This is a genomic window from Actinoplanes sp. NPDC051470, from assembly GCF_040682035.1.
GTDB lineage: Bacteria > Actinomycetota > Actinomycetes > Mycobacteriales > Micromonosporaceae > Actinoplanes.
On sequence record NZ_JBFBAA010000034.1, the window covers coordinates 1 to 56,518 of the forward strand.

A 56,518-nucleotide genomic window follows, 5' to 3' on the forward strand; every position below is an offset into this window, starting at 1 on the left:
CGATGTACTTCAACCGGTCGAACACCCCAACGCGATCCACTCGTCACACCGATTCCGGATCGTCGTCGCCGAACCACCACTGTCCACGCTCAACTTAAGTGCCTGTGAAATAGCCAGGTCAGGCGACTTTCGTGGTTGTGGTGGGCGTGGTCGTGGCGGCCACGGGCCTGTTAGCTGAGGCCGGTTTACGGGCCAGGCGGCGGGTCATGATGATGACCATCGCCCACTGCACCATCGCCGCATGGTGCTCGGGCCGTCGTTCATAGTCCCGCACGGTCCGGCGGCAGCGACTGATCCACGAAAACGTGCGCTCGACGACCCACCTACGCGGCAACACCGTGAACCCGACCTGGTCGGCGAGTTTCGCGACCACCTCGACCGCCAACCCCAGCCCGGCACCGTAAGTGAGCAAAGCGCCACGGTAGGCGCCGTCAACCCAGATCATTCGAACCCGGCGGAAACAGGTGGCCAGGGCCCACAGCAGCAGCCGGCCGCCGTCTCGGTCCTGCACCGCTGCGCCGGTGACCAGGACGACCAGCAACAGTGGCGAGGACGGCCGGGGTCAGGGGGCCCGCAGGGTCATCGCGTAGCGACGCGTAGCGCCCTTGACGGCGGGCGGGCCGCCAACAAGGCGTAGCGCAGCGGACCGCCGATGTGGTTGTTCGCGGCGTGTGTATCCGGTGGCGCGCAGGTAGCGGCGGCGCAGCAGGATGGTCACGGCGCCGGGATGAGCGTCCGGGGGAAGGTGTCGCGGGCGAAGGCCAGGTCTGTCCAGCGGCTCTTCGAGCCCTTGGCTGTCCAGGTCGCATACTCGTACATCGACGTGATCAGTCCGTCGGCGACCTCAAAGGCGAAGACGAAGTGGTTGGCCACCAGTTCGCCGTTGAGGTTGCCCTCGACCCGCGCCTCCATGACGATCGGCGGCCCGTTGGCGGCGACTCGCTTGCACTCCAGCCGCGCGCCCTGCACCTTCTCGTCGTGGTGTGAGGCGAACAGCATCCGGGCGATGTCCTTGCCCCGGAGCACGCCCTCGGGCGCCTCTTCCTCGGTGGCCGGCACCGGGATCATGATCCGGACGTCGTCGGTCAGCAGGTCGACGAAGCCCGTCCAGTCGCCGGTGAGCGCGCCGCGTTGCAACCCGCGGAAGGCGGCGACGGCGACGTCCACAGCGGCCTGGTCCGGCGGCTGAATGTCCATGCTGACCTCCTCGAATGTGCAGGTCAGCGTGGATCCGGCCGCCTCGGCGGGGCAAGCGGGCGCCCTGTCAGCGGGACTGCTCCCCGGCGGCCCGATGCAGCAGCCGGCCAGGCAGGCGCAGCCAGCCGACCTGCGCCTCATCGTCGTCAACCTTGCCCCGCAGCTCCGGCGGCCTGCGCGGCGCAGGAACCGACGTCGACATCGGCTGCTGCCAGGCTGGACCGGCTCGGCCGCTGCGAGCTGCACGTCATCGAGCAGGGCATCGACACCGCCACCGCTGAGGGCCGGGCCAGTGTTCGGCATGCTGAGCGTGCTCGCCGAGCTGCAGCGCGAGCTGACCCTGGCCATACCCGCGACGGCCTGGCCGCCGCACGCGCTCGCGGCCGGGTCGGCGGCCGCCGGCCGAAGCTCAGCCCGGGAGCAGGCAGCCCCGGGCCCGCCTGCGATCCGGCCTGCCCGGCCTCGTCACGCTCCGACTGGCGGCGCTGGCCACCGACGAAGTGGCCGGCCCGGACCTGGCGTACCGGCCGGACCTGGCCGCGGTGGCCCGCGACCTGGATATCGACGTCAGCATCGACGCCGTGTTCGGGCAGGCGTCCTCCCAGGCGATCCTGGGCTGGGAGAAGCAAGGACTGCTCGGTCCGGGCCTGTCGCTGATCCACGCCACCGGGCTGACCCCGGAATCCTGGCGGGCGATCGGAGCCACCGGCACCACGATCTCGCTGGCCCCGACGTCCGACACGCAGATCGGGCTCGAGTGCCTCGCGTCTTCGACCTCCGCATATTTGGTTACCAGACTGCACCGAAGCCCGTACACCGACTCTGATCCCAGTCGGTTCCAACTACCGTGACCGCGTTCCAACTACCGCGGCTCGGCTCACCTACTGTGACAACCACCGGTAGGTGGCGGCTCCCAAAGCCCCGACCTGGGCTCACGCCTCGGTTGCCAGCCGTAGTTGGCGGCAATTCCCAGAAGTAGTTGGCGGAAATCCCGCGCGATCAAAGCTCTGACCTCGCCGTGATAGGCGGACCGCCATCTATCGCTGGCCACCCGTGGGTGTCAGGGTTGAGTGAGACCAGCGGTTCATGAGGTGTTTCCCCGCCCGGGGCGAGGATGGATTGATCACGTTGACGCTCAACAGGCTGGACCCGTTGGTAGGCGACGATGGGGGCATGGCCAAGAAACCGCGCACTCGCGCCCGCACGTGTCGAACGACAACCCGTATTCCGAAGCGGCGTTTAAAACGGTGAAATACCATCCGTCGTTCCCGGGCCGGTTCGGGTCGATCCAAGACGCACGCTCGTTCTGCGACTCGTTTTTCACCTGGTACAACCACGAACATCACCATACCGGGATCGGCCTGCACACACCGGCCGCGGTCCACTACGGCCACGCCGACGCTATAACCGTTGCACGGCAACAGGTCCTGGACACCGCCTGGGCCCAAAACCCCGAACGATTCGCCCACCGACCCCAACCGAAATCACTACGCCTGGCCGACACCGCCTGGATCAACAAACCCGAACCCGCCACCGACCAGTCCGAAGTCATGACCCTCGCTGCTTAACACCCGCTGGTCTCACCGATCTTGACAAATTCCGCACCGCCACCTATCGGTGGTCGGCACACCTACGCCGAAACATCCGTTGCTGACCACATTCTGGGGCCACAGACAGGTGCCAACTGTCGCCGAAAGTCGCAGGACGGTGCCTTTCATTGTGCAGTCGGAGGTAGTCGTCGTGGCGTCCAGCGTCGATGAACCCGGCTTGGGGACCGTCACTCGCGTGGAAGAGGGTCCAGCCGCGTGGGGGCGTTCGCCGGGCACCACCAACGGCCGTTCGCGCCCGACGGCAGGAGCAACGGCGACCACGTGGTGCTTCGATGACGTGCACGAGGGCGAATGCACGGAGCGGTAGATCACCTTCGCGCGGCCTAACGACTCGATCAGGAGTGCCCTCTGGAAAGCTTCCGGTGCTGTCGCTGCAAGCCTGGTCGCACGTGACTCGACGGAGTCAAGGCCACCGACGTGCACGCCTCGGCCGAAGAGACCGCACACGACGCCGGGCATCAGTACATCCTGCGCAGCCCCAATGCGGTCACCGGGTTCTTCGAAGGGCTGGAGCTCGTGGAGCCGGCGTGGTGTCCATCCCGCGGTGGCGACCCGACACCGGCACCGGCGACGAACAAACCGAGTTGGCTGTGCTCTGCGGAGTGGCACGCAAACCTAAACGCTGAGTTCGAGCGCCCGTGAGGCCCGGACGACCCCGTGGTGCTCCGATGGTGATCGGACGTCGGGGCACGGTGCAGCACTGGGCGACACCAACCGGCACGCGGGCCGCACTCGGAGGCATGCTAGAGTCGTTTCTCGCGGGTCCGGGAGTAACGAAACCCCTGGACCAGCGGATACGCAACCGCGACCCCGTGGACGCGTCAGCACGCGCGGTGACGGAGAGTAGTTGTACGGGCGCCCGTAGCTCAATGGATAGAGCATCTGACTACGGATCAGAAGGTTAGGGGTTCGAGTCCCTTCGGGCGCGCCAAAGCATGCCAAAGCATGCAGGGCCGTAAGCCGCGGAAACACGGTTGGCGGCCTCTTTTGTGGCCCGCATTTCAGCGCGATCATCCCGTCATGTGGCGCGCGGTGCTCCGCTGTCAAGAGCGACCGCAGAGCACTTGACCCTGCCGCAGAGTGGAGCGACTGTTCGTGTACCCGGGCCACGGTCCGTCGACCGCGGCTCGGCACCATGGCGGCGCGAACCTCGCCGCCGCGGCAGCACGCTGGAGGCTAACCGCCGCCACGCTGGGAACCGCGGGGCCGCTGATGACCCCGCCAGAAAACAGCCCGGACCTGCAACTCGCAGGTCCGGGCCATTTCGATGTGAGGGCTAGTTCTTCCGCCGACTCAGAATGCGTGGCACAGCCCACCACACCAGAGCTCCGCCGATCGCCGCGAACGCGATGATAACGATGAGCGTATTTGTCCCGGTGAGGCTGAAGTAGAACCCCAGGAGGAACAGGAGGATCGTTACACCGGCGATCACTGTCAAGAGCTTTACTCCTGACGTGTGTTCTTCTCTACGCATGTAGGCCATCCCTTCGCCTGTCAATCCTCATCAGGCCACCAGTTGTTCTCCTCGAACACTCTTCCGGTGGCCCAGCCTGCCCCCGCGGCGGCACCGGCGACTCCGCCGATGACACCACCGACGAGTGCACCCGTACAACCCGCCGGGATGGTCACCGCGCAACCGATGGCGCCCCCTGCGATGGCGCCTACCCCACCAGCGTTCGCCGCGATGGAAAGGATGTACTCGCCGTCGCTTTCCTCGGGTGCCATACCGGTGGGGTCGGTGTAGTTGGTGGGGTTGTCTCCGGCATACGCATAACGGTTGCCGTGCTTCGGGTCGCCGATGAAGCTGAGGTTGTCCTGCTGGGTGAAGCGGCCCTGAACCGGGTTGTACCAGCGCTGGCCGTACTTGGTCAGCCCTGTGGCGGCGTCGTGGGTGCCGCTGGCGTAGCGGATGATGTTGGGCTGGCCGAGGCCGGTCTCCTGGCTGTCGGTCTGCGCCACGCCCCACGGGTCGTACTTGTACGAAGCGGCCACGGTGTTGTCACTACCCACGACGGCTACCACGGAACCGAGGCCGTCGAGCACGTAAGCGTAGTCCTTGGTGCCGATGCGCAGGCCCAGCGGCGTACCGATTCCGTCACGTTCGATATAGACGGTCGGGTTGACGCTGTTGGTCCAGGACTGCACCCACGGCATGCCGTGCTGGTCCTCATACCCGTAGTTGATGGCGATCGCGCCGGCCGTGGCCAGCTCGACCTGGTCGCCGCCGGCGTAGGTATAGCTCGTGGAACCGCCAGGGCCGCTGGACGTGGTCATCTGGTTGGCGGTGTTGTAGCCGAGCGCGCCGATCACCGGAGCGGTGACTTTGGTCTGGTTACCGCGGTTGTCGTACGTGTTGTCGGCCGTGGTGACCTGGTTCGCCGAGTTGAACGCCAGCGTCTGCGTGGTGGCCGAGTCGACCTTGACGGTCTTGCGGTTGCCGCGCGCGTCGTACTCGTACTCGTAGGTCTTGCCGTTGAAGTTGGTGGCCTTGGTCAGGCGGTCGCCCTTGTCGAAGGTGTATTGGCTGACCCCGCCGCTGATTTCGTCCTTCTGCCACTGCCGGATGCCGGTGTCATCGCCCGACGCGGTGGAGCAGCCCTCGCCGGAAACGTACTTGGCGTAGCAGTAGCTCACGTCGAAGACCTTGACCGGGGACGCCGAGTTTCGGGTCGAGGTAATCCGCTTGGGGCGATCCGACTTGTCGTACGAGGTCGCGGTGTGCAGCGCCCATGTGCTGTTGGTCTCGTTGGCGGCGAAGTACTCGTGGGTGCGGTTGCCGTCCTTGTCGTACGTGAAGTTGTAACGAGTGCCGCCTGCGGTGTCCAGTCGGACCAGCCAGTTGCGGGTGTTGTAGTAATACCGCGTGGTGCCGCGGCCGTCGGTGAGCCGCTCGAGGTTGCCGGCCGGGTCCGGCACGTAGGTCTGCGGCAGGGCGCCCGGCGCGGTGCGGGTACGCAGCCGGTTGAGCTGGTCGTAGACGTAGGTCGTCTTGCCGGTGGCGTCGTTGCGCTCGATCAGGTTGCCGGTCAGGCCGTAGTCGTAGTCCACCGTGGTGGTGCTCGGGCAGCCGCTCCCCGAGTAGGCGGTGCTCATCAGCCGGTCCTCGGCGCTGTACTCGTACGTGGTGACGCACGCGCCGTGGGTGGAGGTCTTGAGCCGGCCGAACGAGTCGTAGGTGAAGTTCTTCGTGGTCAGGCCGTTGCCGGTCGGCGGTGTCATCTTGGTCAGCTGCTTGTTGCTGTCGTAGGTGTAGGTGGTGCCGTTGGTGTCATTGCCCGGATCGGTGGACTTCTTCACCGTGCCGTCGTCGTTGTAGTCCACCGACGCCTCGGCGGCCAGCGCGTCCTTCGTGGACGTCTTGTTGCCGGCGCCGTTGTAGGCGTACGTGGAGCTGTTGCCCTGGGTGTCGATCGACGACGACGGCTGGAAATTGGCCGTCGGGTTCGTCTCGGTCGCGGCGTTCGCGTACGCCGCCGACGCGCTCGCCCCGGTGGGAGACGCGGACTTGGTCAGTGACTCGCCGGCGTTGGCGCCGAAGGTGTTGGTGACCGACCCGCCCTCCGGCGACACCGAGCTCGCGACGTCACTGAACGGTGTGTAGGTCTTGCTGCGCTCATTGCCCGCCGGGTCCGTGGTTTTGGTGACCCGCTCGTTGTCGTTGAGCTCGTACGTGGTGTGCGGCACCGAAGCCACCGGCAGCGACAGGTCCTGCCGGGGATCCGCGACCTCGGTCTTCGACGAGGTCGGATAGGCGAACCGGGTAACCGATCCCTGCCCGGATGTGTTGTCCGTGACCTGGTTGACCGACGTGACCCGGTGCTGCCCGTCGTAGGTGATCAGCACGTAGGTGTCAGGCTTGGTGGTGATCTTGGTGAGGTCGCCGGCGCTGTTGTACTCAAACGACACGTTTCGCGGGGTCGCGCTCTGGATGCTCTGTAGCCGGCCGCTGCTGTTGTAGGCGTAGGTCGCCTGCCGCGCCGAGCCGTCGGCACCGACCTGCCGGTACTTGCTGATCTTGTTGTCGGTGTACGAGACCGCGACGGTCTTGCCCGAGCCGACGCCCTTGTCCGAGGTGACGCTGGTCCACTGCGCGCCGCTGTAGGCGTAGTCGGTGACGTTGCCGTTGCGGTCCTCGGTCTTGTCCAGCACCCCGCCCGAGGTGAAGAACAGCTCCTTGCCGGAGCCGTGCTCGGTCAGCTTCCAGCCTGACCCGTCACGCTCCAGCTTCGCCTTGAACTCGCCCGGCGTCCGATAACCGGAACCGGAGACGGTGAACTTGCCGATCACGCCGTCCGCCGCGACGTAGGTCACCGAGTCGTCGTCCGCCTCGTGCAGCCGCACGTCGGCGCCGCTGCGGCTGCGCCACCCCGGCCCGAGCGACCCGACCGGCAGATCTGTGCCCAGCGTCAGGCTGTTGAAGACCGCGCCCAGCGTCACGTTGCCGGCGATGCCCGGCAGCGTCATCTCGGTGCTGGTCAGCAGCAGGTTCCCCGATCCGACGTTGACCCTCATCTCCAGGCGGTCGGTAAGCGAGAAGCTGAGTTGTGTCGCGTTGCGCACCGGGCCGGTGCCGTTCGGCACCGACGGCGGATCCGCGGCAGCGGCCCTGACCGGCGACCGGTAAAGCCACACTCGATCAGTCGATTGCGGTGAGAACACCGGCTCGACCGACGGCTCGATCGCTCCCGCCATGGCAGGCGTGCCTGATGTCGCTACCAGCGAAGAGGTCGCCAGCAGCGCCGTCATCGCCATTGTTACGACGCGTTTCCGTGTCATCCAAACTCCTTTTCCGCGTACATAGGCAGCCGGAAACCGCGTCCCTTCTGAGGACGCGTTTTTCCACACGGAGATGGAGGGGTTGGAAACGATCAACGACCTGCTGCGCGCTTAAGATCAGCCCCCGCGTGAACGCTGCGCATATCGATGGGAAGCAATCTATGTTTGTCCACATGCAACAGTCAAGGTTGGTTACAACCTGCTAGAACGATAGCCTCAGGGCCGACCATAACGACCGTCTGGTGACTGTCCGTCAAGACGAACGTGACAACCGGTAGAAGGGTCAGGTCGGACTGGCCTTTCAACGGATGTCGCCTGAGAGCGAGATGAGGTGACTTGACGGACAAGGTCAGCGCAAACAAAATCGACCTCCGATCGAACGGAGGACGACTAGCCAGCTCTGCACCGGAGGTGGTCGAGTGCCCACTAGGCATCCGACTACTCGGTATCCTCGGCGCCGGCGAGGTGGCTGTCACGGGCAGGCTCCGGCAAAAGTCGGGCCGCTAAACTCCGCGGATGCAGCACTGTCCACATTCCTCCACGAAACTCACCGCGATCGGGGCGCTACTGGTGGTCTTGGCCATGGCCGGCTGCGCCTCCAAGGCGGAATCGTCCTCCGGAGCCACGTGGTCGAGCCCTGACACCGCCCCCACCGCGACCGACTCCCGCGCTTCTTCCCCACCAAGTACCCGTGACGCCAAACCTTCCGCATCTTCGTCCCCCATCGTGGACAAGTCGCGGGAAGTGAAGACGACACCAAAGCCCAAAGCGCCAACGAAGACGGAGGCGCCGAGCGGGGGCGGCACCAAATACGCGGAGTGTGCCGACGGCGACTGCAAGGTGTCCTTCTCCGGTTCGGTCAAATTCTCCCTCCGCAAGTGGACGGTGTCGGCTTCCGTGGAGGATGGCGGTGTCAGGGTGCGACTGACCAAACCCAATGGCTTGGGCGGCGGTGGCGCCTTCTTGGCAGGGCCCGGATGTGCTGTGGAGCTGCACGCTGACGGCGGCGGGCGAGTCGGATGCGACAAACCCGAAGCCGATCCTGAATCGGGAGGGTACGTCGTGCAAGTGCTGAAACTGGATGGGGGCACCGCGGCCATCCGAGCGATCGTGGGCTGACTGTGAGCACATGCCGGTCCGCAGGCGCCGACCACCACCAGCCCGGGAAGTACCGCCGTCCCCGTGACCGGTCAAAACCGCGTATCGACGGCAACTCCTCGAACGCCACCGCGGCCAGCTCGACCAGGTCGATGGGCGACTCTCGTCGATCTGAGTCGGGGGGTGTTGGTGTCCCTCTTGCCGCCGGAGCGGAGATCAGATCGCGTAAATCGTGATCAGGTCTTCGAGGCCTGCGAGGTCGTCGGGATTGCGCGTGTAGATGGCGGCGTCGTGCGCGTGCGCGGTTGCGGCTATGAGCAGGTCCGTCACTTGCGCTCTCGGCTGGCGGCCGGTCTCGACGACGCGTGCCGCCAACCGTGAGTAGCTGTCGGCGATGGCTTCGTCGATGTGGAGCGGGTCGAATCGGCGTTGAATGGCGTTGAGCCGTGCGACGCGCAGCGCTCTGGCCTCGGCGGTTTTCGCGACCAGGACTCCGAACTGAAGTTCGGCCAGACTCGCCATGCTGATGGCCGGCTCGCCGGGGATCGGGGTTATGCCGGTCGCGATAAGGACGCTGGTGTCGAGGATGCCGCGGCTCACCGTTCGGCCCATGGGTCGGTGACGGCGTTGTCGAGGAGGTCTCGGTCGTCGGCCCAGTCTGTGCTCCGGTGGTGCTCGGCTGAGTAGTCTCGCCGTCGTGTCTGACAAGGCGGAGCGACGTGCGGCGCGCGACGTCGTCGGGAAATACCACGAGGCCGAGTTGGGGAAACTGGTGGCCCGCGTGGGTGAGGCCGTCGATCGTTATCGGGCCGGCGAGTTGGACGCGTTCGCGGTCGACCAGGTGGTGTTCCAGTATTCGCGAGCGGCGAAAGAACTGTGGAAGTTCTGCAACCTGGAACCGGTGGAGTCGGCCGCGTCGATGATTCAGGATTATCCGCCGCAGGAATGGTGGGAACGTGGTGCGCCGAGAAAGCGGTGATGTCGGGCCTTGAGCGAGTTTCAGTACTACGAGTTTGTGGCGGTCGACCAACCGCTGACGGTGAAGCAGCAGGGTGAGCTGCGGGCGCTGTCGACTCGGGCGCGGATCAGCTCATCGAGTTTCGTGAACGACTACCAGTGGGGTGACCTCAAGGGCGACCCGCGGGTGTGGATGGAGAAGTACTTCGACGCGTTCCTCTATCTCGCGAACTGGGGTACGCATCGGATCGCGTTGCGGGTGCCGCGGGCGGTGCTGGCGCCCGAGGTCGCGGCTCGCTATTGCGTCGGGTACTCGACCTCGTCGTACGCGACGCGTACCCATGTGATCTTGGATCTGAGCACTGCCGACGAGGACGGTGTCGAGGATTGGGGCGACCCGGAGGGGTGGCTGGCGGCGATTGTTCCTGCGCGGGCGGAGCTGGCCGCCGGCGATCTGCGGCTGCTGTATCTGGTGTGGCTGCTCGGTGTGCAGGAGCGGGAGCTCGGTGACGATGAGCCGGAGCCTGCGGTGCCGGCCGGACTTGCCGAACTGTCAGGGCCTCAGCAGGCGTTCGCGGAGTTTCTGAGGTTGGATCACGACCTGCTCACGGCGGCCGCCGAGGCGAGTGCGCCACTGGTGGTGAAGGCGCCGTCGGATGCCGCCCTGAAACACTGGGTGAAAGCGTAGCCCGCCGCGGACAAGGATGCATGGCTGCTCCAGATCTTGCGGGGCGACGGCGCTCACCTGCGGGCGGAGATGCTGCGCGGGTTCCACGGCACCTCAGTCGATCCCGACGCCGATGGCGGTCGTACCGCCGGTGAGCTGCGGGCTGCTGCGGAGCAGCTGTGGTCGCGGCGGCAGGAGGCGACCCGTCGGCGTGAGGCCCAAGCTCGGCGGCGGCAGGAGAAGGCAGCGGCCGAGGCTCGTGCGCTGCGTCTGGCTGAGTTGCGGAAGGACACAGCCGCGGCGTGGAGCCACGTGGAGACGTTGATCGAGTCCAAGAAGCCGAAGGAGTACGACGTCGCCGTCACGCTGCTGGGGGATCTGCGGGACCTGGCGTTCATGGACGGTACGACGGACGAGTTCGAGGAGCGGATGCGGCTGCTGCGGACGGCACACGCTCGCAAGCCGAGCCTGCTTGACCGGTTGGCTCGTGCTCGGCTTGATTGATCCGGATGGACGCGGATTCTGAGGTAGCCGGGCGACGGTCGTCGGCGATGTCACCGATGAGTCGGGGCGGGCCGGTGTGGCGGTGTCGCTCAGGGAGGCGCAGTAACTCGACCGCGGTGCTGACCATCGCCATTGTCGGCCGGGCCGGCGAGCTGCCCGCCGGAGAGAAGAGCGAGATGAGACGCAGATCAACAGCGGCCGACGCGTACGCCGAAGTAGGTTGACGCTGTGTCGTTGAGAGCTGATCTGAGCAGTGCCGACCTTGATGAGATCCGGCAGTCCGCGCTGGGCGCCGCCGACCCCCTGGGCGTTGCGGCTGAGCTGGCCGAGGCCGCGGAGTCGGGGCGGCTGGCCGATGAGGAAGACGCCGGGTACGCGCTGGCGCTCGCCGGTGAGATCGCTGAGAGTCGTGCGAAACATGATGCGGCGTTGCGTTACGTCGACCGGGCGCTCGAGGCGTACGGCAAACGGGACGACAGCCGGGTCGGCGCCGCTCGGGGGCTGCGGGCCCGGATCCTGTTCCGGGTCGGCCGCGAGGACGAGGCCGTGGCCGAGCTCGAGCCGCTGCGTCCGCTGCTCACCCAGTACGGGGACGCGGCGGCCTACATCAGTGCGGCGCTGGCCGTCGGCGGGCGCCACCGGGTGGCCGAGGAATGGCTGACCGAGGCGGTGAAGACCGCGCTGGCCGGGCGTGACGGTGAGCCGGCCAGCGCCGACGACGCGGGGTTGCTGTTCTTCCTGCTTCAGCAGCGGCACCGGGTGCGTCATGTGCTCGGGCTGCCGCACGACACGCACGACAACCTGGCCGAGCGGCTCGAGACCAAGCTGGCCAACACCTCCGCCCAGGCCGCCGCCACGCCGGCCGATGACCTGCTGTTCTTTCCGCGGGCCGAGTTCGACCAGGTGATCGCCGAGTGGCCGGCGCTGGCCGAGGTGTACGGCGGCGACTGGGACGAGCACCGGGCGCGGCTCGAGCGGGAACTCGTCCGGCTGGCCGGCGTCGGCCGCACGGGACTCGCCCTGCTGCGGGGCTCGGCGGCGGGGCTGAAGCGCCAGGAGGGTGACCGGGCCGCCTATGCGAAGCAGCTGACCGGGGAGATCTCCTGGCCACCCGAGCGGAACGCACCCTGCTGGTGCGGCTCCGGCAGCAAGTACAAGAAGTGCTGCCGCCCCCGGGTTTAGGCGAGGCCTGAGTGGCTAAGTGCTGTGCTGGCGCCGGGTCGGCCGGCGTCCGCGTACGGAAGGAAAAGCACTTATGGCTATCTCCGTGAACCTTGACGCTGTGCTGGACAAGGCCTACGAGTCGAAGACCCTGGCCGAGCTCGCCGACGCCCCGGTGTCCGCGCTGTCCGGGGTGAGCGACGCGGACGGGGAGGCGCTGCAGACGGCGTTCAACATCAAGACGATCGGTGATCTCGCCGACAGCAAGTACGTGAAGGCGGCTCAGGCCATCGCCGAACTCGGCCGCATCGCCAAGTAGCAGGAGTTTAAATCCGCCGAACGGGGCATCCCATTCGGATGAGCCGGTTGCAGACAATCCGTGAGCGGGCGCGGGAACGAATCGCTAGGGCGGCGACCCGTAACCCGCCGCCCTATGTGCCCCCCGACGACGCCGAACCAGTCCGGGTTGTGGAGCAGCCGCCAGGCACGGACGACGTGCTGCCGCGCGGCGTCCGGACGGCCGGCGCCTGGGCCTGGCGGTTCATCCTCTTCTGTGTCGCCGCCTACCTGGCGTTGCGGCTGATCTCGCTGCTGCGCGTGGTGATCATCCCGGTCGTGGTGGCCCTCCTGCTCGCCGCGATGTTCCAGCCGGTCGCCGCGTTGCTGGTCAAGCGGGGGATGAAGCGGTCGCTGGCGGCGGGCCTGGTGCTGATCGCGGCCCTGGTCGTGGTCTTCGGTGGGCTCAGCCTGATCATCCGGACCTTCATCAACCAGCTCGACTCGCTCTCGACCCAGGTCGGCGACGGGATCAACGAGGTGCAGAAGTGGCTGTCCCAGGGGCCGCTGCACATCTCCAACGCCCAGCTGGGTCAGTACGTCGACCGGATCCGCGACGCGATCACCCAGAACCAGGGCACGCTGACCAGCGGCGCCCTGAGCACCGCGACCACGCTCGGTGAGCTGGTCACCGGGTTCTTCCTGGTGCTGTTCACGCTGTTCTTCTTCCTGCGGGACGGCGGGCAGATCTGGAACTTCCTGTGCCGGCTGCTGCCCCAGGACGCCCGGCGGGCCACCGCGCGGGCCGGGCACTACTCGTGGCACACGCTGGTCTCGTACGTGCACGCCACGGTGCTGGTCGCCTTCGTCGACGCGCTCGGCATCGGCATCGGGTTGCTGATTCTGCGCGTACCCCTGGCCGTGCCGTTGGCCGCCCTGGTCTTCCTCGGCGCGTTCATCCCGGTCGTCGGCGCCACCCTGTCGGGCGTGGTCGCCATCCTGGTCGCGCTGGTCACGAACGGACCGTTCAGCGCGCTGATCGTGCTGATCATCGTGATCGCGGTGCAGCAGCTCGAGGGCCACATCCTGCAGCCGCTGATCATGGGGCGGGCGGTGGCGCTGCATCCGCTGGCGGTGATCCTGGCGATCGCCTCGGGCATCGTGGTCGCCGGCATCGTCGGCGGGCTCATCGCCGTACCCTTGCTCGCGGTCCTGAACACGGCGATCCGCTATCTGGTGCGGCACCCCAGCGGGGAACCCACACCGGACCACGAACCGCCGGGAACGGATGAGACTGAGGTCGGGCAGGACAAGGACGTGGCGACGGTGCCGTGACTCAGGGCGGCCCGTCGCCGTCGAGGCCGCCGGTGTAGCGGTCGGGGCTCTCGGTCTCGCCGTCGTCACCGTCCTGCTCGGCGGTCGCCACCTCGGTCTGCTCGTGCTCCTCGGCGAAGTCGCCGGTTTCCTCGTCAGGATCTCCGATCGGTTCCATGTACGGCCGGATACCCGCCGACCGGGACGGTATGCGGCCGAGGATTCGCCTATGATCTTCCCGCCATCACGGGGGAAGGTCCACAATGCACATTGCGGTTGCGCTGGCGACGATTGCGGCCATCACCACCGGTGTTCAGCCGGTCGATCCCGTGCCCACCGATCTCGAGACCGCGGGCCAGAGCTGCGACACCGCGGCGCCCGGCCCGTACCTGCGGCAACAGATCGTGAGCCGCACCGGATCGCTGGCCGAACCGGGCGACGGCGCCGAGGCGGAGTTCGAGCAGTGGGACGTCGCGCACCCCGACGACCGTGAGCAGAAGCTCGCGAGTATCGCCGGTCGCGAGGTCTACTCCCAGGTCGAGTCGCACACCGACGGTGTCACCTACGCCTGGCGGGTGCGGGTCAAGCGCGGCGACGCGGCCTCGGCCTGGAGCGACACCTGCCACTACACGATCGACCGTACGGCCGGAGAGCCGCCGGTCATCGTCTCGTCGGTGTATCTGCCCGCGGAGCGGCACAACGTCGGTGGCATCGGGGTCACCGGCACGTTCACGGTGACGCCAGCGAGCGACGACATCGTGCGCTACCGGTACCGCTTCGAGTCGGACGGCTCGGACGGCGAGTGGACCACGACCGACGCGGAGACACTGAGTGCCCCGCTGAGTTTCACCTGGGCGCCGGCCATCGGGGGCTCACACAGCATCCTGGTCGAGGCGATCGACCGGGCCGGCAACACGGCGCGGGTGTCGGAGGAGTTCTACGTTCGCGAGAGCCGGCCGACCGTCACCTCGTACGCCTACCCCGACGAGGTCGTCCAGTCGCCGCACCTGGAGTACAACGTCGGCGTACCCGGCGATTTCCGGTTCGACTCGCACGTGGCCGACGGCGTCGCGGTGGAGTGGTGGATCGACGAGGGCGGCCCGTCCGGTTCGGCGCCGTTGGCCGGCATCGGCAGTGCTCACGCGATGATCGCGCCGACCCGGGCCGGGCGGCAGACCCTCCACGCGCGGAGCGTCACCGCGGACGGCACCAAGCATGCCACCCGGGCGTACACCTTCATCGTCGACAACGGCCCGGCCCTCGAGCTCGACCCGAGTTCGCTCAGCCGGAACGGCACCCTGGTCGTCGGGACGCCCGCGGTGTTCCACCTCGCTCCCCGCAGCCCGGACGTGGCCGAATACCTCTACACCTTCACCGATCTGTACGACCGGACGATCGCCACCGGCACGATCCCGGCCGCCACCCCCACGCTGGTGCGGAACCTGACCGTCGCCGACGACGACATCGAGTGGCTGACCGTGCGGAGCCGCGGCGCCGACGGCACCCTCTCCACGGTGCGGTTGCTCGGGCTCAACGTGGACGTGGCCGCGCCCGACGTGATCCACAAGGGCGGCAACGGGATCGGCGACGAGTACACGTTCACCGCGCGAACCCTGATGGACCGCGTCGTCGACTACGTGGTGACGTTCAACGACGACCCGGCCACCGAGCGCGTCGTCCCCGCCGCGGCCGACGGGACGGCCACGTTCCGCTACACGCCGACCCGCGCCGGCGAACACGAGTTGACCATCTACGCCCGCAACGCGCACGGCCGCACGGCCGACGGATCGGACAGCTGGACGGTCACCGACGCGCCCCGGATCAGCTCGGCCGAGTTCCCCGAGGGCCGGACCGGCCGGCTCGCCCCCGGCACCTTCACGGTCCGTTCTCGGCAGCCCGGGACGGTCCGCTACGAGTACGCGATCGACTTCGGCGCCTGGCTGCCGCTGACCGCCGGCGCCGACGGCTCGGCGACCACCCCGGCCTGGACACCGACCTCCTCCGGCCGGCACACGGTCACCGCTCGCGGCTACACGGCCGACAGCAAGCGGTCGGCGACCACCTCCTACACGTTCGAGACCGAGCCCGCCGACGTGGTGGTCACCGAGGTCGGCCCGTCGTCCGTGCCGGCCGGCGCCGTGCGGGCGCTCACCGTCTTCGGGCGGGCGCTGCACGCGAAGGACGTGGTCGAGGTGACGCCGACCGGGGGCCGGGCGCTGCCGGGCACGGTCACGGCGGTCTCCTCGTCCGGCGTCCAGATGACGGTCGAGGTGAACCTGCTGTCGGCGTCGGCCGGGCCGGCCACGGTGACCCTGCGTCCGTACGGCGCGAACCAGCCGGCCGTGGTGCGTACCGCCGCCTTCACGATCGGGGCGCCGCCCGCGATCTCCCCGACCAAGGCCCCGGCCATCACCGGAACGCTCGCCGTGGGCAACGTGCTCCGGGCCACCGGCGGGCTCTGGTCGCCGACGCCGGCCGCGTCCTCCTACCAGTGGAGCGCGAACGGCGTCGCGATCAAGGGCGCGATGGGTACGTCATACACGGTGCCCGCCGCGCTGGCCGGCAAGCGTCTCGCGGTGACCGTGACCGTCTCCCGGCCCGGCTACGTCTCCGCCCGCTCGGTCTCCGCGATGACCGCGCCGATCGCCAAGGGCCGGGCCCCGGTCGCCACGGCCCGGCCCAAGATCACCGGTACGGCCCGGGTCGGCCGGACGCTGACCGGCTCCACCGGCTCGTGGTCGACCCGCGTCGACTCGTTCCGGTACGAGTGGCAGCTCAACGGCGTCCGCATCCGTGGCGCCGCCGGCCGGACCCTGAAGCTGACGTCGTCGATGGCCGGCAAGCGCATCACCTTCACCGTGTACGCGGTGAAGGCCGGATACCACGACGGCCGGACCATCAGCTACACGGTGACCGTGCGCCGATGACCCGGCCGTCGTTGTCGACGAAGGACTGATCAGCCCCGGAAGCCGGCGAAGATCTTGCTGAACTCGAACGGCGACTGAGCCACGTTCGTACACTGGAACAGGGCCCCGGTGCAGGCGTTCTTGTCGCGGTTGAGCTCCCAGAACGAGACGAAGCCGACGTGGTTCTCGTTGGCGAAGGTGACCAGGTCGCGGGCGTCGTCCTGGGTGAACCGGCCGTTGTCGTCGTTCTGGCCGAGCATCGGGGTGACGCCGACCATCTTGAAGGCGGCCGCGTCGCTGTTCCCGTACACCTGCTTGATCTGGTCCTTGGTCGACCGGACGGCCTGGATGGCCAGGTCACCGTAGTCCTGGCCGGCCCGCCCGTAGTCCATCGCCATGATGTTGACCAGGTCGACGTCGACCCCCGCGTCCTTGGCCGAGCGCACCACGTTCAGGCCGTCGTTGGTCAGACCCTCCGGGAGTACGGGCAGCGTCAGCGAGATCTTCAGTCCCGGGTTGGCCTTCTGCAGCGCGGCCAGGGCGGTCGACCGGCGCGCGATCGAGGCGGCGTCGGCGGACGCGGCGCCCTCGATGTCCAGGTCGATGTAGTTCAGGTCGTAGGCGTCGACGACGGCCTGGTACTCGGCCTGGAGCGCGCCCACGTTCGTGCAGGCCTGGGCCAGCTCGATGCCGGTGGCGCCGCCGAACGACACCTTCACGTCGCCGCCGCCCGACCGCAGCGCGGCGATCTGGTCGGCGAACTGCTTCTGCCGCGGGTCGAACGCTCCGAACCAGCTGGCCTTGCAGCCCGCGCCGGTCACGAAGGCCAGCGAGAACGAGTCGACGTTGCCGCTGCTCGCGAGCTGGCTCAGCGTCGTGGCGCCGTTCGAGAGCAGACCCATGTCGACGTACGGTGCGGCCAGCACGCCGCCCGCTGTGGGTGTCGTCGGGTCTTCCGCCGGCTCTTCCGCGGGCGGGGTCGTCGGGTCCTCGGCCGGTGGTGTCGCCGGGTCTTCCGCCGGTGGTGGCGTTGTCCCGCCGCCGCAGTCGGCGCCGTTGATGGTGCAGCTGGTCGGGTCGCCGCTGCCGACCACCACGAAGCCGAACTCGGCGGTGCCACCGGCCGGGATGGTCGCGTTGTAGCCCTTGTTCGAGGCGGTGGCCGTACCACCGGAAACCGCGACCGAGGCATCCCAGAAGGTGCCCACCTTGGCCGAGCCCGGCAGCCCGAAGGCCAGCTTCCAGCCCTCGACGGCCTCGCCGCCGGTGTTCCTGATCGTGTACTTGGCCTGGTAGCCCGAGCCCCAATCGGAATCCTTGCTGAAGCTGGCGGTCAACGTCGCGCCGCCGTTGGTCCCGGCGACCGCGGCGATGGCGCCACCGCCGGCGGCCAACACTGCCGCTCCCGCATAGATGGCCAGCCGTAGCCGCTTGCGTCCCATGTGACAACTCCGATCAAGGGGGCTTTCCGAACCGCCCCGATCGTGGTCGCACACCCCTTAACAAGCCTTGCCAGTTTCCTTAAGTCCGCTTAAAGGCCCGGTCGTCGGTGATCACGCGACCGGAGGACTGCCGGTACGCCCGGTGATGCTGGAGGCTGGAAGCAGGGGGTGGCCATGTCCTCACGCGCCAGTGACCACGCTCGCTATGCCGGCGGCTACCGGTCGGTGACCATCCTCGACCCGGCTCTTCTGCGGTCCTGATCGGTCAGTCGCCCGGCACCGCGTAGCGGGCGGTGCGGCGGTCGATCTCCTCGTCCAGGTCCTGGTCGTGCTGCTCCTGGACGGCTCGGGTGCGCTCGTCGATCTGGTGGATGGTCTGCTGGACCGAGGCCTCGACGGTGTGGTCGACCACGCTCAGCCGGTGGCCGAAGAACCGCAGCCCGGCCTGGAGCTTCGCGTTGACCAGGCGGTCGTAGGACGTCGTGCCCCCGAGGATCTTGGCCAGGACCGGGAGGCTGTCGACCATGATGAGGAGCATGCGGACCAGCCACTGAGCCGCGGTGACGAAGGGGCTCTCGTCGGACAGCCGCTCCAGGCCCCGCGCCTCGTCGATGATGTCGATCTTGCCGAAGCTCCCCGCGAAGGCGTCGACCTTGGTCTTGATCCCCTGCGCCACCACGTCGCTGTGCGACTTCTGCTGGCCGGCCAGGGTGCCGGTCTGCGCGTTGATCTGCGTGTCGAGCTCGGTGATGCGCGCCCGCTTGGCGGGCAGGTCGATCTCCCGCTGGAACCGGTCGGCCACCTGCGTCGCCCGGTCGCAGCGGAAGCCCTTGCCGGCCCGGCCGGACGTGCCGTCCCGCTTCACCCCGGCGCACTCGTCCTGCGCGAACTTCTGCTTCACGTCGAGCTCGTCGTTCAGCCGGGTCACGTCACCGGACAGCTTGTCCCGCTCGGCGCTCAGGTTCACCAGACTTCCTTGTGCGGCCGCCGTTCCGTCCACGCCGAGCTGATAGTCGTGGCATTCCGGCACGGCCGCCGTGCTGCCGCCGGTGGCCGGGTTGCACCGGGCCCAGAGGCCGGCCTCGGTCCGGATCTGCTCCTGGCGATCGTGCTCGACGTTCGCGTGGATCGCCGGGTGGAAGATCCACAGGACCAGCGGCTCGGCGATGACGCTGCCGAGCAGGACCGCCATGATCAGCCGGGGCACGAACATCAGCCAGCGCTTGTGTCCGGTCGAGCCGTGCGTGCTGGACACCATCCAGCTGTCGATCGCCAGCACCAGGACGCCCCAGAACAGCGCCATCGGGACGATCACCGGCCAGGGCACGTCGAGCACCCGCTGCACCGCGACGAACAGCGAGATCGCCGCCATCAGACCGGTGTTGACCAGGATCAGCCCGAGCCGCGTGTAGCGCGGCCGTTCCTCCGGGACCCAGTCCAGGATGTCCTCACGAATGCCGATCAGCCGCCGTGGCAGCACGGCGACGCTCGGGTCCGGCTCGACCGGGCGCCGGTCGGCGACGGTCGGCTGGGTGGTGGCCCGGCCCAGGTCCTCGGGGGACAGCCGGATCCGGGGCAGTTCGACCGTGTCAGTCGTCATCTTCATCCCGCACTTCCACGTCCACGTCGATGGCCTCGTCGTCGGAGTCCGACGGGTCCCGGTCGGTCCGGCCGGCCTCGATCGGGGTGGCGGCGCCGCCCGGCAGCTCCGCGCTCCCGGCGGCGAGCCCGGTGCCGGAGATGTCGGCGACCAACTGCTCCACCTTCAGGTTGACCATGTCGAGGTGGCCGTTCTTGGCCAGCTCACGCAGCACGTCCAGCTTGATCTCCAGTTGCCGGTTGCGGTCGGCGCGGTCCTCGGCCCGCCGGGCCCGCTTGTCCTCGCGTTTGGCCCGTTGGGCCTCCAGCCAGGCCTCCCGCTCGAACCGCTCGCGTTCCATCCGTTCCTCGCGGGACTCGTGCCGGCGCGCGGTGGCGTCCTGCTGTTGCCAGTCCAGCGCCTTGCGCTCGTCCTCGCGGTCGAGCTGCCGTTGCTCGCGGGCGTAGAGGTCCTGCTCGCGGCGGTCGGAGATCATGGACTCGGCGACGTCCTTGGCGTCGACCTGGCCACGGGCCTCGGCGTACAGCATCGCCCGCCGCGGATCCTCGCCGAACGCCTCGAAGGCGAACTCCGCCTCCTGCCGTGCGAACTGCAGGGCCCGCGCCCGCTGACCCTGATCGTGGTCCTGGTCCTCCGGTTCGGTCGCGTGCTTGCCCTTCCGGCGTTGCCCGGCCAGGACCTGCTCGTGCCGGTCCTCCTCGAGCTGATCGCGGCGGCGGAACTGGTTGCCGTCCTTGCGGAGCTGGTCGTCCCACCCGGCGTCGCGGCGTTTGCGGTGGAAGTCGGCGACCTCCTGCGGGGTGGGGATCTCCACGCCGACGAAACTGAGCATCAGGCCGTGAATGACCGGCGGCTTCACTTCCGCGTACGCCCGGATCCGTGCGGCCACGTCGTTGCGGACCTGGGTCAGGTCGTCCATCCGGTAGTTCAGCGCCAGGTGACCCAGCTTCGAGTCCCGGCGGAGGTAGGCCAGGATGGCCGCCTTGGCGTCCAGGTTGTCGCGCACCACGCGAGCCGGATCGAGCACGGTGCAGCTGAACGACACCCGCAGCGCGAACTCCGTGCCGTCGGCCGACGGGATGGTCAGATCCACCGTGACCACCACCCCGTCGCCGCGGTCGACCAGGCACACCAGGTCGGCCCGCACCACGTCGTCGTCCCGTGGCGACAACTCACCGTGGTTGACCACGTAGCGTCCGTCCACCCGGTACACCCAGACCTCGTGCGCGCCGGCCTTGGGCAGGTCGCTGTGTTCCCGGCGTTTGCGGCCCAGGCCGAACGGGCCGCGCCGGGCGGCCGGATCGAGATGCTCACTGCGGACGATCGGATATGCGCTCATCACGTGCCTTCTCAACTGGCCTTGCGGCGGTAGTAACGGCTGACCACGTCGAGCAGGACCAGGGCCGGCCGGTTGCTCTGCTTGGTCTTGTTCTTGCTGCCCAGGCGTCGCCGGTGGCCGGCCGTCCGGAGGTCGTCGTAGAAGTCGTCGACCTCGTCGGCCGGCAGCGCCCGCACGAGCGCCTCGCCCAGCTGGGTGGCCAGCCGGATCGGGTCCTCGGCGACGTGGTCCAGGCGACTGAGCCCCTGCCACAGCGCGTCCAGCACCTCGGCCCGGTAGGGCCGGCACCGGATGCCGTCCGCCCACAGGCGGGACACGAGCGCGATGCGTTCGAGCCGGGCGGCCGCCGGATCCGGTTCGTCCTCGAGGGCCTGCTCCACGTAGAGCAGAGTCACCGGGACGTGATGCTGGTTCTCGCGCAGCGCGAGCAGCTCGGCCAGCACGTGCCGCGCGCGTTCGACGAGCACCCGGTGTTCCCGGCGTTCCGGAACGCGGTGCACCTGCCGGACCAGGGTGGAGAGCACCTTGCGGGCGTCGGCGGTGCCGATCAGCGTGCCGAACAGCACCGCCATCGCGAAACAGGCCTGCTCGTACCCGCTCCCCGAGCTGGAGATCAGCTGCCACAGCTGCTTGATCGCCTGGGCCGGCTCGCGCGACCCCACCTCGCCGCTGTAGGCCATGGCGGCGGTCCATCGCTGCTCGCCGTCGCCGTGGTTGGCCCAGTGCTTGGCCACCTTCAGCGCGATCGGCATGGTCTCTTCCTTGAAGCACATCACCCAGAGGACGTAGACCGCGACCACCTGCCCGTGCGGCCCGATCTCGCCCTTCGACCACGGCGTCAGGTAGCAGAGCTCGACCTCGTCGAAGTCGGCGGCCGCGAGCAGGCCCAGACCGATGGCGACCTCGGCCACCGGCCCGTGGGCGATGACGATGCCGGCCAGCCACTCGGCGGTGGCGTTCCAGAACGGCATCTCGAACCGGCGGGCGAGCTCGGCCAGCGCGTGCTCACGGTAGGTCTCGGTCCGGAAATCCAGCACCTTCCGTACGCTCGTCCGGCTGACCACCTGCCGCTCCACGAGCAGGCCGTCGTCGCTGGTCCGCCGGTGCCGCCGGTTCAGGTCGCCGGGCTCGGCCGCCTCCTTCTTCCGGCCGGCCACCGGTTTGATCACGCCGTGGCGGCACATGGCCGCCTCGAGCCCGGCCCGCTGTGCCTCGAACTCGCGGTGGGTCACCTCGCCGAGCATCGCCATCGCGGCGACGTCCAGGACCATGGCCAGGTCCTTCTCCGTGGTGTGCGCGTCGAACCAGTCCCGCACCCGCCGGGCCGACGTCTCGGCGAGGCTGTCGAGCACCGCCTCGACCGTTTCGCCGTCCCGGATCCGGATCAGCGCACCGGCGATCTCGGTCATCGGGAGCTCGGCGCCGAGGCGTTCGACGATGCGGGTGATCTCGTCGGCGGGCAGATCCCGTTCCGCCAGGTAGGCCTTGGCCATGGTGGTGCTGTCCGGGTGCCGCCAGGCGAGCTGACGAACCGCCTGCACCTGCGGGTCGACCTCGGCCAGCGTGGTCACCACCAGGAAGGCGCCGGCGTCGCGAACCTGACCGCGCACCGTACGCCAGGCGAAGTCGGCCTCCGAGCCCTTGTCGCCCTCGCTGCGGTTGACGATCAGGTAGCCGCTGCCCCGGTCGTACGACCGGGTGGAGAGCTGCTTGAAGTCGCTGACCGCGGAGAGCACGACCAGCTGCCCGCCGGTGACCTCACGCAGCAGGCTGACGGCGCCGGCCCGTTTGCCGAGGCCGGCCGGTCCACAGAGGGCGACGACGTGGTCGCGGGTCAGCCTCTCGATGGCGTCGTCGTAGGCGTCCGGCCGGCAGTAGTGGCGAAGATCCCGGCGGATCTCCTCGTCGTCGAGCCGGCCGGTGGCGGCTCGACGACCGCCGCGGGCATCGCCCCCGGCCCCGCCGGACTTGCCGATGGTCCCGGCGTGCACCTGTCCCTGGAAGAAGTTGATGACCTCGGCGATCTTCTTCGCGTCCCGGTTGCCGCCGCCACCGGGCTCCCTGGGCGGCTTCGCCTTCTCACCGGGCGGCTTGGTCTGGTCGCCGTCGCCCGCCTCGGTGGTGGACGCCGACGTCTCGTCGTCGGGCTCAGCCATGGACGTCACCGTTGTGGACGCCGATCACCCCGGCGTTGACGGTCCCCTTGAAGACGTTGACGATGTCGGCCCGGTTGCGCGGCGTCCGGCGCGGCGAATCATCGGCCGGCTTGCGGTTGCGGGGCTTGCCGGGGGCTTTCTCGCCCGCTTCAGCCGTCGGCGAGCCCGTGCGGTCGAGATCCAGCTGGTGCACGTCGAACCCGGGAACGTAGAGCCAGGCGTCCTCGCTGAACTCCTTGTTCGTCACCACGACCCGGCGGAACCGGCCCGGCCGCAACGCGGTGTGGCCCTGGGCCACGGTGTCCACGAACACCGGGTTGGACAGGATCACCACCAGATCGGCCCGCGGCGCGGCGACCTGGGCCGCGCGGGTGGCCGGGGCGTCGACCAGCCGGCTGACGACGACCGCGCCGGCGCCGGCGTAACCGTTCGCCGCGGGCTCCACCACGCCGTGGTGGATGGCCAGCCGCAGCCGGAGCCGCGCGTCGTCGCGACGGTCCTCGTTGAAATCGGCCAGCTGGTCGGCCAGTTCCCGGGGGAAGTCGTCGATCAGCACGTTCTCCGGCTCATCGGCCGGCAGGACGGCCAGTTCGCCGTCCCCGCCCTGCTGACAGGCCCACTCGGCCCGGCGGAGTCCCGCCGCCTCGGCGCTCGCCGCCAGCATGTCCGTGAGTCCCACTTGCCACGCGACCTGCCGCCGGCCGGTCGCCGAGCCGTAGCCCTTCGCATCAACCGACACCAGCGGCCGGCGTCCCATCGCCACACGTCCCGCCACCGTATTCTCCTGCCTCTGATCATCTTTAGCGGCGCTCAGCGAACTACATATGCGAGAGCGCGAAAACCGCAAATGACGGAATCGGCGTCCTGATCGTCGAGCGTGACCGAAAGGTGACAGCCGGACCGTTCGCCGGAGAAATTGTCGGTGCGGTCCGGGTCGCTGATCAACCGTCCGATCGTCTCGGTCGAAAAGCCGGCTGAACAGGGTGAACAATGCTCGGTACGGGTTTTCTGGACGAACGCACGACCCCGATAGAAAGAATGCGTCATTGGTGTTGTGACGATTGGCGTGCCGGTGATACCACTGCGGGCGTGAGCGTAGAGTCACGAACCCGTCGTCCGGCTGTCACCGACCCCCGCCTGAATCTGGACATCGCCTGGCGCAGCCACGCGGCGCAGGAGAGCTGGACCGGCAAGGCCGACGCCAAGGCCTCGATCTTCCTGGCCATGGACGGCGCGGTGCTGGCCGGCGTCCTGACCGCCCGCGCCCAGAAAGGCAGTTATCTCCATGGGCTCGGCGGTTGGCCGGCGGCCATTCTGATCATCGCGTTGATTCTTTGTGCGGCCGGCGCGCTATTGGCCGCCACGGCCACCTTTCCGCTCTTGGGTGACCCGCGGCGGCGAGGCCACCGGCCGGGAACGATCTTTTTCGGCGATCTCCGCGTACGGCAGAATGATGATCTTTCCCAACAGCTCGCCGCGCTCACCATTGACGAGCAATTCTCACAGGTCGCTCACCAGCTGATCGCGATGTCCCGGGCGAGCTGGATCAAACATCGCTTGATGCAGGCCGCTCTGGCCGTGGCCATTCTCGGCTATCTGCTGGTCTTCATCGTGCTGGTCGGCTGATCACCGGTCAGGCGCGCCCGCCCGCACGTCGTTCACTTTAGAGTGTGACCGTGCTGACCCTGGGTGTAGATCTGGCCGCCGCCGACGAGCGGACCGCGGTCGCGCTGGTCGAGTGGGCGGACGGCCGGGCGACGCTGCGTGAGCTGGCCCTCGGCGTCACGGACGAACGGATCGCGGCCGACATCGGGCGGGTCGGCAAGGCCGGGATCGACTGCCCGCTGGGCTGGCCGGCGGCATTCGTCTCGTTCGTCGCCGACCATCAAACGGGACGTGTGACGGCGCCCGTCCCGCCGCGGCGCGACCTCGCCTACCGGGTCACCGACCAGCTGCTCCGCGACCGCCCCGGCCCCAACCCGCTCAGCGTGTCGGCCGACCTCATCGCCCACGTCGCCTTCCGCTGCGCCGGCCTGCTGGCCCGGCTCGGCCCGGTCGACCGCACCGGCGACGGCGTGATCGTCGAGGTCTATCCGGCGGCCGCGCTGCACCGGTGGGGCCTGCCGCACAGCGGCTACAAGAAGGCCGGCCAGGGCAGCCTCCTCGACCACCTCGTCGCGGCGGCGCCGTGGCTCGACCTCGGCGACTTCGAGCCACTGTGCCGGCGCAGCCACGACGCCTTCGACGCGGTGGTCGCCGCGCTGGCCGCCCGGGCCGCCGCCCTCGGCCGGACCCTTGCACCGAACGAGCCCCAGCGCGCCGCCGCGCGTACCGAAGGCTGGATCGCCGTGCCCACCTGCGACCTGGACGAACTCAGCTGAGCAGGTCGTCGAGCCACGGGTTGCGGAACTTGCCGGTCGGGTCGTAGGACGCGGCCAGCTCGGTGAAGTCGGCGAACCGGTCGTAGCGGCCGCGGATGGTCTCGGCCGGCATGGTGAAGACCTTGGCCCAGTGCGGCCGAGGGGACAGGTCGGCCAGCGCCTCCTCGAGCGCGCGCACCGCGGGCAGCACCGCCTCGGTGTCGGCGATCCAGGTGAAGTGCAGGCCCAGACTGTCCTGCTGGTAGTTCATGCTCAGCCACAGGTCGTCGGCGGCCACCGTGCGGATCTCGTTGACCTGCAGGACCGGGGCGATCTGGTCGCGGACCGAAGCCACCGCGTCGATCGCCGCCAGCGCGTGTGACCGGGGCACCATGTATTCCGACTGCAGTTCGGCGCCCGAGCTCGGGGTGAACTCCAGCTTGAAGTGGGGCAGGCGGGCGTGCCACGGGCCGGGGACGCCGCCCTGGTCGGTGGCGTTCGTCGGGTCCATGCCGGGGATCGGGCCGCGCTTGCCGTCGGCGGGAGCCGCGCCGAAGAACGGGCCGGCCGGCATCTCGTCGAGGCGCTTCAGCCAGGCGTGGTTGATCGTGGTGGTGGCCCAGTTGGTGAACAGGCTGACGCTGTAACCGGCGCCCAGCACGGCGTCCAGGTGGTCGCCGAGCGAATCGCGCGTCAGGTCGTCGTACACGTACTGCCGGATCTCGAAGGCCGGGACGAGATCGAGGGTGAGCGCGGTGATCACGCCCAGCGCGCCCAGGCCGACGACCGAGCCGGCGAAGCCGGGCTCGCCCCGGCGCAGCACCACCCGCTCACCGTCGGCCCGGACCAGCTCGATCGACGAGACCGTGGCGGCCAGGTTCTGATGGCGCTCGCCGGAGCCGTGGGTGGCGGTCATGATCGCGCCGGCCACCGAGATGTGCGGCAGCGAGGCCGTGTTGTGCAGCGCGACGCCGGCCGCGTTCAGCTCGCCGACCAGGTCGCCGTACCGGATGCCGCCGTCGACCCGGACCTGGCTTTTGTCCGCGGCGATCTCGATGACGCGGGGCAGGTTCGCGAGCGAGACCAGGTCGCCGCCGGGCGCGTCGGCGATGCGGTTGAACGAGTGGCCGCTGCCCAGCACCCGGACGCGCTCGGCCCCGGCCACCAGCTTCTGCAGTTCGGCGACGGACGCGGGGCGATGCACCCGATCGGCCGCGAAGACGATGTTGCCGGCCCAGTTGGTGACTCGCTCGCTCATGCTGCCACGTTAGCTTTTTTCGGTACGGCGGCGCCGGTCCCGCACGTAGATGACCGCGTGCTTGCCCGAGCCGGCCTCCCGGCGGTCGAGGTCGAACAGCTTGATCGCGGTCACCAGGTCACTCAGCTTGCCGAACCCGTACGTGCGGGGGTCGAAGTCGGGGCTCTGCTTGGTGAGGATCTGCCCGACATGCGAGAGCATGGCCCAGCCGTCCTCGTCCGAGGCCGCCTCGACCGCGTTGCGCACCTGCTTCACCACGGACGGGCTGACCTTGGCCGGTTCCGGCGGCTCGGGCTGCGTCAACGGCTCCTGGAGGTTCTCGACGTAGATGAACTTGTCACACGCGGAGACGAACGCCTTGGGGGTCTTGCGCTCGCCGAAGCCGTAGACGATCAGCCCCGACTCCCGGATACGGGAGGCCAGGCGGGTGAAGTCGCTGTCGCTGGAGATGATGCAGAAGCCGTCGAACCGGTCCGCGTAGAGCAGATCCATCGCGTCGATGATCATGGCGGAGTCGGTGGAGTTCTTCCGGTGTGTGTACGCGAACTGCTGCATCGGCTGGATCGACTGGGCCAGCAGCTGGTCCTTCCAGCCTTTGAGGTTGGGCGCGGTCCAGTCGCCGTACGCCCGCTTGACGTGCGCGGTGCCGTACGTGGCGATTTCCGCCAGCAACGCTTCGACAATGCCCGGTTGGGCGTTGTCAGCATCGATGAGCACTGCCAGCTTGGCAGCATTGTCGTTGGTGGGTGCCAAAGCATTCCCTTGATCGAGGTGAGGAGCAGAAGTCGTTGTCATCGATCATCGAACTGACCGCACGCGTCCGCGTCTTCGCGCAGGAGCGTAACTGGGAACAGTTCCACACGCCGAAGAACCTGGCCATGGCCTTGGCCGGCGAGGTGGGCGAACTCCTGGCGGAGCTGCAGTGGCTCACGCCCGAACAGTCCGCGGCCGTGATGGCCGACAAAGATCTGGGTCCGAGAGTACGCGCGGAGATCGGCGACGTCACGATCTATCTCACGCGCCTGGCCGACGTCCTCGGCATCGACCTCGTCGAGGCCGCCCTGGACAAGCTGGCCGACTCGGCCCGCCGCTACACGGTCGAGGCCGCGCACGGCTCAGTGGCCAAGATCAGCCACGAGGACCACTGAGCAGGACGGCGTCGTGTCTAGTTCTGGTTCTGGTTCGCCGGCGGCTCGGTGTCCGGCCGGTTGGCCTTGGTTTCATTGATGCCCGCGTTGCTGCTGCCGTCCGGCGGGGTGTCCGAGCGCGGCGGCTTGTCCGTGGTGAACTCGCCGGACTCGGCCACGCCGGTGACGTGCTGGTCGGTGCTGGGGCCCGCGTTCTCGGTGGTCATGACCGGTCGGATACCCGCGAGCTCGGGGATGATGCACGGATGGTCACCGACTCGCGGCGCCGTGAGGTGGTGGGTCAGGCGTCGCTGGAGCTGGCCCAGAGGTTGATGCCGGACTCGGTGGCGTACTTGTCGATCTCGGCCAGCTCGTCGTCGCTGAACGAGGTGTTCCGCAGGGCCGCGACGTTCGCCTCGAGCTGCTTGACGCTGCTCGCGCCCAGCACCGTCGAGGTCATGCGCCTGTCGCGCAGCGCCCACGCGATGGCCAGCTGGGCCAGGGTCTGGCCGCGGCGCTCGGCGATGCTGTTCAAGGCCCGGATCTTGTCCAGGTTGTCGTCGCTGAGCAGGTCGGTGGATAGCGACTTGTCGGCGCCGGCGCGGGAGTCGGCCGGTACGCCGCTGAGGTAGCGGTCGGTCAGCATGCCCTGGGCCAGCGGGGAGAAGGCGATGCAGCCGGCGCCCTCGCGCTCCAGCGTGTCGAGCAGGCCGCCCTCGATCCAGCGGTTCAGCATCGAGTACGACGGCTGGTGGATCAGCAGCGGCGTGCCCAGCTCGCGCAGGATCGCGGCGGCCTCGGCGGTGCGTTCCGGCGAGTACGACGAGATGCCCACGTACAGCGCCTTGCCGGCCCGGACCGCCGCGTCGAGCGCGCCCATCGTCTCCTCCAGCGGAGTCTCCGGGTCGAAGCGGTGCGAATAGAAGATGTCCACGTAATCCAGGCCCATTCGCCGGAGCGACTGGTCCAGCGACGCGGTCAGGTACTTGCGGGAGCCGTGGTCACCGTACGGGCCGGGCCACATGTCGTACCCGGCCTTGGTCGAGACAACCAGTTCGTCCCGGTACGGACGGAAGTCGGTGGCCAGGATCCGGCCGAAGTTCTCCTCCGCCGAGCCGTACGGCGGCCCGTAGTTGTTGGCCAGGTCGATGTGCGTGATGCCGAGGTCGAAGGCCCGGCGCAGGATCGCCCGCTGCGTCTCCAGCGGTTTGTCACCGCCGAAGTTGTGCCACAGGCCGAGCGACACGGCGGGCAGCTTGAGGCCGCTGCGACCGGTACGGCGGTATTCCATGGCGTCGTAGCGGGCGGGTTCGGCGGAATAAACGGTCATGCACCCCAGCCTGACGCATCTCGCCCCGCGCCACCCCGTAATCGATGACCAACGTCACGGATTTATGGACGAACGTGGGGTGGCCGATCATGGAAATCGCCAGTTGGATGACCTCCATCATGGACATGCTCAAGAAGCTCGCAACCGGGTTCACCGCCGGTATAAGCCTTGTGGCACTCGCCGTCCCCGCGAACGCGGCGGCCCTGGCTGAACCCCCAAAACCCCACAAGATGGGCATTGACCCGTTGTCACTCGACGACCCGGCGGCGATCCGTGCCGTCTACGGGCCGGCCGACAAATCGACCCAGAAGGCGGCCCGCGCCGCGGCCGACGACCCCACCGCCGACGCGCGGTGCGGCAACCCGGCGGCCGACCCGGTGCCGGACGGTGAGCCGATCGTCGTCACGATGGCGCCCGCGGCGCCGTTCACGGTCGGAAAGATCCCGGCCTCGATGTGGCGCAACCCGCCGGTCACCGACCCCACCTGGCGCCTCAACTTCGAGGGCCTGATGTGGATGAAGCCGCTCGCCCGCCGAGCGGCCCAGGACGGCCAGACCGAGTCGCTGAACGCGCTGATCCAGCAGGCGATCGCCTTCCACACCCAGAGCCCCGACCCGCAGACCAACGACTACGGCTGGGACGAGGGCACCGCCCTGCGCCGGCTGGAGACGCTGAACTGCCTGTTCGCGCTGGCCAAGCCACCCGTCACCCTGCTGATGTCCAGCATGACGGCCAACGTGAACGTGCTGTTCGGGTGGCGCTACTACGGCCCGCCCAACTACCCGGTGCACAACCACGGCCTGATGGCCAACCTCCAGCTCATCCGGGCCAGCGAACTGGTCGGCAACCGGCCGACCTGGGCCCAGAAGGGCGTCGACCGGATCGTCGACGAGGCGCCCGAATCATTCTCCAAGATGGGCATCTCGTTCGAGCAGTCGTCGGCCTACCAGGGCGGCAACGCGGTGCTGTGGGAGCAGGCCGCGGTCGCGCTGGAGGCTCGCGGCGACAACCCGGCCGCCGCCACGGCGATCCGCAAGACGGTCAACGACGCGCTCCGGGCGTACAGCTTCATGACCGAGCCGGACGGGATCATCCCGCAGATCGGTGACTCGGACGAGGTGGCCGGCCGGCCGCTCGATCTGAAGGCGAACCGCGGCCTGCTCGACACCGACGCCGGCTGGGCGATCGGCCGGTTCAAGAGCTGGACCGACCCGACCGTGCCGCATTACACGGTCCGCTTCGGCCCGCCCCGCCGGGCGCACGGCCACGAGGACCGCGCGGGCGGCCTGACCTGGTCGAACCAGGGCGTACGGATCCTGGTCGGCCCGGGCCGGTACAGCTACGACAAGACCGACATGTACTCGCAGTACCAGACCCGCGCGGACGGCCAGAACGTGGCGATCCCGAACGGCGGCACGGTGCAGGGCGGCACGTCGACCATCGCCAGCTCGTACTCGGAGACCAGTCACGTCTTCACGGTCACCGACACGGTGTACGGCACCCCGCACACCCGCGGCGTCACGGTCAACTCGGACGTGCCGCGCCTGGTGGTGTCGGACGCGTTCAGCGCCCAGTCGAAGTGGCGTCAGCAGTGGCACCTCGACCCCGAGTGGGTCAAGTCGTCCGGCAACGTCGGCGAGAACAAGGTCGTCTACCGGCACCCGACGTCGGGCAAGTTTCTGACTGTCACGACGACCGGAACCGTGGTCAGCCTGCTGCGCGGCAGCAACGACCCGCGGGGCCCGTACGGCTGGCACTTCCCGAAGTTCCAGGTCCGTGAGCCGGCCTGGCAGATGATGATCGACAACGTCTCGAACCGGACCGTCACCACGTTCTGGATCGCCGACGCGCCCGTCTGAGAAAGCGATCGCCGTCCCCTCGGCCGTCAGGTAGGACTGTCGCCATGCGTGAGCGTGTGGAACAGGCCATGAAAGCGACGGTCGAGGAGGGCGGCGCCGCCGTCTGCGTCATCGTCGACGGCGAACCGGTCGTCGACGCGTGGGCGGGCGACTGGGAACGGGACACGATCGTCAACGTCTACTCGACGACCAAGACGATGGCCGCCGCCACCGCCCTGCTCCTGGCCGACCGGGGCGAACTCGACGTCACGGCGCCGGTGGCCCGCTACTGGCCCGAGTTCGCCGCGGCCGGCAAGCAGGACGTGACCATGGCCCAGGTGCTGAGCCACTCGTCCGGCCTGTCCGGCTGGCGCGAGCCGCTGGCCACCGCCGACCTGTACGACTGGGAGAAGGCCACCGGCCTGCTCGCGGCGCAGGAGCCGTGGTGGAAGCCGGGCACCGCCTCCGGTTATCACGCCGCCACCCAGGGCTACCTGATCGGCGAGGTCGTCCGCCGGATCACCGGCCGTACCCTCGGCACGGTGTTCCGCGAGGAGATCGCCGAACCGCTCGGCGCCGACTTCCACATCGGGCTGCCGGCCGCCGAGGACCACCGGGTGGCCGCCCTGATCCCGCCGGCCACCCCGATCAGCGGCTTCGAGCAGAGCGAGATCCAGGTGAACGCGGCCACCAACCCGCCCATCCCGGTGTCCGAGACGCAGACCCGGGCCTGGCGCGGCGCCGAGATCCCGGCCGCCAACGGCCACGGCAACGCCCGCTCGATCGCGACCGCGCTCACCGCCCTGACCACCGGGACGGTCATCTCCGAGGCCGGCGCCCGGCGCGCCCTCGAGGTGCAGGTCGAGGGCACCGACCTGGTGCTCGGCTTCCCGATCCGCTGGGGCCTGGGCTTCGCCGTCGGCGGCTTCAGCCCCGAGACGCTGGCCTGGGGCGGCAACGGTGGCTCGCTCGCGATCGCCGACCTGGGCGCACACAGCACCTTCGCCTACGTCACCAGCCGGATGGGCTCCGAGATCGTCGACACCCGGGCTCTAGGCGTTGCCATGGCCATGCGCGAGTGACGCCTTCTCGGCACAGCGCGGGCAGGTCACCGGGCACGGCGTCCACGCTGCCTCCCGGTCCAGCCCGCTCACCCGCATGATCGTCGCCACGCTCCGCGCCAGACCGCTGCCCTCATCAAGAACAACCTCATCGGGTACGCCCAGCAGATCGCGTTCCACGTACCAATCACGCATGTCCTCCGTGGTGAACCCGCGGTCTCCCCGCGTCGCGTGCCGCCGCACGGTCTCCTCGAAGCTGATGTCCAGGTAGAAGACGTGGCCGGGCCCGGGATGCGTGGCGAGCAGGTCGAGCAGGGCGGCCCGGTACCGCGCGCCGTGGAGGATGCCTTCGAGCACCACGTGGTAGCCCAGGCCCAGTGCCGAGCGCACGGTCGCGGTGATGAAGGCGGGCGCCACCGCTCCCGGCTCGTCGTGCTCCCGCAGGATGATGCGGCGCAGGTGATCCTGCTCGACGAGAGCGCACCCACGCCCGTACCGCGAGCGCACCTCCCGCGCAGTTGTGGTCTTGCCGCTCCCGGAATTCCCGCGAATCACCACGAGCGTCGGCGCGCCGGCCGTGGTGCTGGCACCCCCTTCGGAACGGGAGTCAGCACGATGTTCTCGCACCGGTTCCCGGCGGGATGCTCGACCCATGTCGATATCCACCTCTCGTCGCGGTTTCGTCAAGCTCGGCGCGGCCGTGGTCGCCGGTGTCGCGGTGGCCGGGCACACCCCGGCGGCCGCGGCCGGGCAACCACCTCTTTCCGACCTTCGCATCCGGACCGCTGCCGGCACGTTCGACGCGGTCGCGGCCGGACCACGACGCGGCCGTCCGGTGCTGCTGCTCCATGGCTTTCCCGAGTTCGGCATCGCCTGGGAGCACCAACTGCGCGGGCTCGCCGCGGCCGGTTATCGAGCGGTCGCGCCCGACCTGCGGGGCTACTCGCCGGGTGTCCGGCCGGTCGGCGTGGACCATTACCGGCTCGATCATGCCGTCACCGACGTCCGGGCGATGGCCGACGCACTCGGCTGGCGACGGTTCGACCTGGTGGGACATGACTGGGGTGCGGCGGTCGGCTGGGTCGCGGCGGCCCGGTACGCCCGGCGGGTGCGCAGCCTGACGGCGATGTCGGTGCCCCATCTGGGCGCGTTCGCCGAGGCGTTGCGGACCGACCCGGTGCAGCAGGAGGCCTCGCGCTACATGGCCGGCTTTCGGCGGCCGAGCCCGTTGCCGGAGAACGACATTCTCGCGGCCGGCCCGCCGACGCTGCCCGGCGTGCCGGCGGAGAGATGCGCCGAGTACTTCCGCCGGCTCTCCGAACCGGGCGCCTTGACGGCCGCGCTGAACTGGTACCGGGCCAACGATTTCACCGGCTATGCGGAGCCGGTGACCGTGCCGACGTTGTTTCTCATGGGCGCGCTCGATCCGTTCGTGGCCCCGTCCGGCGTGCGGGCGACCCGTCGATGGGTCACGGGGCCGTTCCGGCTGGTGAGCCTCGACGGGGTCGGGCACAACGTTCCGGAGCAGGCCGCCGCGACGACGACCAGGCTGCTCCGGATTCACCTCGGCGACTGTGGTGGGCCGGGCGGCGCGGTGGAGGGGGCCGGCCGCGCCGCCCGGCGGGGGAGCGGGACCTGACGTCAGCCGTTGACCTTGGCCGCCGCGAAGGTGGCCGCCTGGCCGATCGCGCCGTTCGAGGTGTAGGACAGGTGGCCACCGGTGATGTTGCCGTTGCGCGCCCTGCGAGTAGCCGCCGATCACGAACTCGACGTCGGCGCAGTCGCCCGCGGCCGTCGTCTGGTGGCGCCGCCGCGGCGGCTGGACCAGAAGTCCAGCCACCGTTCCACCCCGGACGGCCGGGCGCCGGCGGACGTGCCGCCGGTCTCGGCGGCGGAGGCGAACGGGGTAGTGATCGCGCCGGCCAGGCTCAGAAGGCGTACGGCCCGAACCGGCCCCAGACCACGACGGCCAGGAGCACCAGCAGGACGACGTTGCCGATGACCATCGGCGTCTCGCCGCGCCGGCCGTGCGTGATGATCGCGCCGAGCATGACGACGATCAGGCCGACCGCGGCGATCGGCACCAGGATCGGGGCGACCCCGAGCAGCGCGGGTAGCACCAGACCGAGCCCGCCGAGCAGGTCGGCCAGGCCGATCAGCTTGACCTGGCCGGCGCTGTAGCTGTCGACCCAGCCCATGTTCTCGCGGAGCTTCTCCTTCGGCTGCACCATTTTCGCCAGCCCGGACCCGACAAAGGCCAGCGCCAGCACCGCGGCGATGACCCAGAGCGCGACGTTCATGTATCTCTCCCGGCTCGAATTGACTTAACGTATGAAGTGAACCGTAGTGGTTCGTGACTTAACGGTGCAAGTGACCGATGAGCTAGCCTGGCCGGATGGAACCGCGCTGGCTGGACGACGACGAGCGGAAGACCTGGATCACCGTGGCCTCGGTGCTGACCCGCCTGCCCCAGAAGCTGGAGGCGCAGCTGCAGGCGGACGCCGGCCTGACGCTGTTCGAGTACCTCGTGATGTCGGTGCTCTCGATGCGCCCCGACCGCACCTTGCGGATGAGCGAGCTGGCCGAGATGGCCGAGGGCTCGCTGCCCCGGCTCTCCCAGGTGATCTCCCGGCTGGAGAACCGTGGTTGCGTACGCCGCGAACCCGACCCGGCCGACGGCCGCTACACCCTCGCGATCCTCACCGACGACGGGTACGACAAGGTCGTCACCGCCGCTCCCGGCCATGTCGAGACCGTGCGCAGCCTGATCTTCGACCCGCTCACCAAGGCCCAGCGCCGCCAGCTGGGCGACGTCAGCCGCCGCATCATGCACGCCGTCGACCCCGGGGCGCACTGCCTTAAGGCGGACTGGAAAATAAGTTAACAATTCCCTTGTGGAGGCATGCATCGACGTTTGATGATGAATGCCATGTCCCCCAAGATGCTCGTCCGGGCCGTCGCTCTGGCGTTGATGCTCGTGACCGGAATGGCCGTCCCCGCGGCCGCCGCCGAACCGTTCAAGGTGCTCGCCTTCTACAACGGCACCTGGGACGCCGCCCACATCGACTTCGACAAGGAGGCGAAGGAGCAGTTCCCCCGGCTCGCCGCCGCGAACGGCTTCACCTGGGAAGCCACCACCGACTGGAGCCGGCTGAGCGCGTCCGGCCTGGCCGCGTACAAGGTGATCATGTTCTTGGACGACGGCCCGCCGGCCGACCGCCGGGCCGCCTTCCAGACGTACATGCAGAACGGCGGCGCCTGGATGGGCTTCCACGTGAGCGCCTACACCGACAACGCCAACGCGTGGAGCTGGTACCACAACACGTTCCTGGGCTCCGGGAACTTCGCCACCAACACGTGGCTGCCGACGGCCGAGACGCTGCGCGTGGAGGACCGGTCGCACCCGTCGATGGCCGGGCTGCCCGCCACCTTCCCGAGCTCGGTCAGCGAGTGGTACTCGTGGAGCCGTGACCTGCGTCAGAACCCCGACATCGACATCCTGGCGTCGATCGACAGCTCCAGCTTCCCGGTCGGCACCAGCCAGCAGTGGACCAGCGGCTTCTATCCGCTGATCTGGACCAACCGCAACTACAAGATGCTGTACGCCAACTTCGGCCACAACGCGATGAACTACGACACGAATACCCGCACGTCGTCCACGTTCGCCAGCGCGCAGCAGAACCAGTTCCTGGTCAACGGCATCAAGTGGCTGGCCGGCGCCGACGGCGGGACCACACCGGCGCCCGACCCCGCGCCCTGGACGTCGATCACCAACGTGAACAGCGGCAAGTGCGTCGACGCGAGGTCCGCCGGCACGGTCAACGGCACCGCGATCCAGCAGTACGCCTGCAACGGCAGCAACGCGCAGCAGTACCAGCTGGCGCCGACCAGCGGAGGCTTCGTACGCATCAACAACCGTGGCAACAGCGCGCAGGTCCTCGACGTCAAGGACGTCTCCGCCGCCGACAACGCCCTCATCCAGACCTGGTCCTACGGCGGCGGCGCCAATCAGCAGTGGCAGCCGGTCGCCGAGCCCACCGGCGCCTACCACTTCGTCAACCGCAACAGCGGCAAGTGTCTCGACGTCCCCGCCGCCGCCACCGCCGACGGCGTCCAGCTGGTCCAGTACGCCTGCAACGGGTCGGCCGCGCAAAGCTTCCGGCTGCAATAACCAGATCAAGATCGAGGTCGTAGCGGGGTGGGTGGTGCAGACCGCTGCTCCCGCCGAGGGTCGCTTCGCTCCACGTGCGGGAGTGGTCACCCTCGAACCCCTCGAAACCGCCCGGGGGTTGCCGCTTCCGCCGCTTTCCTTTTCCGCGCAAGGGAAAGCGGGTCGCCTGTGGACGGAACGGTGCCGTATCATCCCCGCTCGTGAATACACGGGGATTCGCCTCTGTCGTTGTCTTGGCGGGGCTGCTCATCGCCGGCGCCGCCACCCCGGCGTCCGCCGCCGACGAACCACTGATCACGTCGACCGGCCTGGTCGACGGGCAATATCTCGGACTTCTCAACCAGCTGCACCCGATCGTCAGCGACGACGTGGCGCGGATGGACGTGCTGGTCGACGGCGCAAAACGCTGGGGCAGCACCGGGTGGCCGATCGCGAACTTCCGGGTGCCGTTCCGGATCGCCGAGCAGGACCACGAGGTGAGCCTGACCCTGCGTGCGTTCGACGTGGACGGCGCCAGCGCCGAGGCCACCACCCGAGTGCGCGTGGACGTCCTGAGGCCGGTGCTGACCACCAATCCCGCCCGGGGCACCGTGATCCACGGCCGGACCGAGATCACCGTGCTTCCCGACGTCGACGACCTCGCCCAGGTCGTCATGACCGATGCGAGCGGCGCCGAGATCGCCCGGCGTACCGAGGCGCCCTGGGTCTTCTCCTGGGACGCGATCGGGAAGAGCGGCGACGTGCGCTTCATCGCCACCGACCGCGCCGGCAACGCCTCCGACATCTACCCCGCCCGCTACTCCGTCGACGACCAGGGCCCGGTGCTCTCCATGGCCTACGGCATCTACCAACGGCCTGGCCTGCAGTATCTCAACGCCGACGTCTCCGAGAAGTCGAAGGTGAATCGCATCGAGTGGTACGTCGACGGCGCCTTCCGCGGCACCGGCACGCGGATCCGGACCGACCTCGGTACGAAGATCCGCACGGTTCCGGTCGAGACGCGTGCCTGGGACGAGTGGGACAACTACTCGGTCCAGAAGTTCGGCATCCGGCTCGACGCCTCCGCACCGGCCGTCACCGCGGCCAGTCCCGGCCAGAACGCGCTGGTCCGCGGCAGCAAGATCAGCGGCCGGATCACGGTCGCCGACCCGGCCGGCATCCTCCAGGTCGACATGCTGGGCTACCCGGTGGTTGTGGACCACCCGAGCACCTACTCGACCCGGCTGCCGGTCGGCCGCGACGGTGGATACACGTTCTTCTGGTACCTCCGGGACCGGCTGGGCAACGAGGGTTCCTTCCGCCGGACGGTGATCGTCGACAACACGCCGCCGAAGATCACCAAGGTGACCGCGCCGGCGAGCAACGCCAAGGTCCCCGCCACCGTGAAGACGACCGTGGCCGCGACCGACAAGAACGGCATCACCCGCGTCGAACTCCGGGTCAACGGCAAGCTGGTGCTCTCCGACGCGAAGGCGCCGTACAACCTGAACCTCAACGCCACCAAGTACGGCACGTCGTTCACGGTCGCCTTCTACGCGATCGACCGCGCCGGAAACATCGTCAGCACCTCTCGCCGCACCTGGAAGCGATAAGACACATGAAGACACGGGGATTCACCACGATCGTGGCCGTGGCCGGCCTGCTCGTCACGGCCGCCGCCACTCCGGCCGCCGCCGCGGACGCGCCGGTGGTCAGCGCGACCGGCCTCACCGACGGCGAGCTCGTCGGCCGGGTCAAGGACTTCACGCCGATCATCAGCGACGACGCCGTCCGGGTGCAGGTGGTGGTGCCGGGCCGGTTCTCCGCCACGGTGCCGTGGCCCAACTCGGCCGTGCGCGCCGAGTTCCCGGCCGACCTGGACGGCAAGGACGCCGACGTCACGGTCCGCGCCTTCAACGAGACCGGCGACAGCAGCGCGTTGACGACCCGGGTGCGCGTCGACGGGAAGGCGCCGAAGCTGTCCTTCCGTACCCCTCTTGACGGCGGCGTGGTCCACGGCCAGACCGCCCTCTACCTCACGCCGGACGCCGACGACGTGGCCGAGATCGTGATGAACGCGCCCGACGGCACCGAGCTGGCCCGCGTGACCTCGAAGCCGTGGGTGATCAACTACGACTTCACCGGCCACGACGGCCGCGTCACGTTCCGGGCGACGGACAAGCTCGGCAACGTCTCGGAGATCTACGAGGCCGCCTTCGTCGTGGACGAGCAGGGCCCGACCATCGCCCTGGCCGCCCCGCCGGTCACCCGGCCCGGCAAGCACTGGATCGGCGCCCGGGTCGACGACGCCACCAGTGTGGCCAAGATGGAGTGGCACATCGACGGCGCCCTGCGCGGCAACGCGGTCGCCGTCGAATACGACTTCGGCACCCAGATCCGCGCCGTCCCGGTCGAGATTCGCGCCTGGGACCCCTGGGGCAACGCCACCACCGAAACCTTCTCGATCCAGGTCGACAACACCGGCCCGGTCGTCACCCGGGTCAGCCCCGGCCACCTGGCCCTGGTCCGCGGCACCAGCCTGACCACCACGCTCACGGCCACCGACCCGGCCGGCCTCGACACCGCATACCTCAGCGCCCCGCTGAACGTCACCGGCCAGCGCACCGGCACCACGTTCTCGGCCCCGCTGAAGCTCGGCCGGGACGGCGCCACCTCGTTCACCTGGGTGGTCCGCGACTACGCGGGCAACCCGACCTCCTACTACCGCACCGTGGTCGTCGACAACACCCTGCCCAAGATCACCTCGGTGACCGCTCCGGCCAGTGGCGCCACGGTTCCCGCCACGGTCAAGACCGCGATGACGGCCACCGACCTGAACGGCATCGCCCGGGCCGAGCTGCGCGTCAACGGCACCCTGGTCCTGTCCGACTCGAAGGCGCCGTACAACCTGAACCTCGACGCCACCAAGTACGGCAAGTCGTTCACGGTCGCCTGGTACGCCCTGGACAAGGCCGGCAACCTGGTCAGCACCTCCCGGCGTACGTGGAAGCGATGATCCGCCGTCTCACCGCGGTCGTCGTCGCGGTCATGATGCTGACGGTCGGGTCCGCGACGCCCGCGTCCGCCGCCGACGAAGGGCCGGTCGTGCTCTCGACCGGCCTCACCGAGGGCCAGCTTGTCCCGGCGTGGTTCCGGCTGGACCCGGTCGTCAGCGGCGACATCGTCCGGGCGTACATCTTCGTCAACGGGTCGCTGCGGCGGACCGTCCCGAGGTGGCCTTCGACGAGCACCGGCGTTTACATGTACGAGAAGGACGGCCCGGAGGCGACCGTGCGCGTGCGGGTCGTCGACACGGAGGACCGCGTGGCCGACGCGACCACCCGGGTGCGGGTCGACGCGACGAAGCTGGCGATCGCCATCCAGCCGCCCGCGCGCACGATCGTGCACGGACCGACCACGATCACCGTGACACCGGACGCGGACGACGTCGCCGAGATCGTCATGATGGCCGGCGGCGTTTCCGGCGAGGTGCTCGAGCGGCGTACCGAAGCGCCGTGGGTCTTTGAGCGTGACTTCACGGCGACGCCCGGCGACGTGCGCTTCCGGGCCGTCGATCGGGCCGGCAACTACACGTACCAGGACCCGACCTTCATCATTGACAACGAGGGCCCCGCGATCGGCCATGACGAATGGCTCTTCACGCGGCCGGGCCCCAATCACCTCAAGGCCGTGTTCCCCTGGCCGGGCGACGCCGTCCGCGTCGAGTGGTGGGTCGACGGCGTCCGGTGCGCGACCCAGGACGACGTGATCTGCGACTTCGGCACGACGATCCGCGTCGTCACGGCCGAGATCCGCGCCTGGGACCGGCTCGGCAACATGTCCAGCCGGGTGTTCCAGGTCCAGCTCGACAACACCGGCCCGAGAGCGTCGAGTGCCACCCCCACCCAGCGGACCCTGGTGCGCGGCACCTCGTTCACCAGCACCATCACGGCCGCCGACCAGACCGGGATCGAGTCGGTCTACGCGGACGGCCTCACCTATTGGGTCAAGGGCAACAACGGCGTCTACTCCCACATGTTCAAGGTGCTGATCCAGGACGGCGTCTACGTGTACTCCTGGATGCTCCACGACAATCTCGGCAACAAGAGCGAACTCAACCGCATGGTGATCATGGACAACACCCGGCCGAGAATCACCAAGGTGACCGCCCCGGCGAGCGGCGCCAAGGTCCCCGCCACGGTCAAGACGTCGATGAGCGCGACCGACCTGAACGGCATCCAGCGCGTCGAGCTGCGCGTCAACGGCAAGCTGGTCCTCTCCGATACCAAGGCCCCGTACGCCCTGAACCTCAACGCCACCAGGTACGGCAAGTCCTTCACGGTCGCCTTCTACGCCATCGACCGGGCGGGCAACATCGTCAGCACCTCCCGCCGCACCTGGAAGCGCTGACCGCGATGGCCGGTGTGCCGCATGCTCTCTGGCGGCCACCGGCCGCAGCCGCCCCCGCGCCGCTGGTGCTGCTCGGCCACGGCGGCAGCGGCCACAAGCGAGATGACCGCCGACTGGCGCGCCACCATCGACGAGGTCGGCGCCTCGGGTGCCGTGGACACCGGCCGGCTGGCCTACATCGGCCTGTCCATGGGCGCACGGTTCGGCCTGCCCCTGGTCGCGGCCCTCAACGACCGTTTCCGCTGCGCCGTCTTCGGCAAGTTCGGCCTCCGGCAGAGCACCCTGATGCCGGCGGGCCTGGAGTCCGGCGCCCGGATCGAGAGAGACGCACCCCGGATCACCGCTCCCGTCCTGCTCCACGTCCAGGAGCAGGACGAACTCTTCCCGCTGGCCGGCCAGCTGGAGCTGTTCGACGCGTTCGGCTCCAGCGACAAGCAACTGGCTCGCTACCCTGGCCGACATGGTGAAACCGATCCCGCCGCGCCCCCGCGCTGGCGCGACTTCATCGCCCGCCACCTGACGTGACGCTGCTGTTTCTCGACGTCGATGGGACGATTCTGCCCTTCGGCGGAGGCGCACCCATCACGTCGCCGGAGCGCGGCGGCAACCCCCTGCTGGCGCGGCTCGACCCCGAGCAAGGGTCTCGGCTGGCGGCTCTCGGATGCGAGATCGTCTGGGCGACCACCTGGATGGGCGAGGCCAACGAGGTGCTGTCACCTCTGCTCGGGTTCGGGCCGCTCCCGGTGGTCGAGTGGTCAGACTCCGACGACGACCCGCGGCTGCACTGGAAGACCCGCGACCTGGCGCGATGGGCTGCGGGCCGGCCGTTCGTGTGGGTCGACGACGAGATCGGCGAGGCCGACCGGGCCTGGGTGGCGGCCCACCACCCGGCGCCGGCGCTGCTGCAGCGCGTCGACCCGGCGGTGGGCCTGACCGCGGCCGGCCTCGCGGCGATCAGGTCGTGGCTCCAGTAGCCCGGCCTGCACAGCGAGAGCTGCCTAGGCGCCGGGCTGGATCTCGCTCATGGTGCCGTCGGGGTTGAAGGTGTAGCGGCGCGGCGGGCCCATGTGGCGGACGAACTCCTCGAGGGCGGCCCGGCGGCCTGCTCGGCGCCGGCAGCACCGTGGCGTAGGTAACGTCCTCCGGCGGGTAGGTCTCGAACAGCGTCGAGCCGTCCGCCGCCGTCAGCCGGTGATCGTATGCGTTCCCGACCCCACCGTGGCCACGGTCGCGCCGACGCGGATCGTCGCCGTGACGTTGGTGGGGATGGTCGCGGTGACGCTGGTGCCCGACCAGGTGACCGTGATCGGGCCGGACTGGGTCCAGACCGTGCCGGAAGCGCTGGTCAGGGTGGTTCCGGTGGGTGGGGCGATCTCGACGGTACGGGCGGCGGGAGCCGTCGGGCGGACGCCGAGCAGGTCGGACAGGACCGACGTCAGGGCGGCGCTGCCCCAGCCGTGGGACATGCTGTCGCCGCGCTCCGGCGCCTCCCAGGACTCCCACGTGAAGGTGCCGCCCCGGGACAGGACGTTGGCCCAGCCCAGGGTGGACGGGTCGGTCAGCCGGGCGAGCGCCGCCCGGTCGCGGCCGGCCACATGCAGGGCCTCGATCAGGGTGTCGGCCGTCATCGGGCCCATCTGCAGCTTCAGGGACTCCAGGTGGTCGGCCAGCACGGGGTGGTCGGCGGCGGGCGCGACGCCGTACGCGATGGCGTAGGCGTTGGCGATCTGGGAGGCGTGGGTGCTCTGCGTGCCGTCCGCGGCGAGGCCGTCGATGTAGATGCCGTCGGGGCGGCGGAGGCGGCTGTTCACCGCCGCGGCGATCGCGTCGGCGTCCGTACGCAGAGCATCGATCTCGGTCTGCGGCCGGCCGAGCGCCGACGCCTGCTGGGCGGTGCTGCGCAGCACGTCGACGGCGAGGATGTTGACCGTGGTGCGGGCGACCGTGTCGGTGTCGTAGCCGTAGCGGTTGGGCCAGTCGATGATGCCGTACTGGTAGGCGCCGCTGCCGCCGTCGAGGCGGGTGACCAGGCCGGTCGCGGGGTCGACATAGCGGCGCACGTAGCCGGCGATGGCCGAGGACGCCCCAAACGCGTCGGCCAGCACGGCACGGTCGCCGGAGGCCTGGTAGTAGTCCCACACCCAGCCGGGGAACATCTCGGTGAAGTCGGGGATGTCCCGCTTGCCGTCGCCGTTGGGGTAGACCGCGTTCAGCCGGCCGTCCGGCCAGTAGCGCTGCTGCGACGCGATGAACTCGCGGATCGCCCGGGCCGTCGCGTTCCGGTCGCCCGAGCCGGCCATCAGGGCGCGGGAGATGTTCACCGCGTCGGCCAGGAACTGGCCCTTCTCCCGGGTCGGGGTGTCCAGGAACTGCTCCTGCGTGGAGTAGAGCGCGGACCGTCGCATCAGCTGGAAGACCGCGTTCAGGGTGGCATCCGAGCTGGTGAAGGTGGCCGACCGGGCGGGGTCGGCGTCGGTGTGCTGAACGACGGCCGAGATGTCCGCCGGTGACGACACCTGCAGGTAGCGGAAGCCTTCATAGGTGAAGGCCTCGAAGGTCTGGTCACCGTCGCGCTGGGTGTAGCGATAGGTCAGATCGGTGTCCTGGTTGGTGTCGGGGGTGTTGGCCACCGAGCCGTCGGCGTTGAGCACGAACCCGGCCACCAGGTCGACGACTCGCCCGGCCAGGCCGGACGCGAACGAGACCCGCGGTACGGCCGGGATGACCCGGCCGAAGTCGGCGACCACGGCGCCCGACGGCAACGTCGTCACCGACACGGGAGCAACGGAGGTGTGCGCGAGCCGTGTGCGTTGGGCCCGCAGCGGACCGGGCGACGCCACGACCGAGGGCGCGGTCCAGCCGGTGGCCGCGAACCCGGGTGACGCCCAGCCGGACGGGACGGGCAGGCCGTGCTCGATGTAGTCGCGCCCGTCCCCGTTGCGGTACGCCGCCGGCAGCCACGGCCCGCGGGCCACCAGCCAGGTCGCGTCGGTGCCGATCACCTGCCGCGAGCCGTCGGCGTGGTTCACCTCGAGCCGCGCGAGCAACCCGGGCGCACCGGCCGGACGGCCCTGCCCGGGCCCGTACCAGTGGTAGAGCACCCCGATCGCGGCCCGGCTGTCCGCCGCCAGGTCGGCCGTCACGTCGGTGACCTGGTAATACCCCTCGCCCGGGTACGCGAACGCGGGCCCGTCGTCGACCCGGCGCCCGTTGACGTACGCCTGGTACTGCTGCCCCGCCGACACGAAGAGCCGCGCCCGCACGACCCGGCTGCCCGTGACCCGGAACTCCTTGCGGGCCAGCGTGTAGTCGTCGGCCTCGGCCGTGGTCCGCCGGATCCACGAAGCCTGCCACTGGGTGTCCGGCAGCGCGGTGTCGAAGTACGCGTTCGACGACCACACCGACACCGCGTTGGCCCGGTCCCAGGTCCGCATCGCCCACCGATACGTGGCGCCGGGCGTGAGCGCCGGGCCGCCGTACGGCACGTAGGCGGTTTCCCGTGAAACGACCTTGCCGCTGTCCCACACCTGCGTCTGGGTGTTCCCGGTGAAGACCCTGATCTGGTACGCCGACTGCACCTCGCCGGGGTCGGCGTCGACCGGCAGCCAGCCGAACTGCGGCGCGCCCTCCACGCCCAGTGGATCGGCCCGATCGCCCACGGTCAGCCCGGTCGGCGCCTGCGGGGCGTGGTTGTCCACCGCGGGAGTCGGCGCCAGCAAGATCAGAACCGTGGCAATTCGGGCAATCATGCATTGAAATGTTTCACTCGAACGAGCGGTCTGTCAACGCCGCCGGGGTCAGCCGACGACGGCCAGGCGGCGGCTGTTCACCACGGCCATGGTGTGGATCTCGTCCTCGGTGAAGCCGTTGGCCAGAAGCCGGTCGGCGAGCAGGGCCAGGCCGTCCTCGACCGGTGGGTTGAACGGCTGCCCGAGGTCGCTGGAGAGCACCGAATGCTCGGGGCCGACCTCGCGGATGTGGGCGTACCACTGCTCCCAGGAGATCTTGCCGCTGTGCGGCGTGGTGAAGCAGCGCTCCATCAGCGCGCCGCGTTCGGCCAGCTCGCGCTGGGCTTCGACGGGAATGCGCTGCGAGGTGAACTCGGGGTGGGTGACCACGATCCGGCGTACGCCCGCGTCCGCCGCCGCCTCCACGGCCGCCTTGATCTCGGGCCCGGAGAGGTGCCCGGTCGCCAGCACCATGTCGTGCTTGGCGATCAGCGCCAGCACCTGCCGCAGCGCCGGCACGACCTGGCCGTCCTCGCCCACGACGTCGATCGCCGGCGCCATGATGCCCTGCTCGGCCAGGTCGTCCTGGAGCTGCGCCCACATCGGCGGCACGGCGCCCTCGGGGGCCCGGGCCCGGCTCTCCCGCTGGTTGCGGCAGTCCACGGTGGGCAGCCACACCACCCGGGCGCCCTGCCGGCCGGCGATCTCCACGGCCACCGGGTTGAGGCCGCCGACCGACGCGTTCAGGGTGATCGCCCCCAGCACGTCGACGCCGGGCACCGTGCCCCGGACCACCTCGGCGCGCTCGGCGGTCGGCACGTAGTGCGACTTGAGGACGAAGCCGGCCAGCCCGGTCTCGGCGCAGCGCCGGGCCAGCGTGACGTCGTCGACCAGGCGCTTCATCACGTCCGGGGCGACGTGCACGTGGGTGTCGTAGGCGCCGGCGGTGATCCGGCGCGCGGTTTCGGAGGGCACGGTTTCCCCTTCAGTTCTCATCGCGAGTTTCGCGCAGGGTACTGGTCACGTGGGCGAGGTGGAGCCGCACGCTCGTACGCGTCCTCCGACCTGACCGGATTGTTGGCAAGGCTGTTGACAAAAGTCAAGCGCGTACGACGTGGAGCACGGCCCGCTTCCGCCGCCTGGGACTGTCCGACCTGGACACCTACTTCGCCATGACCCGTGGGGTCGACGCCGAGCCGGCGCTCGAGCTGACCAAGTGGTTCGCGGGCGCTGCGGCTCGCGGTGGCGGCGGTGCCCGCGTCGAGGTTGTGGGTCAACCCCGACTGCGGCCTCAAGACCAGGGGGTACGCCGAGGTGGAGGCGTCGCTGCGCCACCTGGCCGCGGCGGCCGTGTCGTTGCGCTGACCTCTTGGCCCACAGGGCGGGGGCGGTTCAGGCGCCCGCCCTGTGGGGACCTCAGGCGGCCTTCTTCTTGGCTGTCGTCTTCTTGGTCGGCGTCTTCTTGGCCGTCGTTTTCTTCGCGGCGGTGCTCTTCTTTTTGGTCGGCGTTGACTTGGCGGCGGCGCCACGGCGGGTCTTGGCCCGGTCCACGCTGGCCCGCAACGCCTCCATCAGGTCGGTCACGTCGGTGGCCTCGGGCGCCGGTTCGGCCACCGTGACCTCCTTGCCCTTCTTCTTCTCGGCGATCAGCTTCTGCACCCTGTCGGTGTAGCTGTCCCGGTAGTCCTTCGGCTTCCACTTGCCGGACATCGACTCGATGAGCTGCACGGCCATCTTCATCTCGGCCGGCTTGGCCGTCGCGGACGGGAGGCCGCCCAGTTCGTCCTCGGGCTCGCGGACCTCGTCGGCGAAGAACATCGTCTCGAGGACGAGCAGTTTGCCGTCGGGACGGATCGCCGCCAGGTATTCCTTGCCCCGCATCACCAGCGTGCCGATGGCGGCCCGGCCGACCTTGGCCATGGCGTCGCGGAGCAGCGCGTACGTCTTGGCCGACTCGTCGCTGCCGGGGGCGAGGTAGTAGCTCTTCTGGTAGAAGATCGGGTCGATCTCCTCGAGGTCGACGAAGGCGTGCAGGTCGAGGCTCTTGGACCGGCCGGGCGCCACCGAGTCCAGTTCCTCCTGCTCGAGCATGACCAGCTTGCCGCCGCCGGTGTCGGTGCCCTTGACGATGTCGGCGTAGTCGACCTCCTTCCCGGTGCGCTCGTTGACCCGCTGGTAGCGGATGCGATCGCTGGTGCCCTTCTCGTACTGGTGGAAGGACACCTCGTGCTCGTGGGTCGCCGAGTACATGCCGACGGGCACAGAGACCAGCCCGAACGTGATTGCCCCGGTCCAGATGGGTCGCGCCATGCCTACGTGATACCCGTCACCCGCGCGTTGAATACTTTACCTTCCGGAAGGTAAAGTTTGCCCGGTGAGGCAGAGTTCGAAGACCGTCATCCTCGACGCGGCGCTGGCCGTGGTCTCGGTTCCGGACGGCGCCGACATCACCCTCGACGCGGTGGCCCGCCAGGCCGGCCTGACCAAGCCGGGTCTGATGTACCACTTCCCGACCCGCGAGGCGCTCCTGCTGGCCATCATCGAGCACGCGGCCGGCCGGATGGAGGCCGCTATGCACGACCAGTTGCGCGCCTGGGGCGTGACCTTCGAGACCGCTTCCGCGGCGCAGCGGGTCGGCGCGTACGCGAAGGTCACCGCGACCGGCGACATCAGCCGGGCCGAATACGCGATCTTCACCGAGGCCGCCTACCGCCCCGCCCTGACCGAACCGTGGACGACCCGGATGGCCGCCTGGTTCGCGCTGCCCGACGACCTGCCCGCCGCCGAACGCGCCCGCCTCACCCTGGCCCGCCTCGCCGCCGACGGCCTGTGGGGCGCCGCCGCGACCGGTGTCTTCCCGCCCGCGCCCCGCGACCATGACGCGGTCCTGGCCCTCATTCACGATCTGACGGGTACGAAGTGAGCTGGCTTTTTCTGGCCGCGGCCATCGTGTCCGAGGTGAGCGGCAGCCTCGCCCTGCGCGCGGCGCTCGACCATCCGGCCTGGTACGCCTGGGTCGCCGTCGGCTACTCGGCGTCGTTCGTGCTGTTGGCCCTGGTGCTGCGCCGCGGCCTGCCGGTCGGCGTGGCCTACGGCATCTGGGCCGCCTGTGGCGTCGCGATCACCGCGGTGGCCGGCGCGTTCCTCTTCGACGACCCGCTCAACTGGACCATGGGCGCCGGCTTCGCCGCGATCATCGGCGGCGTCCTGCTCATCGAGATCGGGTCCCACCCCGCCCCGGCCGACTCCCCCGGAGATGGCGCATGAGCTGGCTCTTCCTGTCGTTCGCGATCGCGCTGGAGATCGGCTCGACGATGGCGCTGCGCGCGTCCGACGGCTTCCGCCGCCTGCGCTGGGTCGGCGTCTCGGTCGCCGGCTACATCGTCTCCTTCGGCCTGCTGTCCCTCGCTCTGAGCGAGGGCATCCCGCTGGGTGTCGCGTACGGCGTCTGGGCCGCCGTCGGCATCGCGGGCACCGCGATCATCGCCCGCTTCGCCTTCCAGGAGCCCCTGACCCGCACCATGGGCGCGGGCATCGCCCTGGTGATGGCCGGCGTCCTCCTGGTCGAGATCGGCAGTCACGCCGGATGAGTCGAGGTCGGGAGTCACCCCGGATGAGTCAAGATCGGCAGTCACCCCGGATGACCAGCCGGCTGAGTCTCGACCGCATCGAGCGTGCGGTGGACGTGATCGACCCGGTGTTCCTCGGCACCCCGGCGCTGCCGGCCCGGTCGCTCGGTGAACTGCTCGGGTGCACCCTGACACTCAAGGTCGAGACGCTCAACCCGGTGCGCAGCTTCAAGGGCCGGGGCACCGAGACCGTGGCCACCCGGGCCGGCGAGGCGGGCGCGTCGCGGATGGTCTGCGCCAGCGCCGGCAACCTCGGGCAGGCACTGTCCTACAGCGGCGCCCGTCGCGGAATGGCCGTCACTGTGGTGGCGAGCCACTCGGCCAACCCGCTCAAGCTGCGCCAGATCACCGCCTTCGGAGCCACGGTCGAGCTGACCGGCGAAGACATCGAGGACGCCCGGCTGCGAGCGCGAGCCCTCGCCACCGAGCAGGACATGTACCTCGTCGAGGACAGCCTCGACCTCGCGACCTGCGAGGGCGCCGCCACCATCGGCCTGGAGCTGCTGCGGAACGGTCCGCGGCCCGAGGTCGTGCTGGTCGCGCTGGGCGGCGGGGCGCTCGCCAGCGGAGTCGGTCACGTCGCGCGCAGTCTCGCCGACGACGTCGAGGTGATCGGCGTCCAGCCGCTGGGCGCCCCCGCGATGGCCCGGTCGTGGCAGCAGCGGACGGTGATCGAGACCGACTCCCTCGACACGATCGCCGACGGGGTGGCGGGACGCTGCCCGATCCCCGAGGTGCTCGACGATCTGCTGCTCGTGCTCGACGACGTCAGCCTCGTCCGCGAGGAGTCCATCAAGTCGGGCATGCGCCTGCTCTACGAACACGCCGGCCTGGTCGTCGAGCCGTCAGCCGCCCTCGGCATCGCCGCGCTGCTCGAGAACCCGGCGCGATTCGCCGGCCGGCGCGTGGCCACCATCATCTGTGGCAGCAACGTCGTCCCGGCCGACCACGCCCGCTGGGTCCTCGAACCGGCAAAAACCGACATTTAACGCGCACACCGCCACCGCCCCCGCCCACAGGGTGGGCGAGAAATGTATCGCGCGGATCAGCGGAATCGACGGTTGTCCACAGGCGGATGGAGGCGAGGCTCATCACAGAACGCCTCGATCCAGGTGACGTCGCCGGGCTTTGCGGGTGCGGCTGCCCGTCCGTCGACTTCCGGCCGACTTCGGCCGGGGATGGAGGTGCGGGTCAACGCCTGGTGTCCGGGGCTCGGTGGACGGGCACCATCGTGGACGCGCGGCGGGGTGAGCTGCTCGGCGGCATCGAGTGGACCGGGGCCGGTTCCTCCCGGCGCACCTGCGCGTCGGCACCGAACCCAACGCCTTCGGCAAGGCGATCGACGAGCAGATCCGCTTCTGGCCCGCCGGCAGCGAGTGTCCGGCCGAGCTTCCGTCGCCCGATCGGCTCGATATCCGGCCGGCCTGACGAAACCGCCGGGGGCGGCGCTGCCCCCGGCGGTCATCGTGTGGTCGTCAGGCCGGGGTGGTGAAGGTGTAGCTGCCTGACGGGAGCGCGTACGACGAGCCGCCCAGCGGCACCGCTTGCGGCGGGGCCGTCACGGTGGCGCCGGGTACCCGTACCGTCGCCGTGGTGTTGGGTGGGATCGTCACGCGCAGGGTGAGCGTGCCGCCAGACCTGGACCACGCGCTGGCCGTCGGGCCGTAGGCCGTGGTCAGCTCCGACGATGCCGTGGTCAGGGTGCCGTCCGGCCGGGGCGCGATCAGGATGCGCTGGTAGCCGGGTGAGGCGGGCGCCACGCCGCCGATGGAGCGGTAGAGCCAGTCGCCGACCGAGCCGAGACCGTAGTGGTTGAAGGAGTTCATGCCGGGGTCCTGCAGCGACCCGTCGGTCCGGATACCGTCCCAGCGCTCCCAGATGGTGGTCGCGCCGCGGCTGTTCATATAGCCCCAGCCGGGGTATCCGGGCTGCTGAAGAACCTGGTACGCGGTGTCCAGGTGACCGTGCTCGGCGAGGACCGGCAGCAGGCCCTCGACGCCCATGAAACCGACCGACAGGTGGCCGCCCCGTTCCGCCACCTTCGCGGCCAGCCGATCGGCCACCGCCTGGATCCGGGCGGCCGGGACCAGCTCGAACGCGAGCGCCAGCACGTACCCGGTCTGGCTGTTGCTGCCCACCGTGCCGTCGGCGCGGACGAAGCGTGCGGTGAACGCGGCCGCGATCTGGTCGGCGAGCTGGCCATATCGGGAAGCGTCGGCGGTACGGCCGGTGGCCGCCGCCATCCGCGATACCAGGCGGGCCGACCAGCCGAAGTACGCCGTGCTGGTCAGATCGTTGGCGGTGCCGTCGTCGACGTTCAGCCAGTCGCCGAACGTGTCCTGGTTGCGGATCAGGTCGGCGCCGGCGGTGGACCGCAGGTATTCGACCCAGCGCACCATCGCGGGGTAGTGCTCGTCGACCACGCGCAGGTCGCCGTATCGCTGCCAGGTCTGGTAGGGCACGATCACGCCCGCGTCGCCCCAGCCCGCCTTGCCCGCCCCGCCCAGCACGTCCGGCGCGACGTCGGTGAACGCCCCGTCCGCGTGCTGGGCGTCGACCAGGTCGTCGGAGAACTTGTCCAGCAGCCCGTACGCGTCGAAATTGAACGTGGACGTGGCCGCGAACGCCGCGATGTCGCCGGTCCAGCCGAGCCGCTCGTCCCGCTGCGGGCAGTCGGTCGGCACCGAGAGCAGGTTGGAGCGGGCGCCCCACAGAATGTTGTGCTGCACCTGGTTGATCAGCGGATCCGAGGTGGTGAAGGTGCCGGTGGCGGCGCCCGCGGTCCAGGTCGCGAGCCCGGTCAGGGTGGCCGTCGTCGGCGCGGCGGGCAGGCCGGTCAGCTCCACGTACCGATAGCCGTGCACGGTGAACCGTGGCTCGAACACCTCGTCGGCGCCCGTCCCGGCCAGCGTGAACGTGTCGGTAACCTGGGCCGCCCGCAGGTTGGCGGTGTAGAGGGTGCCGTCGGCGTTCAGGATCTCGGCGTGCCGCACCGTCACCCGGGTGCCGGCTGCTCCGCGTACCCGCAGCCGGTTCCATCCCGCGAAGTTCTGCCCGAGATCGAGCACGTAGACGCCGGGCTTGGGCTGGGTGATGGCGCGCGGCGTCAATTCCTGCTGTACGACCACACCGGGATCGACCGCGGCCACCAGCCGTGGCTTCGTGGCGGTGGACACGGTGACCGGCGCCCAGGCCGCGTCGTTGAAGCCGGGCGTGTTCCAGCCGGCGATGGCCAGGCGCGCGTCCTGGTCCTCACCCGCGTAGAGGTCGTCGGCGCGGATGTCGGCCGTCGATGTACGCCAGGACGAATCGCTGCTGATGGTCGACGACGTGCCGTCCGAGTACTGGATGACCAGCTGCGCCGAGTACCAGGGCGACGTGCCGTAGCGCTGGCTGCCCGCGAAGCCGATGTTCCCGCTGTACCAGCCGTTCCCGATGACCGCGCCGAGCGCGTTGCGCCCCTGCTTGATCGCGCCGGTGACGTCGTAGCCGCGGTATTGCAACCTCTTCGTGTAGTCGGTCCAGCCCGGGTCGAGCCGCTCGGCGCCGACCCGCGCGCCGTTCAGATAGGTGTCGTGCAGCCCGAGCGCCGTGGTGAACAGCCGCGCCCGTGCCACGGTCTTGGTGACATCAAAACCTTTGCGCAGGTACGGGGAAGCGTTCGGAACCGCCACCTGCGTGCCCCAGGGGCCGCCGCCGTAGGCCGCGGTGTTCTTCGCCGCCGGCCATGCGCTGTCGTTGAATCCCGGCTGCTCCCAGCCTGTTGGTCCGCTCTGAGAGGCTTTCCAGGTGGCGTCACTGACGATGCCGCCGATCTTGAGGAGCAGTCCGGCCGGGCTGGCCGTGGTGTTGGTCGCGGCGACCGCGATCGTGTTGGTCCCCGCGACCAGCTGCACCTCGGCGGTCTGGGCCCGCTTCCACGAGTCGTTGACCCGCGGCGAGCTGGTGACCGCCCGGCCGTTCACCCACACGTCGGCCGTGTCGTCCCCGGTCGCCGCGAGCGTCGCCCGGGTGGCGGTGGCGCTGGTGAACGTACGCCGGAAGTAACGCGTTCCGGCCGGCGCCTCGACCGCCGGATCGCCTTCCGGGTACCAGATCCACGACGCGCCGGTGACGTTGGCCGTGCCCGGCTTGCCGATGAAGTCCGCGGTCCAGCCGCCGGTCAGCCCCGTGTCGAAGCGGGCCGTGGCGCTCCAGCCGCTCGGCCGTCCCTGGCCGTCCCAGACGCGAACGCGCCACTGGTAGGTGGTGTTGGCCGTCAGCGCCGGACCCTTGTAGACCACATCGGACGACTGGGTGCTCGGCACGATGCCGCTGTCCCAGACGTCCGCCTCGCTGGCCTTGCCGACCTGCACCTGGTAGCGGGCCTGGGACTGGCCCGTGGTCGCGGTCTGCAGCCGCCACCCGAAGCGCGGCTGCGGCGCGTCGATGCCGACCGGGTTCGTGCGCCGCTCGGTGGTCAGCCCACCGACGGTGACGGGCGAGGCCGCGGCGGCATCCGGGCCGGTGACCGTCAGCCACGGCCCGATGCCGTACAGGCCCAGGTCGCGCGCCCCCGTGAAGGTGCCCGCGAGCTTCTCGTTGACGGCCTGGCTCGCCTGCCACTGACCGTCGGTGACGAACTCCTGGCCATTGATCCTGACCCGGCCGACCACCCCCGCCGGCCCGCCGCCGTTGCGCGCCGCGATCACCAGGGTGTTGTCGCCGGCCATCAGGGAGCCGGCGAGATCCACATAGATCGCGGTACGCCACGAGTCGGCGCCGCGCTGGGAGCCGGCGAGCCAGGTGCCGTTGAGCCAGACGTCCACCGTGTCGTCACCGGTGACGACGAGCTGGGCGTCGGTGTAGGGGGCGGCCGGGGCGGTGAAGGTCCGTCGCAGGTAGCGGGTGGCGGCCGGGGCGTCGACGGTGGGGTCGCCCTCGTTGAACCAGATCCAGTGCGCGCCGGTGAGAGCGACCGGGGCGGTGACGGTCTTGGCCTGGGCCGCTTGAACCGGGGACGCGGCGAGGACCGGCAACAGGGAGACGATGGCTAGTAGGGACAGTCTGCGCAGGGCTGAGGGACCCATGCGGTTCCCCTCTCGGTGGTGAGAGTAGCGCCGATCGGCAACGTCAAATTGAAACGTTCAAAGTGACGTACTTCGATACTATGGACAACTTGTGATCCAGACAACACCCGATCCCGACTGCTTTGATATCTCTTGCCGCCTTTCCGCGGGACGGGCTGGCTGTCGTCGGCCGGGTCGCTAGGTGTGCACGTTTCATCGAGCTGACCCTGACGCGCCGGTTACCACGGCCGGGGGCGGTGGTAGGCGAGCGCGGAGTTGCGGTCCCGGATCCCGTCAGGGCCTGCCACTGCCCCGAGCGGTGGTAGGGCAGCGTGGTGTTGCGGTCCTGGATTCCGTCAGGGCCTACCGCTGCCGCGAGCGGTGGTAGGGCGGCGCGGTGTTGCGGTCCCGGATCCCGTCAGGAGCTACCACTGCCGTGAGCAGCAGCCCGCCGCGACCCGGGGTCTCACCTACCGCTGGCTCCAGCCGTTGAATCGCCTTTCAGAGGGGCAGCCGGGGATACACGCGGCGGGCGTTCGAGGCGTACACCTGCTCCTGAACCTCCGGTGGCAGGTCGAGCGCCCGCACGTACCGCAAGGTGTCGTCGAAGTGGTGACCGCTGAGCGGGTCGATACCGCGCACCGCGCCCACCATCTCCGAGCCGAACAGGATGTTGCCCGGGTCGATGACCGAGAACAGCAGGTCGATGCCGGGCTGGTGGTAGACGCAGGTGTCGAAGAAGACGTTGCCGAGCAGCGAGTCCAGCGGCGGCCGGCCGAGCATGTCGGCCAGCCCGCGGAAACGCCCCCAGTGGTACGGCACCGCGCCGCCGCCGTGCGGGATGACGAACCGCAGGCCGGGGAACACCTTGAACAGGTCCGACTGCAGGAACTGCATGAACGCCGTGGTGTCCGCGTTCAGATAGTGCGACCCGGTGGCGTGGAAGTTGTCGTTGGTCACCGCCGACACGTGCACCATGGCCGGCACATCGAGCTCGACCATCGCCTCGTAGAGCGGGAACCAGCTCTCATCGGTGAGCGGCGCCGCCGTCCAGTGCCCGCCGCTCGGGTCGGGGTTGAGGTTGCAGCCGACAAAACCCAGTTCGGTCACGCAGCGGCGCAGTTCAGGGACGGAGCGATCGATGGGTACGCCGGGAGACTGCGGCAGCTGGCACACGCCCGCGAACCGGGTGGGGAACAGCCGCACCACCCGCGCGATCAGGTCGTTGCAGGCCCGGGTCCAGGCCAGGCTGACCGCCTCGTCGCCGAAGTGGTGCCCCATGGCCGAGGCGCGCGGCGAGAAGATCGTCAGGTCCACGCCGCGCTCGTCCATCAGGCGCAACTGGCTGCCCTCGACCGAAGAGCGAATGTCAAGGTCCGAGATCTCCGGGTACGCCGGGGGCGCCGAACCGTCGCGGAAGGCGTTCTGCTGAGCCGTACGCCAGGCGGTGTGCGCCTCCGGTGCGGTCGTGTAGTGACCGTGACAGTCGATGATCATTTCGCCTCCCCTTCATCTAGCTGACTCAGCTCGATCAGCAGGTCACGCGCCGCCGCCGCGATGCGCGGCTCAACTCCCAGCGACCGCAGCTGCTCGGTCGCCGCGGCCATCTCGTCGGCCCGCCGCCGGGCGTGCCGATGCGTCCCGTCCACCAGCCGTTCGATCGTCCGCTCGTCGAACCCGGCCAACTCAGCCGAGATGTTCCCGCGCAGCCAGTCACCGCATCCAGCCGCCTCGGCCGCTGCGAGCGCCTCCACCACGGCCGCCGCAAGTCCTTTGTAGAACACACTGCGCAGCAGCTTGCGCCCGATCGCCGCCCCCGCCGGCCCCTCCTGAACCGTGATCACGGCCCCGAGCGGAGTCAACATCTCCGAGAAGCCCCGCACCGCGCTCCCGGACACGAGCATCTGCGTGCGCAAGCCTTTCCCGGGCACCGGAGACATCAGCGCGACGTCGACCACCCCGACCTCCCGAGGAGCGGCCAACGAGGCAAGCGTCTCCTTGACGGAAGGCGCCGCGGTGTTGAGATCCGCCCAGATCGTGCCCGGCCGCAGCGCCCCGAGCGCCGCCAGCAATGCGGGCACAGCATCGTGCGAGCTGTTAACACTGAGGACAAGATCAGCGTCCCGAACCGCGTCGGCGTCGCTCGACCGCCCATCGACCCCCGCGGGTGGCGCGAGCAGAGGATCAAATCCACACACCGAAGCACCGGCCGTGACCAGGTCCCGAGCGATCTCCGAGCCCGCCTCGCCCAGCCCGAGCACCGCGATTCGGCCGGTCCCGAGAGAAAGAACGTTCTTTCTCTCACGGCCGTCCGTGCCCTCAGGCTCGCTCGTGCTCTTACGGCCGCTCGTGCTCTCGCGGCTGTCCGTGCTCTTACGGCCGCTCGTGCTCTTACGGCCGTCCGTGCTCTCGCGGCTGTCCGTGCTCTTACGGCCGTCCGTGCTCTCGCGGCTGTCCGTGCTCTTACGGCCGTCCGTGCTCTCGCGGCTGTCCGTGCTTTCGGAGTCGCCTGGGTTCGTGGAGCCGCCCGCGCTTGCGGAGCCGCCAGGTTTGGCGGGGTATGCGGCGGTCACGGGATGACCGGGGTTCCGTGGGTGTGGAACGTGTCGATGGTCTTGAGGCCCCAGGCCTGGCCCCGGGCGCGTTCGGCCGCGGTCCAGCTGATGGTGCGCCAGTCCGGTGCCGGGTTCAGGCGGGCGCCCGCGTTGCACAGTTCTATTCGGTTGCCGCCGGGCTCCCAGACGTACAGGAAGAAGGTTTGCTGGATCGCGTGTTTGTGGGGGCCGGTCTCGATGTGGACGCCGGCGTCGAGGCAGACGTCGGCGGCGCCCGGGGCCGTCGTTGGTGCGCCGCCGCCCTGGGCCGTCGTTGGTGCGCCGCCGCCCTGGGCCGTCGTTGGTGCGCCGCCGCCCTGGGCCGTCGTTGGTGTGCCGGCGTCGTCCATGGCTCGTCGAGTCATGCGACTTCCCCTGGGGTGCGCGGCCAGACCAGGCCATCCGACAACTTGCGTGCTGTCCTTACCACCGAGCTCTCCCGAAGGCGCGTCGCCGCCCCCAAGACATCAAGCGCAACCGTGACGTCGAACGTCCCACTTGGATGCTCAATCCGAACCCGTTGGTCACGGCCCGGTTGGTCACGGCCCGGTTGGTCACGGCCCGGTTCGCCACGGCCCAGTTCGCGAGGGCCATTTTCCTTGCGGTCTTGTTCGTGTGGGATGTGTTCGTCACGGCGCTGTTCGTTACGAAGGTGTCCGCTGCGGATGCGTTCGCTACGAACGTGTTCGTCACGGCCCTGTTCGCGAGGGACGTGTTCGTCATGGCCCTGTTCGCGAGGGACGCGTTCGTTGCGGCCTCGTTCGTCGGGGATGTGTTCGTCACGGTCTTGTTCGTGGAGGACGTGTTCGTCTCGGCTTTGATCGTCACGGCGCTGGTCGTTGCGAACGTGTTCGTTGTGGGGGACGAACGCGTTCGTTCCGGGGGGTGCGGATGGCGGCGGCGACCGAGACGGCCCCCAGGACGCCGATTGCGGCGTGGACGCGATGTGGGATGAACGTGCGGGTGGTGACGGTGCCGTTGT

The 56,518-nt window shown here is 69.4% G+C and carries 53 protein-coding genes, 1 tRNA gene and 1 pseudogene (1 of these 55 cut by a window edge); 30 read left to right on the forward strand and 25 right to left on the reverse strand.

Going from position 1 to position 56,518, the window contains the following annotated elements:
- Positions 1-118: 118 nt before the first annotated feature.
- The 3 genes from AB0M54_RS39260 to AB0M54_RS39270 all read right to left on the reverse strand — a co-directional run bounded on the left by AB0M54_RS39260 (position 119) and on the right by AB0M54_RS39270 (position 1,399).
- Entirely contained in the window at positions 119-541 is a 423-nt protein-coding gene (locus tag AB0M54_RS39260; protein ID WP_364477074.1) for a transposase, read from the reverse strand.
- Positions 542-714: 173 nt separating this feature from the next.
- Positions 715-1,197: a nuclear transport factor 2 family protein gene (locus AB0M54_RS39265; protein ID WP_364477076.1), complete on the reverse strand. Its 483-nt coding sequence runs from the start codon at positions 1,195-1,197 to the stop codon at positions 715-717.
- A gap of 67 nt (positions 1,198-1,264) precedes the next feature.
- Positions 1,265-1,399, reverse strand: coding sequence for a hypothetical protein (locus AB0M54_RS39270; RefSeq protein WP_364477078.1), 135 nt, complete (start codon positions 1,397-1,399; stop codon positions 1,265-1,267).
- 298 nt (positions 1,400-1,697) lie between these two features.
- On the opposite strand from AB0M54_RS39270, the gene AB0M54_RS39275 reads away from it, so the two are divergent.
- From AB0M54_RS39275 to AB0M54_RS39285, 3 genes and pseudogenes are all read left to right on the forward strand, one after another.
- Positions 1,698-2,048 carry a hypothetical protein gene (locus AB0M54_RS39275; RefSeq protein ID WP_364477080.1) on the forward strand — a complete coding sequence of 117 codons (351 nt, stop codon included), beginning with the start codon at positions 1,698-1,700 and terminating at the stop codon, positions 2,046-2,048.
- Between the two features lie 336 nt (positions 2,049-2,384).
- Positions 2,385-2,765 (forward strand): annotated as a pseudogene (locus tag AB0M54_RS39280) (integrase core domain-containing protein); the annotation flags it as partial.
- Positions 2,766-3,662: 897 nt separating this feature from the next.
- A tRNA-Arg gene (locus AB0M54_RS39285) sits at positions 3,663-3,738 on the forward strand.
- 563 nt (positions 3,739-4,301) lie between these two features.
- Here AB0M54_RS39285 and AB0M54_RS39290 read toward each other — a convergent pair.
- Positions 4,302-7,388: an RHS repeat-associated core domain-containing protein gene (locus tag AB0M54_RS39290; protein ID WP_364477082.1), complete on the reverse strand. Its 3,087-nt coding sequence runs from the start codon at positions 7,386-7,388 to the stop codon at positions 4,302-4,304.
- A 921-nt stretch (positions 7,389-8,309) separates the two neighbouring features.
- Between AB0M54_RS39290 and AB0M54_RS39295 the strand changes: the two genes are divergently transcribed.
- Positions 8,310-8,702, forward strand: coding sequence for a hypothetical protein (locus tag AB0M54_RS39295; RefSeq protein ID WP_364477084.1), 393 nt, complete (start codon positions 8,310-8,312; stop codon positions 8,700-8,702).
- Between the two features lie 195 nt (positions 8,703-8,897).
- Here AB0M54_RS39295 and AB0M54_RS39300 read toward each other — a convergent pair whose 3' ends face one another.
- Positions 8,898-9,281 carry a PIN domain-containing protein gene (locus AB0M54_RS39300; RefSeq protein WP_364477086.1) on the reverse strand — a complete coding sequence of 128 codons (384 nt, stop codon included), beginning with the start codon at positions 9,279-9,281 and terminating at the stop codon, positions 8,898-8,900.
- A gap of 97 nt (positions 9,282-9,378) precedes the next feature.
- Here AB0M54_RS39300 and AB0M54_RS39305 point away from each other — a divergent pair, with 97 nt between their 5' ends.
- From AB0M54_RS39305 to AB0M54_RS39330, 6 genes are all read left to right on the forward strand, one after another.
- Positions 9,379-9,660 (forward strand): hypothetical protein, encoded by a 282-nt coding sequence (locus AB0M54_RS39305; protein WP_364477088.1) that lies wholly within the window; start codon positions 9,379-9,381, stop codon positions 9,658-9,660.
- A 9-nt stretch (positions 9,661-9,669) separates the two neighbouring features.
- The gene (locus AB0M54_RS39310) at positions 9,670-10,326 is read left to right on the forward strand and encodes a hypothetical protein (protein ID WP_364477090.1); all 657 of its coding nucleotides are present in this window, start codon (positions 9,670-9,672) and stop codon (positions 10,324-10,326) included.
- Positions 10,327-10,362: 36 nt separating this feature from the next.
- Positions 10,363-10,809 (forward strand): hypothetical protein, encoded by a 447-nt coding sequence (locus AB0M54_RS39315; RefSeq protein WP_364477092.1) that lies wholly within the window; start codon positions 10,363-10,365, stop codon positions 10,807-10,809.
- 228 nt (positions 10,810-11,037) lie between these two features.
- Entirely contained in the window at positions 11,038-11,991 is a 954-nt protein-coding gene (locus AB0M54_RS39320) for an SEC-C domain-containing protein (RefSeq protein WP_364477094.1), read from the forward strand.
- 73 nt (positions 11,992-12,064) lie between these two features.
- Positions 12,065-12,289: a hypothetical protein gene (locus AB0M54_RS39325; protein ID WP_364312675.1), complete on the forward strand. Its 225-nt coding sequence runs from the start codon at positions 12,065-12,067 to the stop codon at positions 12,287-12,289.
- Between the two features lie 149 nt (positions 12,290-12,438).
- Positions 12,439-13,581 (forward strand): AI-2E family transporter, encoded by a 1,143-nt coding sequence (locus AB0M54_RS39330; RefSeq protein ID WP_364477096.1) that lies wholly within the window; start codon positions 12,439-12,441, stop codon positions 13,579-13,581.
- A 1-nt stretch (position 13,582) separates the two neighbouring features.
- Here the strand turns inward: AB0M54_RS39330 and AB0M54_RS39335 are convergent, their stop codons facing one another.
- On the reverse strand, positions 13,583-13,738 hold the full coding sequence (locus AB0M54_RS39335) for a hypothetical protein (RefSeq protein WP_364477098.1): 156 nt from the start codon (positions 13,736-13,738) through the stop codon (positions 13,583-13,585).
- A gap of 85 nt (positions 13,739-13,823) precedes the next feature.
- Between AB0M54_RS39335 and AB0M54_RS39340 the strand changes: the two genes are divergently transcribed.
- Positions 13,824-16,487: a hypothetical protein gene (locus tag AB0M54_RS39340; protein ID WP_364477100.1), complete on the forward strand. Its 2,664-nt coding sequence runs from the start codon at positions 13,824-13,826 to the stop codon at positions 16,485-16,487.
- A gap of 29 nt (positions 16,488-16,516) precedes the next feature.
- Here the strand turns inward: AB0M54_RS39340 and AB0M54_RS39345 are convergent, their stop codons facing one another.
- From AB0M54_RS39345 to AB0M54_RS39365, 5 genes are all read right to left on the reverse strand, one after another.
- Positions 16,517-17,908: a cellulose binding domain-containing protein gene (locus AB0M54_RS39345; protein ID WP_364477102.1), complete on the reverse strand. Its 1,392-nt coding sequence runs from the start codon at positions 17,906-17,908 to the stop codon at positions 16,517-16,519.
- A 265-nt stretch (positions 17,909-18,173) separates the two neighbouring features.
- Positions 18,174-19,514 carry a DUF4407 domain-containing protein gene (locus AB0M54_RS39350; protein ID WP_364312690.1) on the reverse strand — a complete coding sequence of 447 codons (1,341 nt, stop codon included), beginning with the start codon at positions 19,512-19,514 and terminating at the stop codon, positions 18,174-18,176.
- Positions 19,498-20,847: a hypothetical protein gene (locus AB0M54_RS39355; RefSeq protein WP_364477103.1), complete on the reverse strand. Its 1,350-nt coding sequence runs from the start codon at positions 20,845-20,847 to the stop codon at positions 19,498-19,500. Before AB0M54_RS39355 ends, AB0M54_RS39350 begins: the two co-directional genes overlap by 17 nt.
- 11 nt (positions 20,848-20,858) lie before the next feature.
- Positions 20,859-23,003 carry a hypothetical protein gene (locus AB0M54_RS39360; RefSeq protein WP_364477105.1) on the reverse strand — a complete coding sequence of 715 codons (2,145 nt, stop codon included), beginning with the start codon at positions 23,001-23,003 and terminating at the stop codon, positions 20,859-20,861.
- Positions 22,996-23,778 carry a hypothetical protein gene (locus tag AB0M54_RS39365; protein WP_364477107.1) on the reverse strand — a complete coding sequence of 261 codons (783 nt, stop codon included), beginning with the start codon at positions 23,776-23,778 and terminating at the stop codon, positions 22,996-22,998. Before AB0M54_RS39365 ends, AB0M54_RS39360 begins: the two co-directional genes overlap by 8 nt.
- Positions 23,779-24,092: 314 nt before the next feature.
- Here AB0M54_RS39365 and AB0M54_RS39370 point away from each other — a divergent pair, with 314 nt between their 5' ends.
- Both AB0M54_RS39370 and AB0M54_RS39375 read left to right on the forward strand, forming a co-directional pair.
- Complete coding sequence (locus AB0M54_RS39370) at positions 24,093-24,629, forward strand: Pycsar system effector family protein (RefSeq protein ID WP_364477109.1); 537 nt, start codon at positions 24,093-24,095, stop codon at positions 24,627-24,629.
- Between the two features lie 44 nt (positions 24,630-24,673).
- The gene (locus AB0M54_RS39375; protein ID WP_364477111.1) at positions 24,674-25,384 is read left to right on the forward strand and encodes a DUF429 domain-containing protein; all 711 of its coding nucleotides are present in this window, start codon (positions 24,674-24,676) and stop codon (positions 25,382-25,384) included.
- Here the strand turns inward: AB0M54_RS39375 and AB0M54_RS39380 are convergent.
- On the reverse strand, positions 25,377-26,621 hold the full coding sequence (locus AB0M54_RS39380) for a D-arabinono-1,4-lactone oxidase (RefSeq protein WP_364477113.1): 1,245 nt from the start codon (positions 26,619-26,621) through the stop codon (positions 25,377-25,379). The two genes, AB0M54_RS39375 and AB0M54_RS39380, sit on opposite strands and share 8 nt — an antisense overlap.
- 9 nt (positions 26,622-26,630) lie before the next feature.
- Positions 26,631-27,416, reverse strand: a complete 786-nt coding sequence (locus AB0M54_RS39385; RefSeq protein ID WP_364312706.1) for an NYN domain-containing protein — start codon at positions 27,414-27,416, stop codon at positions 26,631-26,633.
- Positions 27,417-27,418: 2 nt separating this feature from the next.
- Between AB0M54_RS39385 and AB0M54_RS39390 the strand changes: the two genes are divergently transcribed.
- A complete protein-coding gene (locus AB0M54_RS39390; protein WP_364316953.1) occupies positions 27,419-27,769 on the forward strand; it encodes a nucleotide pyrophosphohydrolase in 351 nt (116 codons plus the stop codon).
- 17 nt (positions 27,770-27,786) lie between these two features.
- Here the strand turns inward: AB0M54_RS39390 and AB0M54_RS39395 are convergent, their stop codons facing one another.
- Positions 27,787-27,975, reverse strand: coding sequence for a hypothetical protein (locus AB0M54_RS39395; RefSeq protein ID WP_364312709.1), 189 nt, complete (start codon positions 27,973-27,975; stop codon positions 27,787-27,789).
- A 74-nt stretch (positions 27,976-28,049) separates the two neighbouring features.
- Complete coding sequence (gene mgrA, locus AB0M54_RS39400) at positions 28,050-29,078, reverse strand: L-glyceraldehyde 3-phosphate reductase (protein ID WP_364477115.1); 1,029 nt, start codon at positions 29,076-29,078, stop codon at positions 28,050-28,052.
- A gap of 89 nt (positions 29,079-29,167) precedes the next feature.
- On the opposite strand from mgrA, the gene AB0M54_RS39405 reads away from it, so the two are divergent.
- Both AB0M54_RS39405 and AB0M54_RS39410 read left to right on the forward strand, forming a co-directional pair.
- Positions 29,168-30,937, forward strand: coding sequence for a hypothetical protein (locus AB0M54_RS39405; protein ID WP_364312711.1), 1,770 nt, complete (start codon positions 29,168-29,170; stop codon positions 30,935-30,937).
- Between the two features lie 44 nt (positions 30,938-30,981).
- On the forward strand, positions 30,982-31,998 hold the full coding sequence (locus tag AB0M54_RS39410; protein ID WP_364477117.1) for a serine hydrolase domain-containing protein: 1,017 nt from the start codon (positions 30,982-30,984) through the stop codon (positions 31,996-31,998).
- Here AB0M54_RS39410 and AB0M54_RS39415 read toward each other — a convergent pair.
- Positions 31,969-32,604, reverse strand: coding sequence for an AAA family ATPase (locus AB0M54_RS39415; protein ID WP_364477184.1), 636 nt, complete (start codon positions 32,602-32,604; stop codon positions 31,969-31,971). The genes AB0M54_RS39410 and AB0M54_RS39415 overlap by 30 nt on opposite strands.
- 25 nt (positions 32,605-32,629) lie before the next feature.
- On the opposite strand from AB0M54_RS39415, the gene AB0M54_RS39420 reads away from it, so the two are divergent.
- On the forward strand, positions 32,630-33,616 hold the full coding sequence (locus tag AB0M54_RS39420) for an alpha/beta hydrolase (RefSeq protein ID WP_364477119.1): 987 nt from the start codon (positions 32,630-32,632) through the stop codon (positions 33,614-33,616).
- Between the two features lie 289 nt (positions 33,617-33,905).
- Here the strand turns inward: AB0M54_RS39420 and AB0M54_RS39425 are convergent, their stop codons facing one another.
- Positions 33,906-34,277: a DoxX family protein gene (locus AB0M54_RS39425; protein ID WP_364477121.1), complete on the reverse strand. Its 372-nt coding sequence runs from the start codon at positions 34,275-34,277 to the stop codon at positions 33,906-33,908.
- A gap of 95 nt (positions 34,278-34,372) precedes the next feature.
- On the opposite strand from AB0M54_RS39425, the gene AB0M54_RS39430 reads away from it, so the two are divergent.
- The 7 genes from AB0M54_RS39430 (at position 34,373) to AB0M54_RS39460 (ending at position 41,511) form a co-directional block, all read left to right on the forward strand.
- The gene (locus AB0M54_RS39430) at positions 34,373-34,861 is read left to right on the forward strand and encodes a MarR family winged helix-turn-helix transcriptional regulator (protein WP_364477123.1); all 489 of its coding nucleotides are present in this window, start codon (positions 34,373-34,375) and stop codon (positions 34,859-34,861) included.
- Positions 34,862-34,906: 45 nt separating this feature from the next.
- Positions 34,907-36,148, forward strand: coding sequence for an RICIN domain-containing protein (locus tag AB0M54_RS39435; RefSeq protein ID WP_364477124.1), 1,242 nt, complete (start codon positions 34,907-34,909; stop codon positions 36,146-36,148).
- A 200-nt stretch (positions 36,149-36,348) separates the two neighbouring features.
- On the forward strand, positions 36,349-37,740 hold the full coding sequence (locus AB0M54_RS39440) for an Ig-like domain-containing protein (protein ID WP_364477126.1): 1,392 nt from the start codon (positions 36,349-36,351) through the stop codon (positions 37,738-37,740).
- Positions 37,741-37,745: 5 nt separating this feature from the next.
- The gene (locus AB0M54_RS39445; protein ID WP_364477128.1) at positions 37,746-39,143 is read left to right on the forward strand and encodes an Ig-like domain-containing protein; all 1,398 of its coding nucleotides are present in this window, start codon (positions 37,746-37,748) and stop codon (positions 39,141-39,143) included.
- Complete coding sequence (locus AB0M54_RS39450) at positions 39,140-40,537, forward strand: Ig-like domain-containing protein (protein WP_364477130.1); 1,398 nt, start codon at positions 39,140-39,142, stop codon at positions 40,535-40,537. The genes AB0M54_RS39445 and AB0M54_RS39450 overlap by 4 nt, the downstream gene beginning before the upstream one ends.
- Positions 40,538-40,558: 21 nt before the next feature.
- Positions 40,559-41,062 (forward strand): alpha/beta hydrolase, encoded by a 504-nt coding sequence (locus AB0M54_RS39455; RefSeq protein WP_364477132.1) that lies wholly within the window; start codon positions 40,559-40,561, stop codon positions 41,060-41,062.
- Positions 41,063-41,064: 2 nt separating this feature from the next.
- Positions 41,065-41,511 carry an HAD domain-containing protein gene (locus AB0M54_RS39460; protein WP_364316959.1) on the forward strand — a complete coding sequence of 149 codons (447 nt, stop codon included), beginning with the start codon at positions 41,065-41,067 and terminating at the stop codon, positions 41,509-41,511.
- A gap of 210 nt (positions 41,512-41,721) precedes the next feature.
- On the opposite strand, the gene AB0M54_RS39465 is transcribed toward AB0M54_RS39460, so the two are convergent.
- Together AB0M54_RS39465 and AB0M54_RS39470 are read right to left on the reverse strand one after the other, a co-directional pair.
- Positions 41,722-44,286: a family 78 glycoside hydrolase catalytic domain gene (locus AB0M54_RS39465; protein WP_364477134.1), complete on the reverse strand. Its 2,565-nt coding sequence runs from the start codon at positions 44,284-44,286 to the stop codon at positions 41,722-41,724.
- A 48-nt stretch (positions 44,287-44,334) separates the two neighbouring features.
- On the reverse strand, positions 44,335-45,240 hold the full coding sequence (locus AB0M54_RS39470; protein ID WP_364477136.1) for a DUF6282 family protein: 906 nt from the start codon (positions 45,238-45,240) through the stop codon (positions 44,335-44,337).
- Positions 45,241-45,507: 267 nt separating this feature from the next.
- Here AB0M54_RS39470 and AB0M54_RS39475 point away from each other — a divergent pair, with 267 nt between their 5' ends.
- On the forward strand, positions 45,508-45,630 hold the full coding sequence (locus AB0M54_RS39475) for a hypothetical protein (RefSeq protein WP_364312740.1): 123 nt from the start codon (positions 45,508-45,510) through the stop codon (positions 45,628-45,630).
- A gap of 51 nt (positions 45,631-45,681) precedes the next feature.
- Here the strand turns inward: AB0M54_RS39475 and AB0M54_RS39480 are convergent, their stop codons facing one another.
- Complete coding sequence (locus AB0M54_RS39480; RefSeq protein ID WP_364477138.1) at positions 45,682-46,575, reverse strand: Ku protein; 894 nt, start codon at positions 46,573-46,575, stop codon at positions 45,682-45,684.
- Positions 46,576-46,639: 64 nt separating this feature from the next.
- On the opposite strand from AB0M54_RS39480, the gene AB0M54_RS39485 reads away from it, so the two are divergent.
- From AB0M54_RS39485 to AB0M54_RS39505, 5 genes are all read left to right on the forward strand, one after another.
- Positions 46,640-47,188 (forward strand): TetR family transcriptional regulator, encoded by a 549-nt coding sequence (locus AB0M54_RS39485; protein WP_364312746.1) that lies wholly within the window; start codon positions 46,640-46,642, stop codon positions 47,186-47,188.
- Positions 47,185-47,532, forward strand: a complete 348-nt coding sequence (locus AB0M54_RS39490) for an SMR family transporter (protein ID WP_364477140.1) — start codon at positions 47,185-47,187, stop codon at positions 47,530-47,532. Before AB0M54_RS39485 ends, AB0M54_RS39490 begins: the two co-directional genes overlap by 4 nt.
- Positions 47,529-47,855 carry a multidrug efflux SMR transporter gene (locus tag AB0M54_RS39495; RefSeq protein ID WP_364312750.1) on the forward strand — a complete coding sequence of 109 codons (327 nt, stop codon included), beginning with the start codon at positions 47,529-47,531 and terminating at the stop codon, positions 47,853-47,855. Before AB0M54_RS39490 ends, AB0M54_RS39495 begins: the two co-directional genes overlap by 4 nt.
- A 50-nt stretch (positions 47,856-47,905) precedes the next feature.
- On the forward strand, positions 47,906-48,883 hold the full coding sequence (locus tag AB0M54_RS39500) for a pyridoxal-phosphate dependent enzyme (protein WP_364477142.1): 978 nt from the start codon (positions 47,906-47,908) through the stop codon (positions 48,881-48,883).
- A gap of 280 nt (positions 48,884-49,163) precedes the next feature.
- Positions 49,164-49,322, forward strand: a complete 159-nt coding sequence (locus AB0M54_RS39505; RefSeq protein ID WP_364312755.1) for a hypothetical protein — start codon at positions 49,164-49,166, stop codon at positions 49,320-49,322.
- Positions 49,323-49,369: 47 nt separating this feature from the next.
- Here AB0M54_RS39505 and AB0M54_RS39510 read toward each other — a convergent pair whose 3' ends face one another.
- The 5 genes from AB0M54_RS39510 to AB0M54_RS39530 form a co-directional block, all read right to left on the reverse strand.
- Positions 49,370-52,963 (reverse strand): family 78 glycoside hydrolase catalytic domain, encoded by a 3,594-nt coding sequence (locus AB0M54_RS39510; protein WP_364477144.1) that lies wholly within the window; start codon positions 52,961-52,963, stop codon positions 49,370-49,372.
- A gap of 480 nt (positions 52,964-53,443) precedes the next feature.
- Positions 53,444-54,439 (reverse strand): amidohydrolase family protein, encoded by a 996-nt coding sequence (locus tag AB0M54_RS39515; RefSeq protein WP_364477146.1) that lies wholly within the window; start codon positions 54,437-54,439, stop codon positions 53,444-53,446.
- Positions 54,436-55,515, reverse strand: a complete 1,080-nt coding sequence (locus AB0M54_RS39520) for a DUF1932 domain-containing protein (protein WP_364477148.1) — start codon at positions 55,513-55,515, stop codon at positions 54,436-54,438. The genes AB0M54_RS39515 and AB0M54_RS39520 overlap by 4 nt, the downstream gene beginning before the upstream one ends.
- Positions 55,512-55,901: a hypothetical protein gene (locus tag AB0M54_RS39525; protein WP_364477150.1), complete on the reverse strand. Its 390-nt coding sequence runs from the start codon at positions 55,899-55,901 to the stop codon at positions 55,512-55,514. Before AB0M54_RS39525 ends, AB0M54_RS39520 begins: the two co-directional genes overlap by 4 nt.
- 459 nt (positions 55,902-56,360) lie before the next feature.
- On the reverse strand, positions 56,361-56,518 hold the final stretch of the coding sequence (locus AB0M54_RS39530) for a PrpF domain-containing protein (protein WP_364477151.1). It continues 748 nt past the right edge of the window; the window shows 158 of its 906 coding nt (coding positions 749-906); the start codon falls outside the window, past its right edge; its stop codon occupies positions 56,361-56,363.

What these genes read in the sequence shown, in the direction of transcription:
- AB0M54_RS39265 (WP_364477076.1), bottom strand. Translation starts at nt 1,197, where the DNA reads ATGGACATTCAGCCGCCGGACCAGGCCGCTGTGGACGTCGCCGTCGCC.
- AB0M54_RS39270 (WP_364477078.1), bottom strand. Translation starts at nt 1,399, where the DNA reads ATGTCGACGTCGGTTCCTGCGCCGCGCAGGCCGCCGGAGCTGCGGGGC.
- AB0M54_RS39325 (WP_364312675.1), top strand. Translation starts at nt 12,065, where the DNA reads ATGGCTATCTCCGTGAACCTTGACGCTGTGCTGGACAAGGCCTACGAG.
- AB0M54_RS39335 (WP_364477098.1), bottom strand. Translation starts at nt 13,738, where the DNA reads ATGGAACCGATCGGAGATCCTGACGAGGAAACCGGCGACTTCGCCGAG.
- AB0M54_RS39340 (WP_364477100.1), top strand. Translation starts at nt 13,824, where the DNA reads ATGCACATTGCGGTTGCGCTGGCGACGATTGCGGCCATCACCACCGGT.
- AB0M54_RS39345 (WP_364477102.1), bottom strand. Translation starts at nt 17,908, where the DNA reads ATGGGACGCAAGCGGCTACGGCTGGCCATCTATGCGGGAGCGGCAGTG.
- AB0M54_RS39350 (WP_364312690.1), bottom strand. Translation starts at nt 19,514, where the DNA reads ATGAAGATGACGACTGACACGGTCGAACTGCCCCGGATCCGGCTGTCC.
- AB0M54_RS39355 (WP_364477103.1), bottom strand. Translation starts at nt 20,847, where the DNA reads ATGAGCGCATATCCGATCGTCCGCAGTGAGCATCTCGATCCGGCCGCC.
- AB0M54_RS39360 (WP_364477105.1), bottom strand. Translation starts at nt 23,003, where the DNA reads ATGGCTGAGCCCGACGACGAGACGTCGGCGTCCACCACCGAGGCGGGC.
- AB0M54_RS39380 (WP_364477113.1), bottom strand. Translation starts at nt 26,621, where the DNA reads ATGAGCGAGCGAGTCACCAACTGGGCCGGCAACATCGTCTTCGCGGCC.
- AB0M54_RS39385 (WP_364312706.1), bottom strand. Translation starts at nt 27,416, where the DNA reads ATGACAACGACTTCTGCTCCTCACCTCGATCAAGGGAATGCTTTGGCA.
- AB0M54_RS39395 (WP_364312709.1), bottom strand. Translation starts at nt 27,975, where the DNA reads ATGACCACCGAGAACGCGGGCCCCAGCACCGACCAGCACGTCACCGGC.
- mgrA (WP_364477115.1), bottom strand. Translation starts at nt 29,078, where the DNA reads ATGACCGTTTATTCCGCCGAACCCGCCCGCTACGACGCCATGGAATAC.
- AB0M54_RS39405 (WP_364312711.1), top strand. Translation starts at nt 29,168, where the DNA reads ATGGAAATCGCCAGTTGGATGACCTCCATCATGGACATGCTCAAGAAG.
- AB0M54_RS39410 (WP_364477117.1), top strand. Translation starts at nt 30,982, where the DNA reads ATGCGTGAGCGTGTGGAACAGGCCATGAAAGCGACGGTCGAGGAGGGC.
- AB0M54_RS39420 (WP_364477119.1), top strand. Translation starts at nt 32,630, where the DNA reads ATGTCGATATCCACCTCTCGTCGCGGTTTCGTCAAGCTCGGCGCGGCC.
- AB0M54_RS39425 (WP_364477121.1), bottom strand. Translation starts at nt 34,277, where the DNA reads ATGAACGTCGCGCTCTGGGTCATCGCCGCGGTGCTGGCGCTGGCCTTT.
- AB0M54_RS39430 (WP_364477123.1), top strand. Translation starts at nt 34,373, where the DNA reads ATGGAACCGCGCTGGCTGGACGACGACGAGCGGAAGACCTGGATCACC.
- AB0M54_RS39435 (WP_364477124.1), top strand. Translation starts at nt 34,907, where the DNA reads ATGTCCCCCAAGATGCTCGTCCGGGCCGTCGCTCTGGCGTTGATGCTC.
- AB0M54_RS39445 (WP_364477128.1), top strand. Translation starts at nt 37,746, where the DNA reads ATGAAGACACGGGGATTCACCACGATCGTGGCCGTGGCCGGCCTGCTC.
- AB0M54_RS39450 (WP_364477130.1), top strand. Translation starts at nt 39,140, where the DNA reads ATGATCCGCCGTCTCACCGCGGTCGTCGTCGCGGTCATGATGCTGACG.
- AB0M54_RS39455 (WP_364477132.1), top strand. Translation starts at nt 40,559, where the DNA reads ATGCTCTCTGGCGGCCACCGGCCGCAGCCGCCCCCGCGCCGCTGGTGC.
- AB0M54_RS39465 (WP_364477134.1), bottom strand. Translation starts at nt 44,286, where the DNA reads ATGATTGCCCGAATTGCCACGGTTCTGATCTTGCTGGCGCCGACTCCC.
- AB0M54_RS39480 (WP_364477138.1), bottom strand. Translation starts at nt 46,575, where the DNA reads ATGGCGCGACCCATCTGGACCGGGGCAATCACGTTCGGGCTGGTCTCT.
- AB0M54_RS39495 (WP_364312750.1), top strand. Translation starts at nt 47,529, where the DNA reads ATGAGCTGGCTCTTCCTGTCGTTCGCGATCGCGCTGGAGATCGGCTCG.
- AB0M54_RS39500 (WP_364477142.1), top strand. Translation starts at nt 47,906, where the DNA reads ATGACCAGCCGGCTGAGTCTCGACCGCATCGAGCGTGCGGTGGACGTG.
- AB0M54_RS39510 (WP_364477144.1), bottom strand. Translation starts at nt 52,963, where the DNA reads ATGGGTCCCTCAGCCCTGCGCAGACTGTCCCTACTAGCCATCGTCTCC.
- AB0M54_RS39515 (WP_364477146.1), bottom strand. Translation starts at nt 54,439, where the DNA reads ATGATCATCGACTGTCACGGTCACTACACGACCGCACCGGAGGCGCAC.
- AB0M54_RS39525 (WP_364477150.1), bottom strand. Translation starts at nt 55,901, where the DNA reads ATGACTCGACGAGCCATGGACGACGCCGGCACACCAACGACGGCCCAG.